58 protein-coding genes and 5 pseudogenes (2 of these 63 cut by a window edge) are annotated in these 57671 nt (G+C 30.5%); 33 read left to right on the top strand and 30 right to left on the bottom strand.

Annotation, left to right across the window (positions count from 1 at the left end; translation table 11 throughout):
- The 5 genes in view from pflB to der are tightly spaced (at most 10 nt apart) and all read right to left on the bottom strand, a layout consistent with a single transcriptional unit that may run on beyond the window.
- Positions 1-634, bottom strand: partial view of a motility protein PflB gene (pflB, locus tag GRQ01_RS02155; protein ID WP_158334210.1) — the start only. It extends 1829 nt beyond the left edge of the window; the window shows 634 of its 2463 coding nt (coding positions 1-634); the start codon lies at positions 632-634; its stop codon lies beyond the left edge, outside the window.
- A 9-nt stretch (positions 635-643) separates the two neighbouring features.
- Positions 644-1879, bottom strand: a complete 1236-nt coding sequence (serS, locus tag GRQ01_RS02150; protein WP_158334209.1) for a serine--tRNA ligase — start codon at positions 1877-1879, stop codon at positions 644-646.
- Positions 1880-1889: 10 nt separating this feature from the next.
- A complete protein-coding gene (gene trpS, locus GRQ01_RS02145; RefSeq protein WP_158334208.1) occupies positions 1890-2849 on the bottom strand; it encodes a tryptophan--tRNA ligase in 960 nt (319 codons plus the stop codon).
- A complete protein-coding gene (locus GRQ01_RS02140; RefSeq protein WP_158334207.1) occupies positions 2846-3340 on the bottom strand; it encodes a shikimate kinase in 495 nt (164 codons plus the stop codon). The genes trpS and GRQ01_RS02140 overlap by 4 nt, the downstream gene beginning before the upstream one ends.
- On the bottom strand, positions 3330-4712 hold the full coding sequence (gene der, locus GRQ01_RS02135; protein WP_158334206.1) for a ribosome biogenesis GTPase Der: 1383 nt from the start codon (positions 4710-4712) through the stop codon (positions 3330-3332). Before der ends, GRQ01_RS02140 begins: the two co-directional genes overlap by 11 nt.
- Positions 4713-4827: 115 nt before the next feature.
- Between der and GRQ01_RS02130 the strand changes: the two genes are divergently transcribed.
- From GRQ01_RS02130 to GRQ01_RS02100, 7 genes and pseudogenes are all read left to right on the top strand, one after another.
- Positions 4828-5757 (top strand): DMT family transporter, encoded by a 930-nt coding sequence (locus GRQ01_RS02130; protein ID WP_158334205.1) that lies wholly within the window; start codon positions 4828-4830, stop codon positions 5755-5757.
- Entirely contained in the window at positions 5754-6557 is an 804-nt protein-coding gene (gene kdsA / locus GRQ01_RS02125) for a 3-deoxy-8-phosphooctulonate synthase (protein WP_158334204.1), read from the top strand. Before GRQ01_RS02130 ends, kdsA begins: the two co-directional genes overlap by 4 nt.
- 13 nt (positions 6558-6570) lie before the next feature.
- Positions 6571-7035: a 6,7-dimethyl-8-ribityllumazine synthase gene (ribH, locus tag GRQ01_RS02120; protein ID WP_158334203.1), complete on the top strand. Its 465-nt coding sequence runs from the start codon at positions 6571-6573 to the stop codon at positions 7033-7035.
- A complete protein-coding gene (gene nusB / locus GRQ01_RS02115) occupies positions 7035-7433 on the top strand; it encodes a transcription antitermination factor NusB (RefSeq protein ID WP_158334202.1) in 399 nt (132 codons plus the stop codon). The genes ribH and nusB overlap by 1 nt, the downstream gene beginning before the upstream one ends.
- Positions 7430-8107, top strand: a pseudogene (gene pyrF / locus GRQ01_RS02110) (orotidine-5'-phosphate decarboxylase); the annotation flags it as partial. The gene nusB and the pseudogene pyrF, both read left to right, overlap by 4 nt.
- 189 nt (positions 8108-8296) lie before the next feature.
- Entirely contained in the window at positions 8297-9190 is an 894-nt protein-coding gene (gene msrP / locus GRQ01_RS02105; RefSeq protein ID WP_158334200.1) for a protein-methionine-sulfoxide reductase catalytic subunit MsrP, read from the top strand.
- The gene (locus GRQ01_RS02100) at positions 9190-9762 is read left to right on the top strand and encodes a sulfite oxidase heme-binding subunit YedZ (RefSeq protein WP_158334199.1); all 573 of its coding nucleotides are present in this window, start codon (positions 9190-9192) and stop codon (positions 9760-9762) included. Before msrP ends, GRQ01_RS02100 begins: the two co-directional genes overlap by 1 nt.
- Here the strand turns inward: GRQ01_RS02100 and GRQ01_RS02095 are convergent.
- From GRQ01_RS02095 to rpsU, 8 genes and pseudogenes are all read right to left on the bottom strand, one after another.
- Complete coding sequence (locus GRQ01_RS02095) at positions 9727-11439, bottom strand: ATP-binding protein (RefSeq protein ID WP_158334198.1); 1713 nt, start codon at positions 11437-11439, stop codon at positions 9727-9729. The two genes, GRQ01_RS02100 and GRQ01_RS02095, sit on opposite strands and share 36 nt — an antisense overlap.
- Positions 11439-11561, bottom strand: a pseudogene (locus GRQ01_RS07640) (hypothetical protein); the annotation flags it as partial. The gene GRQ01_RS02095 and the pseudogene GRQ01_RS07640, both read right to left, overlap by 1 nt.
- Positions 11562-11654: 93 nt before the next feature.
- Positions 11655-12131, bottom strand: coding sequence for a hypothetical protein (locus GRQ01_RS02090; RefSeq protein ID WP_158334197.1), 477 nt, complete (start codon positions 12129-12131; stop codon positions 11655-11657).
- A gap of 8 nt (positions 12132-12139) precedes the next feature.
- Positions 12140-12631, bottom strand: coding sequence for a YajQ family cyclic di-GMP-binding protein (locus GRQ01_RS02085; RefSeq protein WP_158334196.1), 492 nt, complete (start codon positions 12629-12631; stop codon positions 12140-12142).
- Complete coding sequence (locus tag GRQ01_RS02080) at positions 12621-13556, bottom strand: D-2-hydroxyacid dehydrogenase (protein ID WP_158334195.1); 936 nt, start codon at positions 13554-13556, stop codon at positions 12621-12623. Before GRQ01_RS02080 ends, GRQ01_RS02085 begins: the two co-directional genes overlap by 11 nt.
- Positions 13557-13558: 2 nt before the next feature.
- Positions 13559-14728: a glutathionylspermidine synthase family protein gene (locus tag GRQ01_RS02075; RefSeq protein WP_158334194.1), complete on the bottom strand. Its 1170-nt coding sequence runs from the start codon at positions 14726-14728 to the stop codon at positions 13559-13561.
- Between the two features lie 9 nt (positions 14729-14737).
- Positions 14738-15334, bottom strand: coding sequence for a UPF0323 family lipoprotein (locus GRQ01_RS02070; protein WP_158334193.1), 597 nt, complete (start codon positions 15332-15334; stop codon positions 14738-14740).
- 121 nt (positions 15335-15455) lie between these two features.
- Positions 15456-15668: a 30S ribosomal protein S21 gene (gene rpsU, locus GRQ01_RS02065; protein ID WP_002780697.1), complete on the bottom strand. Its 213-nt coding sequence runs from the start codon at positions 15666-15668 to the stop codon at positions 15456-15458.
- Positions 15669-15822: 154 nt separating this feature from the next.
- Here rpsU and ccoG point away from each other — a divergent pair, with 154 nt between their 5' ends.
- The 5 genes from ccoG (at position 15823) to cmeC (ending at position 23630) form a co-directional block, all read left to right on the top strand.
- Complete coding sequence (ccoG, locus tag GRQ01_RS02060) at positions 15823-17190, top strand: cytochrome c oxidase accessory protein CcoG (protein ID WP_158334239.1); 1368 nt, start codon at positions 15823-15825, stop codon at positions 17188-17190.
- A complete protein-coding gene (locus tag GRQ01_RS02055; protein WP_158334192.1) occupies positions 17187-17825 on the top strand; it encodes a TetR/AcrR family transcriptional regulator in 639 nt (212 codons plus the stop codon). The genes ccoG and GRQ01_RS02055 overlap by 4 nt, the downstream gene beginning before the upstream one ends.
- A gap of 108 nt (positions 17826-17933) precedes the next feature.
- On the top strand, positions 17934-19037 hold the full coding sequence (locus GRQ01_RS02050; protein WP_158334191.1) for an efflux RND transporter periplasmic adaptor subunit: 1104 nt from the start codon (positions 17934-17936) through the stop codon (positions 19035-19037).
- Positions 19037-22159 (top strand): multidrug efflux RND transporter permease subunit CmeB, encoded by a 3123-nt coding sequence (cmeB, locus tag GRQ01_RS02045; protein ID WP_158334190.1) that lies wholly within the window; start codon positions 19037-19039, stop codon positions 22157-22159. The genes GRQ01_RS02050 and cmeB overlap by 1 nt, the downstream gene beginning before the upstream one ends.
- Positions 22152-23630 (top strand): multidrug efflux transporter outer membrane subunit CmeC, encoded by a 1479-nt coding sequence (gene cmeC / locus GRQ01_RS02040; protein ID WP_158334189.1) that lies wholly within the window; start codon positions 22152-22154, stop codon positions 23628-23630. The genes cmeB and cmeC overlap by 8 nt, the downstream gene beginning before the upstream one ends.
- 24 nt (positions 23631-23654) lie before the next feature.
- On the opposite strand, the gene cmeU is transcribed toward cmeC, so the two are convergent.
- On the bottom strand, positions 23655-23906 hold the full coding sequence (gene cmeU / locus GRQ01_RS02035) for a CmeU family protein (protein WP_158334188.1): 252 nt from the start codon (positions 23904-23906) through the stop codon (positions 23655-23657).
- A 126-nt stretch (positions 23907-24032) separates the two neighbouring features.
- Between cmeU and GRQ01_RS02030 the strand changes: the two genes are divergently transcribed.
- The gene (locus GRQ01_RS02030; protein ID WP_158334187.1) at positions 24033-25343 is read left to right on the top strand and encodes a coproporphyrinogen III oxidase family protein; all 1311 of its coding nucleotides are present in this window, start codon (positions 24033-24035) and stop codon (positions 25341-25343) included.
- A gap of 36 nt (positions 25344-25379) precedes the next feature.
- Here GRQ01_RS02030 and hemJ read toward each other — a convergent pair whose 3' ends face one another.
- The 4 genes from hemJ to GRQ01_RS02010 form a co-directional block, all read right to left on the bottom strand.
- Entirely contained in the window at positions 25380-25832 is a 453-nt protein-coding gene (gene hemJ / locus GRQ01_RS02025; RefSeq protein ID WP_158334186.1) for a protoporphyrinogen oxidase HemJ, read from the bottom strand.
- Positions 25816-26286: a signal peptidase II gene (lspA, locus tag GRQ01_RS02020; RefSeq protein WP_158334185.1), complete on the bottom strand. Its 471-nt coding sequence runs from the start codon at positions 26284-26286 to the stop codon at positions 25816-25818. The genes hemJ and lspA overlap by 17 nt, the downstream gene beginning before the upstream one ends.
- Positions 26279-27616, bottom strand: coding sequence for a phosphoglucosamine mutase (gene glmM, locus GRQ01_RS02015; RefSeq protein WP_158334184.1), 1338 nt, complete (start codon positions 27614-27616; stop codon positions 26279-26281). The genes lspA and glmM overlap by 8 nt, the downstream gene beginning before the upstream one ends.
- Before the next feature lie 94 nt (positions 27617-27710).
- Complete coding sequence (locus GRQ01_RS02010; protein WP_158334183.1) at positions 27711-28736, bottom strand: cytochrome-c peroxidase; 1026 nt, start codon at positions 28734-28736, stop codon at positions 27711-27713.
- A 200-nt stretch (positions 28737-28936) separates the two neighbouring features.
- Here GRQ01_RS02010 and plsY point away from each other — a divergent pair, with 200 nt between their 5' ends.
- The 5 genes from plsY to GRQ01_RS01985 all read left to right on the top strand — a co-directional run bounded on the left by plsY (position 28937) and on the right by GRQ01_RS01985 (position 32413).
- Positions 28937-29545: a glycerol-3-phosphate 1-O-acyltransferase PlsY gene (plsY, locus tag GRQ01_RS02005; protein ID WP_158334182.1), complete on the top strand. Its 609-nt coding sequence runs from the start codon at positions 28937-28939 to the stop codon at positions 29543-29545.
- Positions 29530-29847 (top strand): dihydroneopterin aldolase, encoded by a 318-nt coding sequence (locus tag GRQ01_RS02000; RefSeq protein ID WP_158334181.1) that lies wholly within the window; start codon positions 29530-29532, stop codon positions 29845-29847. Before plsY ends, GRQ01_RS02000 begins: the two co-directional genes overlap by 16 nt.
- Before the next feature lie 77 nt (positions 29848-29924).
- The gene (hsrA, locus tag GRQ01_RS01995; RefSeq protein WP_158334180.1) at positions 29925-30596 is read left to right on the top strand and encodes a homeostatic response regulator transcription factor HsrA; all 672 of its coding nucleotides are present in this window, start codon (positions 29925-29927) and stop codon (positions 30594-30596) included.
- A 111-nt stretch (positions 30597-30707) separates the two neighbouring features.
- The gene (locus GRQ01_RS01990; RefSeq protein WP_158334179.1) at positions 30708-30953 is read left to right on the top strand and encodes a YfhL family 4Fe-4S dicluster ferredoxin; all 246 of its coding nucleotides are present in this window, start codon (positions 30708-30710) and stop codon (positions 30951-30953) included.
- Complete coding sequence (locus GRQ01_RS01985; RefSeq protein WP_158334178.1) at positions 30953-32413, top strand: Ppx/GppA phosphatase family protein; 1461 nt, start codon at positions 30953-30955, stop codon at positions 32411-32413. The genes GRQ01_RS01990 and GRQ01_RS01985 overlap by 1 nt, the downstream gene beginning before the upstream one ends.
- Here GRQ01_RS01985 and GRQ01_RS01980 read toward each other — a convergent pair.
- The 8 genes from GRQ01_RS01980 to GRQ01_RS01945 all read right to left on the bottom strand — a co-directional run bounded on the left by GRQ01_RS01980 (position 32410) and on the right by GRQ01_RS01945 (position 39364).
- A complete protein-coding gene (locus GRQ01_RS01980; protein ID WP_158334177.1) occupies positions 32410-33207 on the bottom strand; it encodes a hypothetical protein in 798 nt (265 codons plus the stop codon). The genes GRQ01_RS01985 and GRQ01_RS01980 overlap by 4 nt on opposite strands.
- A gap of 1 nt (position 33208) precedes the next feature.
- Positions 33209-33517 (bottom strand): flagellar motor switch protein FliN, encoded by a 309-nt coding sequence (gene fliN / locus GRQ01_RS01975; RefSeq protein ID WP_158334176.1) that lies wholly within the window; start codon positions 33515-33517, stop codon positions 33209-33211.
- Positions 33517-33939: a chemotaxis protein CheX gene (locus tag GRQ01_RS01970; RefSeq protein WP_158334175.1), complete on the bottom strand. Its 423-nt coding sequence runs from the start codon at positions 33937-33939 to the stop codon at positions 33517-33519. Before GRQ01_RS01970 ends, fliN begins: the two co-directional genes overlap by 1 nt.
- Before the next feature lie 70 nt (positions 33940-34009).
- The gene (gene trpA, locus GRQ01_RS01965; protein ID WP_158334174.1) at positions 34010-34759 is read right to left on the bottom strand and encodes a tryptophan synthase subunit alpha; all 750 of its coding nucleotides are present in this window, start codon (positions 34757-34759) and stop codon (positions 34010-34012) included.
- A 10-nt stretch (positions 34760-34769) separates the two neighbouring features.
- Positions 34770-35930, bottom strand: coding sequence for a tryptophan synthase subunit beta (gene trpB, locus GRQ01_RS01960; RefSeq protein ID WP_158334173.1), 1161 nt, complete (start codon positions 35928-35930; stop codon positions 34770-34772).
- Positions 35927-36529, bottom strand: a complete 603-nt coding sequence (locus GRQ01_RS01955) for a phosphoribosylanthranilate isomerase (protein WP_158334172.1) — start codon at positions 36527-36529, stop codon at positions 35927-35929. Before GRQ01_RS01955 ends, trpB begins: the two co-directional genes overlap by 4 nt.
- A complete protein-coding gene (trpD, locus tag GRQ01_RS01950; RefSeq protein WP_158334171.1) occupies positions 36513-38117 on the bottom strand; it encodes an anthranilate phosphoribosyltransferase in 1605 nt (534 codons plus the stop codon). Before trpD ends, GRQ01_RS01955 begins: the two co-directional genes overlap by 17 nt.
- Positions 38117-39364: an anthranilate synthase component I family protein gene (locus GRQ01_RS01945; protein ID WP_158334170.1), complete on the bottom strand. Its 1248-nt coding sequence runs from the start codon at positions 39362-39364 to the stop codon at positions 38117-38119. Before GRQ01_RS01945 ends, trpD begins: the two co-directional genes overlap by 1 nt.
- Before the next feature lie 406 nt (positions 39365-39770).
- Here GRQ01_RS01945 and GRQ01_RS01940 point away from each other — a divergent pair, with 406 nt between their 5' ends.
- The 6 genes from GRQ01_RS01940 to motB all read left to right on the top strand — a co-directional run bounded on the left by GRQ01_RS01940 (position 39771) and on the right by motB (position 48200).
- On the top strand, positions 39771-40556 hold the full coding sequence (locus GRQ01_RS01940) for a sulfite exporter TauE/SafE family protein (RefSeq protein ID WP_158334169.1): 786 nt from the start codon (positions 39771-39773) through the stop codon (positions 40554-40556).
- 92 nt (positions 40557-40648) lie between these two features.
- On the top strand, positions 40649-43474 hold the full coding sequence (uvrA, locus tag GRQ01_RS01935) for an excinuclease ABC subunit UvrA (RefSeq protein WP_158334168.1): 2826 nt from the start codon (positions 40649-40651) through the stop codon (positions 43472-43474).
- Between the two features lie 2 nt (positions 43475-43476).
- The gene (locus tag GRQ01_RS01930) at positions 43477-43920 is read left to right on the top strand and encodes a YqaA family protein (protein WP_158334167.1); all 444 of its coding nucleotides are present in this window, start codon (positions 43477-43479) and stop codon (positions 43918-43920) included.
- Positions 43921-44022: 102 nt separating this feature from the next.
- Entirely contained in the window at positions 44023-46662 is a 2640-nt protein-coding gene (gene polA / locus GRQ01_RS01925; RefSeq protein WP_158334166.1) for a DNA polymerase I, read from the top strand.
- A gap of 15 nt (positions 46663-46677) precedes the next feature.
- Entirely contained in the window at positions 46678-47454 is a 777-nt protein-coding gene (motA, locus tag GRQ01_RS01920) for a flagellar motor stator protein MotA (RefSeq protein WP_158334165.1), read from the top strand.
- 2 nt (positions 47455-47456) lie between these two features.
- Positions 47457-48200 carry a flagellar motor protein MotB gene (motB, locus tag GRQ01_RS01915; RefSeq protein WP_158334164.1) on the top strand — a complete coding sequence of 248 codons (744 nt, stop codon included), beginning with the start codon at positions 47457-47459 and terminating at the stop codon, positions 48198-48200.
- 3 nt (positions 48201-48203) lie between these two features.
- On the opposite strand, the gene flhB is transcribed toward motB, so the two are convergent.
- Positions 48204-49295: a flagellar biosynthesis protein FlhB gene (flhB, locus tag GRQ01_RS01910; protein ID WP_158334163.1), complete on the bottom strand. Its 1092-nt coding sequence runs from the start codon at positions 49293-49295 to the stop codon at positions 48204-48206.
- Positions 49296-49396: 101 nt separating this feature from the next.
- Positions 49397-49993, bottom strand: coding sequence for a peroxiredoxin (locus GRQ01_RS01905; protein WP_158334162.1), 597 nt, complete (start codon positions 49991-49993; stop codon positions 49397-49399).
- Positions 49994-50214: 221 nt separating this feature from the next.
- On the opposite strand from GRQ01_RS01905, the gene GRQ01_RS01900 reads away from it, so the two are divergent.
- From GRQ01_RS01900 to GRQ01_RS01875, 6 genes are all read left to right on the top strand, one after another.
- The gene (locus tag GRQ01_RS01900) at positions 50215-50499 is read left to right on the top strand and encodes a DUF362 domain-containing protein (protein WP_158334161.1); all 285 of its coding nucleotides are present in this window, start codon (positions 50215-50217) and stop codon (positions 50497-50499) included.
- Between the two features lie 129 nt (positions 50500-50628).
- Positions 50629-51042 (top strand): nucleoside-diphosphate kinase, encoded by a 414-nt coding sequence (gene ndk, locus GRQ01_RS01895; RefSeq protein WP_158334160.1) that lies wholly within the window; start codon positions 50629-50631, stop codon positions 51040-51042.
- The gene (locus GRQ01_RS01890) at positions 51043-51396 is read left to right on the top strand and encodes a hypothetical protein (protein WP_158334159.1); all 354 of its coding nucleotides are present in this window, start codon (positions 51043-51045) and stop codon (positions 51394-51396) included. It begins immediately after the preceding gene.
- Between the two features lie 21 nt (positions 51397-51417).
- Positions 51418-51564, top strand: coding sequence for a 50S ribosomal protein L32 (rpmF, locus tag GRQ01_RS01885; RefSeq protein ID WP_158334158.1), 147 nt, complete (start codon positions 51418-51420; stop codon positions 51562-51564).
- 5 nt (positions 51565-51569) lie between these two features.
- Positions 51570-52556, top strand: a complete 987-nt coding sequence (plsX, locus tag GRQ01_RS01880) for a phosphate acyltransferase PlsX (protein ID WP_158334157.1) — start codon at positions 51570-51572, stop codon at positions 52554-52556.
- On the top strand, positions 52549-53523 hold the full coding sequence (locus GRQ01_RS01875) for a beta-ketoacyl-ACP synthase III (protein ID WP_158334156.1): 975 nt from the start codon (positions 52549-52551) through the stop codon (positions 53521-53523). The genes plsX and GRQ01_RS01875 overlap by 8 nt, the downstream gene beginning before the upstream one ends.
- Positions 53524-53541: 18 nt before the next feature.
- Here GRQ01_RS01875 and serC read toward each other — a convergent pair whose 3' ends face one another.
- Positions 53542-54612 (bottom strand): phosphoserine transaminase, encoded by a 1071-nt coding sequence (gene serC / locus GRQ01_RS01870; RefSeq protein WP_158334155.1) that lies wholly within the window; start codon positions 54610-54612, stop codon positions 53542-53544.
- A 9-nt stretch (positions 54613-54621) separates the two neighbouring features.
- A complete protein-coding gene (xseA, locus tag GRQ01_RS01865) occupies positions 54622-55785 on the bottom strand; it encodes an exodeoxyribonuclease VII large subunit (RefSeq protein WP_158334154.1) in 1164 nt (387 codons plus the stop codon).
- A 175-nt stretch (positions 55786-55960) separates the two neighbouring features.
- Between xseA and GRQ01_RS01860 the strand changes: the two are divergent.
- The 3 pseudogenes from GRQ01_RS01860 to GRQ01_RS01850 form a co-directional block, all read left to right on the top strand.
- Positions 55961-56923, top strand: a pseudogene (locus GRQ01_RS01860) (Bug family tripartite tricarboxylate transporter substrate binding protein).
- Positions 56924-57039: 116 nt separating this feature from the next.
- Positions 57040-57372: pseudogene (locus tag GRQ01_RS07795) on the top strand (tripartite tricarboxylate transporter TctB family protein); the annotation flags it as partial.
- 9 nt (positions 57373-57381) lie between these two features.
- Positions 57382-57671: pseudogene (locus tag GRQ01_RS01850) on the top strand (tripartite tricarboxylate transporter permease) (it continues 1017 nt past the right edge of the window).

Here is a 57671-nt window from a genome sequence, read left to right as displayed (position 1 = left end):
CACTTTGATTCTCACCATTTGCTATGGCCTTTTTAAAGCTTTCAAAAGCTTCTTTAAATTTATTTTCATTCATTTGAGAAACGCCTAAATTATAGTGAGATAAAGACTCATTATATACAGCAACTTGTTCATAAATCTTTAAAGCCTGTTCTACCTCACCCTTTAAATACAAAGTATTTGCCTTTTGTATCATACTATCAATTTTTTGCATGTCATTATACTTATAAGACTCATCAGGAACAAGCATAGGTTGGTAAGAAAGCTTAGAAGCAATAAAATCAGGCTTTATTTTTCCATCATTAAAAGTTAAATAAAAAAGCATAAAAACCAAAATACAAATTATTCCTAAAGACAAAGCAACAAGATACATAAACTTCCTATCTTGATACCAAGGGATGGGTTGTTTAGTTTGAACCTCTTCAAAAGTTGAAACATCCTCAGGCGCACTCTCTCTTGTGAAATGAAAACCCCCATCACCATTTTCTTCAGGCAATGCTTCAGGCAAAGAGCTAAATTCTTCATCTTGCGGGGCTTGGCCTTCTTGTCCTTTAAACTCCCCTAAACTTTCATCAAGTCTTTGTTCATTTAAACTATCTTCAGGTTTTTCTAGTATGATATCTTCTTGCTTAGCCATTTATACTCTTTAAAAATATTTTTTTAAAACATCAGGAATATGAATTCTACCTTCTTTATCTTGATAATTTTCCATAATTGCCACCAAAGTCCTTCCTACTGCTAAAGAAGATCCATTAAGAGTATGAACTAACTCATTTTTGCCTTGATCATTTTTATAACGAATTTTAGCACGCCTTGCTTGGAAATCATGACAATTTGATACAGAACTGATCTCACGATATTTATTTTGTCCTGGAAGCCACACTTCAAGATCAACAGTCTTTGCCGCACTAAAACCCAAATCTCCCGTACAAAGCATTAAATGTCTGTGTGCTAAACCCAAAGAACTAAGCAAATCACTTGCACACTCAAGCATTTGTTCAAAAACACTATCACTTTGCTTAGGCTGGGTAATGCTTACAAGCTCTACTTTTTCAAATTGATGCTGACGGATAATGCCTCTTGTATCACTCCCTGCACTCCCTGCTTCTTTTCTAAAGCAAGCACTATAACAAGTCATCTTTATAGGCAAACTCTCAGCACTTAAAATTTCACCACTATAAAGATTAGTCACAGGAATTTCAGAAGTTGAGATAAGATATAAATCCTCATCCTCTGTTTTATACATGTCATCTTTAAATTTAGGCAATTGCCCTGTTCCAAACATAGTAGCCCCATTAACCAAAAAAGGCACATTAACCAGTTCAAAACCGCGGCTTATATTAAAATCTATCATATAATTTACCAAAGCACGGCTTAATAAAGCCCCTTCATTTTTAAGCACACAAAAACGGCTTTGCGAAATTTTAACCCCACGTACGAAATCAAACCAAGCCAAATTCTCTCCTAATTCAAAATGTTCTTTAGGATTAAAATCAAATGAAATAGGAGTTAAAACCTTTTTAAGTTCTACATTATCATTCTCATCATTCCCTATAGGAACAACATCATCAGGGATATTAGGAATGTTAAAAGCAAGCTCTTCAAGCTCTTGCTCTAAGGCATTGACTTTTTGACTTTGTTCATTGATTTTAATCTTATTTTGGCTTAATTTTATTTTTAAATCTTCCTTATCCTCTGCCTTAGCAAGTTCTTTGCTGAATTTATTTTGAAAAGCTTGGAATTCTTCTAAACTAGTTTTTTCCTTTTTTAAAATTACAAAAAGATCAGCAAGCTTTTTTAAAATACTTTCATCTACTTTTTTCTTTTTGAGTTTATCAACTACCTCATCAAAATGATTTTGTAAATTTTTTAAATCTAGCATTCTTTACCCCTTAAAGTCCTATTTTCTCATAAATTTTTTGCATTTTCTCTTTAGCAATTTTACTTGCTTTTTGTGCACCAAAATCTAAAATTTCTTTCAAATGAGAAGGATTTTCCAAAAATTCATCATATTTCTCTCTAGCTTCTTTAAAATAATCATTTACAAGCTCATTTAAATACATTTTAAAATGCCCATAACCTTCCCCACCTTTTTGATAACGTGCTTGCAAGTTTTTTTGCTCTATTTCATCTAAAAATAGTTTTATAATTTTAAAAACATTACAATTTTTATAATCTTTTGGAACATTTAGGGCAGTACTGTCTGTAACTATAGAAGCAATTTGCTTTTTTAAAAGCTTTTGTGAAGCAAAAATATCTATAGTATTTTGATAAGATTTACTCATTTTAGCCCCATCTGTGCCTACAACTACAGCCACTTGCTCATCAATTCTAGCTTGAGGCAAAACAAAAATTTCACCCCATTCATTATTAACCTTTAAAGCTATATCACGTGCAATTTCTACATGCTGAATTTGATCCTTTCCCACAGGAACAACCCTCGCATCAAAAAGCAAAATATCAGCCGCCATTAAAACAGGATAAGAAAAAAGTCCGTGCGATGCACTAAGACCTTTGGCTATCTTATCTTTATAGCTATGCGCACGCTCTAATAAACCCATAGGAGTAAATTGAGATAAAATCCAATAAAGTTCTATAACTTCTTTAATATCACTTTGCAACCAAAACACGCTTTTTTGAGGATCTATACCCAAACTTAAAAAAGCCGCAGCAGTTTTTAAAGAATTCTCTTTTAACTTCTCTCCATCTTGCAAGGAAGTCATAGCATGGTAATTTGCAATAAATATAAACATTTCATTAGAATTTTGCGCTTCTATCATTTGCTTGATCGCACCAAAATAATTGCCTATATGCAAATCCCCACTTGGCTGCAGTCCTGTTAATACTCTCATTTTATCACCTTTTTAATCTCACTTAAAAGCTCATTTATGTTTTTATTTTCTACATTAAGAATAAAATTTGCTTTTTGTTCATATTTATTTAAACGTTCATTATATAATTTTTTTGCTTTAATTTCATCGCAAAATAAAGGTCTTTTAGAAATTTCACTCGCATTTAAAGCTTTTTTTAAATACTCAAAACTTGCTTTTAAATAAATACAAAAACCTATATTTTCTAAATTTGAAACATGGATAAAACCACCCCCTGTTGCAATACAAGCTTTTTGACAATGTATAAAAAAATCTGCCATTTTTTGCTCTTGCTCTCTAAAAAAACTCTCGCCTTTTTGCTCAAAAATTGTAGTAATTTTTTGATTAAATTTCTGTTGTATTAAAGCATCACTATCTAAAAAAACAAAATCTAAATCTTCAGCCAAAGCCCTAGCCAAAGTGCTCTTACCACAACCCATAAAACCTATAAAAATGATATTATCAATCTTCATTGTTTTCTTTACTTCCTTTTTTACGTGAAGTTATTACCAAGGGCACCCCTTCAAAATTAAATTCCTTTCTGATTTGATTTTGCAAATAACGCTTATAGGTAAAATGCAAAGCCTTAGGACGATTCATAATCAAAGCAATTTTTGGTGGCGCTAAGTCATATTGCACTGCATAATAAATTTTCACTAACTTCCCTCTATCATGAGGCAAAGGATGCATTTTTATGGCATTTTCTATTAAGGCATTGAGTTTTGAAGTTGAGATTTTTTGTATGAAATTTTCAAAAACCTGTAAAATTTTATCAAGCAAAACATGCACTCTTTTTCCACTCAAAGCCGAAACACTAACCACAGGTGCATAAGCAAGGAATTTAAAACGATCAAGACGCAATTCCTTTAATGTTTGATCAAAATCCCTTTGACTTTGATCCCATTTATTTAGCACTATAATCACAGCTAAATAATGCTGACTCACAAGCCCTGCAATACGTTCATCAAGCTCATTAAAGCCTTCTTGCGCATCTAAAACCAAAAGTGCGATTTGCGAATTTTGCAAAATTTTCTCAGTACGATTTAAAGCAAAACGTTCAAGTCCTTGAATTTTACTCCTTTTTCTAATGCCTGCTGTATCGACAAATTCTATCACTTTATCTTTATAAACTATGCTCTCATTTACAGGATCTATTGTTGTACCTGCTAAAGCACTAACTACGCTTCTTTCTTGTTTTACCAAAGCGTTTAAAAGACTTGATTTTCCTACATTTACACGACCTACAATCCCCACTCTAATAAGATTTTGTTCAATGTGTTTAAATTGAAATTGTTTTTCTTCTTCATAATGCTCTAAAAAATCTTCTAAATTCTCTTCTTCATCAGGGATTAAAAACCCTTCTTGCAAAAACTGCTCAAGCCAATCATAAAGCTCCTCTAAACCTATATTATGCACTACAGAAAGATTAAAAACTTCTTTAACTCCAAAATTAGCAAATTCCCAAGCTCTTTGCTCATCTTTTTTATTATCCACCTTATTAATGACTAAGGCTATAGGTTTTTTAAGCTTTTTTAAAGAGTAAAAAAGCTGTCTATCTTCATCATCAGGAGGCAATTTTGCATCAACTAAATAAAGAATAATATCACTTTGTTTTGCAACTTTTAAAGTGTTTTCTTTAACAGCTTTAAAAAGCTCATCGCTTTGATCAAGTCCACCACTATCAATAAGTAAAGCTTTTTTAGAATTAATATTAATTTCTATTTTATTTGTATCTCTAGTAGTACCTGAAATTTCACTTGTAATTGCAATTCTTTGGCGTGCCATTCTATTAAAAAGACTTGACTTTCCAACATTAGGCCTGCCTATGAGTATAATGCTTTGCATCTTTTTCCCAGATAAATTTTTTAATGTATATTTTAATGAAGAAATTATATAAGACTTGCCTTAATATTAAGCAAAAAAGAGTTAGAATTAACCATATTTTGATCAAGGAACAAAGATGCTAAAAATAATCAAACATAATTTAGGAATTTATTTCATGATTTTAGCTTGTTTAGATTTTGCATTAATGGGTGCTTGTGCAAAAATCTTAAGCAAAGAAATGAGTTCTATTGAAATTATGTTTTTTAGAAATATCATAGGAGTTATTTTTATAATCTATCTTTTAAAATCCTCTAAAATTCATAAAAAAGGGGGACATTTTTGGCTTTTAGTATTTCGCGGAGTAGTAGGGACACTCTCACTTTACATGTTTTTTTATAATATTTCAAACATCACACTAGGCGTAGCCTTTGCTTTCCAAAAGACCGCCCCTATTTTCATCACTTTAATTGCTTTAATAATTTTTAAAGAAAATATCGGTTTTAAAGGTTGGCTTGGAATTTTAATCGCATTTAGTGGAGTACTCTTAATCACACAGCCTTGGACAAATAATATCAATAGTGATTTTGATTTTAAAAATTCTATTATAGGTATTACAAGCGGATTTTTAGCTGCTTTAGCCCTTATTAGCGTTAGAGAACTTAGAAAATCCTATACCGCAGAACAAATCGCCTTCTCTTTTATTTTTTTAGGAGCTCTTATGCCTTTAATCTCCATGATAAGCGCTGAATTTTTTCAACCCCAATATCTTAATTCCTTACATTTAGATTTTATCATAGCACCCTTTGTGATGCCAAGCTTTAAAGCTTGGATTATCATTGCAACTATGGGAACTTTAGGCACCATCTATCAAATTCATATTACCAAAGCTTATGGCATAACCAAACAAGCAGGAGTTGTAGCTGGCATAAGCTACCTTGATGTAGTATTTAGCATGATAGTAGGAATAATTTTAGGAGATAATTTGCCAAGTACTATGGTTTTTTTAGGTATAATAGGAATCATTTTTGGTGGATTGATTTTAGTTAAAAATAAAGGAAAAAAATGAAAAAAATGATATTAATTGCAGGTCCTTGCGTGATAGAGAATAAAGATTTAGTTTTTAAAGTAGCTGAACAATTAAAAGATTTTAATGAAAATCAAAATATAGAATTTTATTTTAAATCAAGTTTTGACAAAGCAAATCGTACAAGTATTAATTCTTTTCGCGGTCCAGGACTCGAAGAAGGACTTAAAATTTTACAAAGTGTAAAAAATGAATTTGGTATGAAAATTCTTACCGATATACATGAAAGCTATCAAGCAAATCCTGCAAGCGAAGTAGCCGATGTCTTACAAATCCCTGCTTTTTTATGCCGTCAAACCGATTTACTTGTATGTGCAGCCAAAACCAAGGCTAAAGTAAATATCAAAAAAGGACAATTTTTAAATCCTTATGATATAAAATACAGTGTTAAAAAAATTCTTCAAACTCGCGGTATAGAAGAAGAAGGCTATGAAGTCGCAAGTGAAAATGGTGTTTTTGTGGCTGAAAGAGGGGCAAGCTTTGGATATGGAAATTTAGTTGTAGATATGCGTTCTTTAGTGATTATGCGTGAATTTGCACCCGTAATCTTTGATGCTACACATAGCGTGCAAATGCCAGGAGCTGGTGGTGGAAGCAGTGGAGGCAAAAGTGAATTTGTAGAGCCTTTAGCAAGAGCTGCTGGTGGTGTGGGTGTGGATGGCTTTTTCTTTGAAACGCATATAAATCCTTGTCAAGCCTTGTGTGATGGACCTAATATGCTTGATCCTACACGCCTTAAAAATTGCGTAAAAAAATTATTAGAAATTCAAAACATTTTATAAGAAGGAAAATTAGATGAATACCATTGAAGGAAAATTAAATTTACATTCTGATGCAAAAATTGCCATTATTAATGCAAGATTTAATCATATCATCACAGATCGTCTTGTAGAAGGGGCTAAAGACGCTTTTTTAAGACATGGTGGCAAAGAAGGAAATCTAAGCCTCATACTCGTCCCAGGTGCTTTTGAGATTCCTTTTGTTTTAAAAAAGACCATAGAATGTAAAAAATTTGATGCCATTTGTTGTGTTGGTGCTATAATACGCGGATCAACCCCACATTTTGACTATGTTTCAGCAGAAACCACCAAAGGCATAGCCAATGTAAGTTTAAATCATGATATTCCTGTAAGCTTTGGTATTTTAACAACAGATACTTTAGAACAAGCCATAGAAAGAGCAGGTAGCAAAGCAGGTAATAAAGGCTTTGAAGCGATGATAAGCGTCATTGAAGTACTGAATTTAACTAAGGAACTTTAATGGCGACACGTCATCAAGTGCGTCAAAGCGTTATTGCCTTACTTTACGCTTTTGAGTTAAATTCTCAACATAATGCCTTCATTGATGAAATTTTAGATGAAAAAAAAATACGCAATGAACAAAAAAATTTTACTTTAAACTTATATCATGGAATTTTAGATAATTTAGACAGTATAGATCAAACCCTTAATACCTTTCTTAATGATAATAAAATTGCAGCTTTAGGGCATATAGAAAGATCTATACTAAGGCTTGGTGCTTATGAGCTGCTTTTTACCGACACCCCTAATGCTATAATCATCAATGAAGCCATAGAGCTTGCTAAAGAGCTTGCTAATGATAATTCTCCAAAATTCATTAATGGGGTTTTAGACTCTTTAATAAAGGCTAAAAAATGAAACTTTGTGTCGCACTTGATTTAGGCACAAAACAAGCATGTTTGAAACTCGCTAAAGAACTCAAAGGCTTAGATATTTGGCTTAAAGTAGGATTAAGATCTTATCTAAGAGATGGCTATGAAATTATCGACGAACTTAAAAAAATTGATGATTTTAAAATTTTTCTTGATCTTAAAATTCATGATATTCCCAATACCATGGCAGATGCTTGCGAAGAACTTGCAAAACTTGATATTAATATGATAAATATCCATGCAAGTGCGGGAAAAATAGCCATACAAGAAGTTATGAAAAGACTTAATAAACTTCCAAAACGTCCTTTAGTTTTGGCTGTTTCTGCTTTGACAAGTTTTGATGAAGCTAATTTTTTTAGCATTTATAAGCAAGAAATTAAAAAAACAGTGATTGATTTTTCAAAAATGTCTTATGAAAATGGACTTGATGGAATGGTATGTTCGGTTTTTGAAAGCAAGAGCATTAAAGAAAATACAAATGCCCATTTTCTTACCTTAACGCCTGGAATTCGTCCTTTTGGAGAAACAAATAATGATCAAAAACGCGTTGCTGATCTAGCCTTAGCAAAAGATAATTTAAGTGATTTTATAGTTATTGGACGCCCTATTTACAAAGACGCTAGTCCAAGAGCAATTTGTGAAAAAATTTTAAAAACAATACAATATACAAAAGAAAATATTTAAAATTCTCAAAAAAATTAAATATTAAAATTAAGATTATTTTAGTCTTTATGATTGATTTATTCTTATTTATAATGATAAAAATTTTACAAAAAAGACAGAATAAAAATTAATCTTATATTAACGCTATTGTAGTTTAATAATAAAAATTTTTAATAAGGAAAAATTATGACTATAACTCCTGAAAATTTATATAAAAAAAGAAGAGAATTTATGAAAATTGGAGCTGGAGCTTTAATCAGTTCTAGCGTCCTTGCTTCTAAATTATCTGCATTTCAATTTACAAACGATACTAATATAAATAAACTTCAAATCAGCGATGAAGAACTTGCTACTAATTATGTTAATTTTTATGAATTTTCAACCGATAAAAGAAAGGCTGCGTCTTTAGCACAAAATCTCAATACTCAAGGCTGGAAAATCGACATTAGTGGTGAGGTAGAAAGGCCTTTAACTTTAAGTATGGAAGATATTTTAAAATTTCCATTAGAAGAAAGAATTTATCGCTTTCGTTGTGTTGAAACTTGGTCTATGGTAGTGCCTTGGATAGGTTTTGAAGCACGTCGCTTAATCGAGCTAGCAAAACCTACAAGTGAAGCAAAATTTATAAAATTTACCACTCTTTTTGATAAAAATCAATTTCCTGATCAAGACGCTTTATTCCCGACTATAGATTACCCTTATGTAGAAGGACTTCGCATGGATGAAGCCTTGCATCCACTCACTTTATTTGCTATAGGTATGTATCAAAAACCTTTAAAACCACAAAATGGATCGCCAATACGCCTTGTAGTACCATGGAAATATGGCTTTAAAAGTATCAAATCTATAGTAAAAATAGAATTTGTCAAAGATCAGCCAAAATCCACTTGGGAGTTAGCAAATCCTAGAGAATATGGCTTTTATGCAAATGTAAATCCTAATGTATCTCATCCTAGATGGTCACAAGCTAATGAAAGGACTTTGGGAGATTTTTTTACCAAACCTACTTTAATGTTTAATGGATATGAAAAAGAAGTGGGATATTTATATGCAAATATGGATTTAAAGGTGAATTTTTAATGCCTATAAAGTATTTTACACTTATGGCTTTATTTAGTTTTTTTGCAAGTTTAATTTATGGCTTTTATCATATGATAAAAGCTTTTGATTTTGTAAAAGAAGCTTATATTTATACAGGGATATTTGCCTTATTTTTTTTAAATTTAAGCATTTTCTTTTCTTTATTTCAATTTAAAAAAACAAAAACTTATCCCAAACTTTTAGGGATTTTTGCAGCATTTTGGACTTTTTTACATTTTTTAAATTATTTTATTTTTGATAGAAATGCACAAATTTTAAGGCTTTTTGATGATATTTCACACCGTCTATTAGAAGCAAGTGGTTTTGCTGCTTTTATTATCATCTTTTTTATGTTTTTAAGCTCTTTTACATGGCTAAAAAAAATCGAGAAGATAAGAAAACTAGGATATTTATGCTTAGTTTTAGCAAGCTATCATTATTTTTTAAGCCCTAAAGTTCCAATGTTTTGGGAATGGAGTGCTTTAATTGTCGCTTTATTTTATTTTATACTTCATTATATAAAAATACTTAAAAGCTCAAAAGCCAACAACCCTACTTTTATCAAAACTTGAACTCAACTCTTTTTGTATACTTTCTACAAAATCTTGCATTTTAAAAATTCCATCCTCAGAAACTGCTATTTTCAAAGCTGTATTTTTTATCACCATTAAAATTTGTGCCCCGCTTAACTCATAATTTGCTAAAATATTAATATCAAAAGCCTTCTCAAACAACGCCTTTTTAGGTAAAAATTTCTCCCACATCTTAAGTCTGTCTTTAAAATCAGGTTTTTTAAATTCTATTTTATAATCAAACCTTCTTGAAAAAGCACTATCTAAACTCTCTAAAAAATTCGTCGTAGCGATAATCACTCCGCTAAAATGTTCAATCTGATCTAAAAATATATTTTGCATTTGATTATGCATTTTATCACTTCCACTACTGCTTTCAACTCGAGTACTTAAGAACTGATCAGCTTCATTTAAAAGTAAAATAGGACTTTGTTTGCAAGTTTGAACTATGTTTTTATAAGTGTCAAAAATTTTTCTTACATTTTGCTCACTCTCTCCTACCCATTTGCTAAGAATTTTTGAACAATCAAAACTAAGAACAGTTTTTTTCATAGATTTAGCCATAGCCAAAGCTGACATGGTTTTACCCGTTCCTGCAGGCCCATAAAAAATAATCTTTGCTTCTATATTTTTATTACTCTTTATACCCCAAGAACGAAGTCTTTCTAAAACTTTTTTATCTTGTTGTTTTAAAATATTTTCTAAAAGCTCTTTTGTGTTTTGAGGCATAATAATATCATTAATATCAGCACTTGGCTCTATAAGCTCAAAAATATCTTGTTCTTTTAAAACACTTTCAATTTTAATTTTCTTACTTTGCTTAAGTTCGAAATTTATCACCCTTTGTAAAATCTCATCTATTATAAAAAAACTTTTAGAAATATCTCCAAAAGCATTTAAATACTCATCATACTCGATCAAATTTAAAAGAGGAGCATTATCTTGCAATAATTTTTTATTGCTGTGTCTTTCTAAATCGTTTTCACTAACTAAAGAAAGTAAAGAATTCATCTCTCTTGACATAGAATTTTCATTGCTTAAGGTGTATTCTTCTTTTAAAAGTGCTAAAAAAATGATTTGTTCTTTAGATTTAAGATTATATTCTTTAAATATCTCGGCTAAAACATTATAAAATTTACTTTTTTTTAGCCTTTCTTTAATATGTTTTTCATAAATTCTGATTTGATTTTTTATTTCATTATTGTAAGCACTCTTTTGTATAAAACTCAATCTTTCATACAATTGAATACGTATAAACTCATCTTTTAAATACTCTAAATAATCTCTATAAGCTTCTTGTTTTTCTAAATTTAAATGAGGTTTTTCTTCTAAAAATTCCAAAAAATACTCACTCAAGCTAAGTTCGCTTTGTAATAATCCTAGCATTAATGTTTGGGTTTTATTGCTTTCTATATTTTTAAAAAAACTAGAATTTTGATTGACAAGACCTCTTTCAATAAGCCTTTTTAAGTCTTCTAAAGCATCTAAATATACATACTTATCATTGCCAAAAATACTAGATAATAAAGTAAAAGCATTGACACAAGACACACAAACAACATAATTTTTACAAAGTTCTCTTAGAATCAAAGCCTCATTTTTTGTACATTTAAGTTCTTTATAAATTTGAGTATCTTCTATATTTTCTAAACTTAAAAAATTCTTTAATTTCTGCATTATTTTTTCACTTCCTTTAACTCATCTTCATTGAATTCCACATAAATATTTTCATCTAAAAAATGACTTTAAAAAGGCAAATAATAAATCCTTAACTTTTCATAATTAAACAAAAAATTATTAATTTTAGATTTTTACAATTCTCCTTTATAAATAACAAATAAAAGCTAAATTTATAAAATAAAAGATCGGTAAAAAATTTCAAATACAGCTATTTAATCCCTAAAAGCTGTCAAAAGGATTTTTATACCTGAAATCTTATCAAAAAAACTCACTTTATCATCACAAACCTGATAAAAAATTTCATAATTTTTTGCCTTTATATTTTGTTTAAAACCACAATTTATCTTCTGTAAATTCCTGCCTTGCCATAAAGCATTTGCATTTAAAATATCACTTAAAATATCTTCATAGTATTCATTTTTAAAAAATTTTTGATTAAATACCTTTTTATCATAACACACAAAATTAATACAAATTTTATCTTTGATTTTTATTTCAAAAAAAGCTTGTCCAAGTTTGTAAAGTTCTAAATTTAAAGCATTATTTTCTTTTTTTAAAAAACCTACATCATTGATTTTAATCATAGGAGAAACAATCAAAGTCTTCACACTTTGAGTTGAAAAATTCTGATTTTTGACACTGCATGCACAAAACAAATAAACAAATAAACAAATAAAACAATACTTCAAAATCAACCTTATTTAAGATTTTTAAAACTAAGATTTAATTCTAAATTAAGTTCTTTTAGTATCTTCATCACCCCTTGTAAATCATCAATTTGTTTGGCCACAACACGAATTTCTTCTCCACGTGTAGAAAAACTTACTTTAAGTTTACTGTCTTTAATCGCTTTATTGATTTTTTTCGCGTTTTCACTATCTATGCTATCATTTATCTTTAAATATAAACGAAACATCGCACCTTTTTCACGAGAAAGCTCCTTAATAGCATTAGGATTAATAGCCCTTTTAATAAGTTTAGAAATTACTATATCCTTTAAAACATCAAGCTTTTGTTCACTTGAAGAACTGAGTTTAAAAACACTATCTTTCTCACTAAATTCAAGCTCACATTTTATACCTTTTAAATCATAACGACTATCAAGCTCTTTTTTTGCTTGTTCAAAAGCATTTTTAAGTTCTTGCTTATCTAAAGCTGCAGAAATATCAAAACTATGCTCACTTGCCATTTTCTATCCACTCTTTAAGATTATTATAAACTATATCCATTAAAGCACTTAAAGCTTCCTTGCTTGCCCACGCTACATGTGGGGTAATGATTAAATTTTCTTTATTTTTAAGGTATAAAAGAGGATGATTTTTCATCATAGGTTCTTGTTCTAAAACGTCTAATCCCACGCGTATATTTTTCTCATCCATAATCTTAGCCAAATCTTGCTCATTAATAATACCACCTCTGCCAACATTTACTAAAATCACATTATCTTTTAAAAGTTTTAATTCTTTAAAAGTAAGCAAATCTTTAGTATTTTCATTTAAAGGTGCATGGATACTTATAATATCACAAGTTTTTAATAATTGTTCTAATTCTAAACGCTTAAAATCAGCATTTTCATTCTTACCGCTTGTAGAATAATAATAAATTTCAGCCCCAAAAAGTTTTGAAATTTTTGCCACTTCTTTGCCTATGGTTCCTAAACCTATAATGCCGTGCTTTTTACCACCAAGGGTATGCAAACTCCTACTATAATCTGTAAAAATAGGACTATTGCACCATTTACCTTCTTTACTCCATTGATCATAATAAATCATCTGATTTAAAAATGCAAATATAAAAGCAAAAGTATGCTGTACAACGCTCATAGTAGAATATCCTGATGCATTTTTTACTATTATATTTTTTTCCTTAGCGTATTCTACATCAATATTATTTACCCCTGTGGCGGTTTCTAAAATGAGTTTTAGATTCTCACACGCATCTATGACATTTTTATCAATCACTATTTTATTTACCATAGCCACATCAGCATTTTTTAAACGTTGTATCACTTCTTCTTTGGTGGTCATAGCATAAACTTCTAAAGAACCTAATGTTTGAAAAACACTTAAATCATAATCCCCCAAAGTAGCTGCATCCAAACAAACAATTTTCATTTTTAATCCTTAATGATATGTCCTACGAATTTAGAATAATTATCAAGCACAAGCCCCCCTTTTCTAAATCCCAAACCACATCCTTCATAAGCAAAGAAAACACCCGCTTGATAATACTCATTTTCATAGGAATTAAACTCTACATATTCTTGATAAATAGCCTTATTGTTCCCATAAGGACCCACATTTTCATGTACGATTTTTCCCTCTTTAATTATACTAATATTTGCTCCTTCTCTACCAAAAATAGGCTTTTTAACATAATTTTTTGTTTCTAAAGGCACATCTTTTGTTTCTAAAAGTAAAGGATGATTAGGAAAAAGTTCCCATAAAATTTTTAAAATTCCCTTAGATTGAAATAAGAGTGTGTAAGCAGGATTTAAAATAATACCCCTTTGATTACGCATAATTTGCGTTAAAAGCATAGCAAGTTCACCTTCTTGTATAGCTATATCTTCCCAAGGAATAAGCTTAAACCAATACTCATAATTTTTGCCATCTTTAAAAAAACCTTCATCGCTAAATTCCACTTCATCCACAAAAGAAAAATTCGTTTCAAAACCTGCTTCATTAGCAATATGAGAAAGCAATTTTGTAGTGATTTCTTCTTCTTTGCTTCCTGCTATACTTGAGAATAAAATTTTCCATCCTTGATAATGATCTTTAAAACTTTCAATACTTTCATCAAGGGTAACAAGCCTTTTAAAATTATCCATCAAGCTTTCATAAATACTATTAAACTGTGCACTTTCATCCATACCATTTTGTTTTAAAATAGCCCATTGTAAAATCGCACTCTCAAAAAGAGCTGTTGGCGTATCAGCATTAAATTCTATAAGCTTTATAGGCTTACCATCAAGCCCCCCTGCTAAATCAAAACGCCCATATAAATGCCAATGCACTTCATTTTCCCAACTCATTTTAATCGCATCTATGAGATTAAAAGGAATGCCTAATTCATCAAAGCGATCCTTATCAATAACATTTTGTGCTGCAGCTATAAACATATCATAAAGCGTATTTACAGCTTCATAATATGCATTAGCCTCTTTACTCTTCACACAGACTAATTTATCGCTAATATAATCACTCCCATCTTCATCCGTATGCCATGAAAAGCCTATATTCTCTAAATAATCTTTTTGAAGTTTATTCACTTGTAATAATTGCATTATCTATCCTTAAGAACCAAAAGAAGAAGAACTAGAACCTGCCTTAGATCCTCCCCCAAAAAAACCTGATTTTTTAGTAGCTGAAGCAGAACCTTTACCAGCTTGATTAAAGCTATTAACACTTCTTTGATAAGCACTTTGATTAGAAAAAGCACCTCGTTGTTGGTTAGCAAAATTTTGATTGTTAAAAAGCTTTGATCCTATCCAACTTCCTAAAATCGCTCCTGCAGCACTTGCAAGCAAAGCCTCACCCAAACCTAAGCCCCCAGTGTTAATTTGCCCATTCTCTTTAGTTAAATTAGAAGTTCCATTATCAATCTTACTAGCTTCTTGCTTGATTAAAGCATCCATCTCTTCTTTAGACAAAATTCGCTCTGTACCATTAAGTTCTTTTAAAACCACCCTTGTTTCATCACTAGGATATTGATCTTTAATTTTATATCGGCCCGGAGCAAGTTCTTCAATGATTACAAAAGCTCCTTGGGCATTATTTGCTTGATTTAAAGCATTATCATTATTATTTTGACATCCTACCAAAACACCACTTGTAATAGCTGCTAAACCGCTTATCATACCAATTTGAATAATTTTTTTAATTTGTTTCATAAATTGATCCTACAAAGGCAAAAATTATATTAAAGAATTTTAACAAAAAATAATAAATATTTTTTAATATCAATTTAAAGTATATAATGAAGAAATAAAAAGCCCAAAAAGGGCTTTTAGGTCAGAGTCTTGACTCATAACGTCTAAGCATATAAAGTCTTTTAAGCATTTTTTTGCGTGCTGAAATTTTTTGTTTTTTGCGAATTTCAGTCATAGGCTCGAAAAACCTTCTTGCTCTTACTTCAGTCACAACTAAATTTCTATCTACTTGTTTTTTGAATTTACGATACGCTTCGTCAAAAGACTCATTAGGATGCACCTTAATTCCTGGCACAGCCTTCACCACCTTTCTGTGTAAATTTTGTTGTGAAGCATAATTATAAAATACTTCTTATTAATTCTAACTTAGAAAGCATTTAAAAATTGTTTTAGTTTTATCGGCTATAATTTTCAATTATAAAACGTTAAAGGTTAGAATGGAATTTAAAATGCAAGGGCATATTACAACTTATACGAAAAAACGATATTTTGTATATTTGATTGCAAGCATTGTTATGTTTGGTTTACCTTTTATAAAAATTAATGAAAATCATTTTTTTCTTTTAAGCTTTGATCATTCTAAGCTGAATTTATTTTTTATTTCTTTTTTAACACAAGAATTTTATCTTATGCCTTTTGTTCTTATATTTCTTTTTCTATTTATCTTTTTTATCACTACTTTAAGTGGAAGAGTTTGGTGTGCTTGGAGTTGCCCTCAAACTATTTTTAGAGTCATATATAGAGATATAATCCAAACTAAAATCCTAAAAATTCGCAAAAATATCAGTGATAAACAAAAAAAATATAAAGGAGAATATTTTAAAAAATTTATTGCAATAGTCATTTTTTATCTTATTTCTATCATTGCTGTGAGTAATTTGCTTTGGTATTTCATCCCTCCTGAAGATTTTTTTAATTATATACAAAATCCTAGTGAACACTTGCTTTTAGTCGGAATATTATTTTGTGCAAGCTTATTATTAACACTAGATATAACCTATTTGGCTGAAAAATTTTGCATTTATGTTTGTCCTTATGCAAGAATACAATCTGTAATGTTTGATCATGATACTATGCAAGTTATTTATGATGAAAAACGCGGAGGTTTAATTTATGAAGGCCATACTAAACTTTACAAAAAACCGCCTCAAGGCGAATGTATAGGTTGTGAAGCTTGTGTTAGCATTTGTCCTACACATATTGATATACGCAAGGGAATGCAACTTGAGTGTATCAATTGTCTTGAGTGTGCGGATGCGTGTTCAAAAGTACAAAATAAACTCAATCGACCAAGCCTTATCAGCTGGACAAGTGCAAAAGCTATTCAAACAGGTTCTAAAGTCCATTATTTAAGATTTAAAACTGTAGCGTATTTTATCATTCTTTTAATAGCTTTAATAGCCTTAATCTTTATGGCTAATAAAAAAGAAAACATGCTTTTAAATATTAACCGTAGTAGTGAATTGTACAGTATTTCAAATATCAAAGGAGAATTAGTAGTTTCAAATTCTTATACTTTTTTATTTCAAAATACAGATTCTAAACCTCATGAGTATTATTTTAAAGCAAATTTAGAAGGAGTTAATGGTGGCATTGAAATCTTAAAACCACGCAAATCTTTTACATTAAAAGCAGGCGAACAAGTGAAAAAAATAGTAGTCATTAAAGCTACCAAAAAACTAGCAAATAATGATCAAAAAGATACAATCTTAGCTCTTCACATCAAAGCTTATGCTAAGGATGATGAAAAAATTTCAATCTCTAGGAAAAGTATATTTGTATACCCTAAAACCACAATCATAAAGGACAAACAATGAATTCAAACAAAGCACCTTCAAAAAAAGTTTTAGCCAGACAAGAAAAAATTAAAACCGTAGCTTTAGAACTTTTTTTAACTAAAGGATATCAAGAAACAAGTCTTAGCGATATTATTAAATTATCTGGAGGATCTTATTCTAACATTTATGATAGTTTTAAAAATAAAGAAGGCTTATTTTTTGAAATTTTAGATGATGTGTGTAAAAAACATTTTCATCTTATCCATTCTAAAACACAAAAAATTAAAAATGGTAGCTTAAAAGAAATTTTGCTTTCCTTTGGATTAAGTTTTGTAGAAATTTTCAATCGACCTGAAGCTGTAGCTTTTGGAAAAATCGTTTACTCACAAGTTTATGATAAAGACAGGCATCTTGCTAATTGGATAGATAATAACCAACAAAATTTTTCCTATAATATCCTTATGGATTGTTTCAAACAGCAAGATAATCCTTATATGAAAGAAAATGCTGAAAAACTTGCTATACTTTTTTGCACTATGCTTAAAGAACCTTATCATCATCTTAATGTCTTAATCAATGCTCCTTTAAAGAATAAAAAAGAGCAAAAAAAGCACGTTGAATTTGTTGTTAATGTCTTTTTAAACGGAATCGACAATCACCAAAATCGATATTAAAACCATCCTTTTATTAACCGAATAAAGATATAATTTAACTGAAAATAGCCATAAACATTTTTGTAATAAGCATTACAATTTTTAATATTAAATTTCCAAGGCAAAACTATGAAATTATTTCAAAAAAATATTATCTTGACTTTAAGCGTTATGTTTTTATTCCTTGCTTGCAGCAAAGAAGAAATGCCAAAAATGCAATTACCGCCTCAACCTGTTACAACTATGAGTGTAAAGTCTGAAGACTTACCGCTTAGTTTTACCTATCCAGCTAAACTTGTAAGCAATTATGATGTTATTATAAAACCTCAAGTTAGCGGAGTGATAATAAACAAACTTTTTAAAGCTGGAGATACAGTAAAAAAAGGACAAACCTTATTTATCATAGAACAGGATAAATTTCAAGCTAATGTAGAAGCAGCTTATGGACAAAGCTTAATGGCTAAAGCAGTTTTTGAAAATGCTAGTAAAGATTTCAATCGTTCTCAAATCCTTTTCAATAAAGGTGCGATCTCTCAAAAAGAATACGACTCTTCTCTTGCTACATTTAACAATTCTAAAGCTAATCTAACTAGTGCTAATGCGCAACTTGCCAATGCAAAGATCGATTTAGATCACACCAAGATCAAGGCCCCATTTGATGGAAGCGTAGGAGATGCTTTAATCAATGTAGGTGATTATGTAAGTGCTTCATCAAGTGAACTCGTTAGAATCACTAATTTAAACCCTATTTATGCAGATTTTTTCATTTCAGATACAGACAAACTCAATCTAGTACGCAATACCCAAAATGGAAAATGGAATTTAGACAATATCCATGCGAATTTAAACCTTAATGGACGAACATTCCAAGGAAAGCTTTATTTTATTGACTCAGTCATTGATGCTAATAGCGGCACAGTCAAAGCAAAAGCCGTTTTTGATAATAACAACTCCACCCTTTTACCAGGAGCTTTTGCAACAATTACTTCAGAAGGATTTGTACAAAAAAATGGTTTTAAAGTACCTCAAATTGCTATAAAACAAGATCAAAATGATATTTATGTTTTTCTTTTGAAAAATGGAAAAGTAGAAAAAGCTTCTATACATATAAGTTATCAAAACAATGAATATGCCGTCATTGATAAAGGATTACAAGATGGAGATAAAATTATCTTAGATAACTTTAATAAAATTCATATTGGTAGCGAAGTTAGGGAAATTGGGGTACAATAATGTTTTCTAAATTTTTTATCCAAAGACCTATTTTTGCTTCAGTTGTTGCTATTATTATTTCCTTAGCCGGTGCTATAGGGCTTGTTAATTTACCTATAGAACAATACCCTTCTTTAACACCCCCTACAGTTAAAGTAAGTGCTACTTATACAGGAGCTGATGCTCAAACCATAGCCTCAACAGTGGCAACCCCTATAGAAGATGCGATCAATGGTGCGGATAATATGATCTATATGGATTCAACTTCAAGTTCCTCAGGAACTATGAGTTTAACTATATATTTTGACATTGGCACCGATCCTGATCAAGCCACTATAGATGTAAATAATAGAATTTCAGCTGCCATTGCAAAAATGCCAGATGCAGTTAAAAAACTAGGCGTAACTGTTAAAAAAACTTCCTCAACAACACTTGCTGCAATTTCTGTGTACTCAAGTGATGGTTCAATGAATGCCATTGATGTATACAATTACATCACTTTAAATATTTTAGATGAGTTAAAAAGAGTTCCAGGTGTTGGGGACGCCGATGCTATAGGCAATCGCAACTATTCTTTAAGAATCTGGCTTAAGCCTGATTTATTAAACAAATTTAATGTAACAGCTAGTGATGTTATTTCTGCAGTCAATGAACAAAACGCTCAATACGCAACAGGTAAAATCGGCGAAGAACCTTTAACTAAAAAATCACCTTATGTTTATTCTATCACTATGCAAGGCAGATTGCAAAACCCTAGCGAATTTGAAAATATCATTTTAAGAACAAACAATGATGGATCTTTTCTAAGACTTAAGGATGTAGCCGATGTTGAAATAGGATCAGAACAATACAGTTCTCAAGGACGCTTAAATGGCAATGACGCAGTACCAATCATCATCAACCTTCAATCAGGTGCTAATGCTTTACGCACAGTAGAACTTATACAAGATAAAATGCAAGAACTTTCAAAAAATTTTCCTGCAGGTTTAGCATATAAAATTCCTTATGATACTACAAAATTTGTAATTCAATCAATCAAAGAAGTGATTAAAACCTTTATTGAAGCATTGATTTTAGTGCTTATAGTCATGTATATGTTCTTAAAAAATTTCCGTGCAACCCTTATTCCTATGATCGCAGTACCCGTTTCATTACTAGGGACTTTTGCTGGCTTGTATATTTTAGGCTTTAGTATTAATTTGCTTACACTTTTTGCCTTAATTTTAGCAATAGGAATCGTTGTAGATGATGCTATTATTGTAGTTGAAAACATTGATAGGATTTTACATGAAGATGAACAAATAAGCGTAAAAGATGCTGCTATTGAAGCTATGGAAGAGGTAAGCTCTCCTGTAATCTCAATTGTCCTCGTGCTTTGTGCTGTTTTTATACCCGTTTCTTTTATATCCGGTTTTGTAGGTGAAATTCAAAGACAATTCGCCCTAACCCTAGCAATCTCTGTAGCCATATCAGGTTTTGTGGCTCTTACTTTAACTCCGTCTTTATGTGCATTGTTTTTAAGACGCAATGAAGGAGAACCCTTTAAATTTGTAAAAAAATTCAATGATTTTTTTGATTGGAGTACTTCGATATTTAGCAATGGCGTGGCATATATTTTAAAAAGAACAATACGTTTTGTTATTATTTTTTGCATTATGTTAGGAGCTATTTTTTATCTTTATAAAGCCATACCAAGCTCTTTAGTTCCTGAAGAAGATCAAGGATTAATGATAGGTATTATCAATCTTCCTTCAGCATCAGCAGTCCATAGAACCATTTCAGAAGTTGATCATATAAGCCAAGAAATTCTCAAAACAAATGGTATAAAAGATACTATGGCTATGATAGGATTTAATCTTTTTACAAGCTCACTTAAAGAAAATGCTGCAGCAATGTTCATAGGATTGCAAGATTGGAAAGACAGAAATGTTAGTGCCGATGAAATAACCTTAGAACTTAATAAAAAATTTGCTTTTGATCGTAATGCTTCAAGTGTATTTATAGGCCTACCGCCTATACCAGGATTAAGCATTACAGGTGGCTTTGAAATGTATGTGCAAAATAAAAGCGGAAAAACTTATGAACAAATTCAACAAGATGTAAACAAGCTTGTCATTGCAGCCAATCAAAGAAAAGAATTAAGCAGAGTACGCACTACTCTTGATACTACTTTTCCACAATACAAACTTATAATAGATAGAGATAAATTAAAGCATTTTAATCTCAATATGCAAGATATTTTCAATACAATAAATGCAACCATTGGCACATATTATGTAAATGACTTTTCTATGCTAGGTAAAAACTTCCAAGTTAATATTCGTGCCAAAGGAGATTTTAGAAATACTCAAGATGCGTTAAAAAATATTTTTGTACGATCAAATGATGGTAGAATGATACCTCTTGATTCTTTTTTAACACTACAGAGAAGTTCAGGACCTGATGATGTTAAGCGTTTTAATCTTTTCCCTGCTGCTCAAGTACAAGGACAACCTGCTCCAGGATACACCTCAGGTCAGGCTATAGAAGCTATTTCTGAAGTAGTAAAAGAAACTTTGGGGGATGATTATTCTATAGCTTGGAGTGGATCAGCTTATCAAGAAGTCTCAAGCAAAGGAACAGCATCATATGCTTTTGTCTTGGGCATGGTTTTTGTATTTTTAATTTTAGCTGCTCAATATGAAAGATGGCTGATTCCTTTAGCGGTAATAACAGCTGTACCTTTTGCTGCCTTTGGGTCTTTTTTATTCGTATATTTAAGAGGATTTAGCAATGATATTTATTTCCAAACAGGACTATTACTCTTAATTGGACTTTCAGCTAAAAATGCAATTTTAATTGTGGAATTTGCTATGGAAGAACGTTTTAAAAAAGGCAAAGGAGTATTTGAAGCCGCTGTAGCAGCAGCAAAACTTAGATTCCGTCCTATTATCATGACTTCTTTAGCTTTTACTTTTGGAGTATTGCCTATGATTTTTGCAACAGGAGCAGGAAGTGCATCAAGACATTCTTTAGGAACAGGACTTGTTGGAGGAATGATCGCAGCCTCTACTTTGGCAATCTTTTTTGTGCCTTTATTTTTCTATCTTTTAGAAAATTTTAATGAATGGTTAGATAAAAAAAGAGGTAAAATCCATGAATAAAATCATTTCAATAAGTTCGATAATAAGCTTGGGTTGTTTAATTTCAGCTTGTTCTTTAAGCCCTAATTTAAATATTCCTCAAGCAAATTATAATATAGATAATCAATTAGGCACTTTACCCTGGGAAAAAGAAAACAATAATACTCTTTCTAAGCAATGGTGGAAAGAATTTGATGATGAAAATTTAAACAAAGTAGTGGATCTAGTACTTAAAAACAATAATGATTTAAAGCTTGCCTTTATCCATATGCAACAAGCTGCTGCACAATTAGGAATAGATTTTAGCAAGCTATTGCCTCAATTTGACGGTAGTGTGGGTGCAAATCGTACAAAAAACTCTATAAATAGCCCTATAAATCGTAGTGGTGAAGTAAATTATGACAATAATTTTAAAATGGGACTTAATTTAAGCTATGAAATTGATCTTTGGAGTAAATATCGCGATACATATCGTGCTTCAAAATCAGGCTTTAAAGCAAGTCAATATGATTATGAAGCTGCAAGACTTTCTATCATTTCAAATGCAGTTCAAACCTATTTTAATCTCATTAATGCATACGAAAATGAAAACACTCTTAAAGAAGCTTATGATAGCGCAAAAGAGATTTATAAAATTAATGAAGACAAATTCCAAGTAGGTGCTGTAGGAGAATATGAATTTGCACAAGCAAGAGCGAATTTAGAAAGTATAGCTTTACAGTATAATGAAACAAAACTTAATAAAGAAAATTATCTAAAAGCTTTAAAAATTTTAAGCTCAAATAATTTAAATGACATACTTTACAAAGATCAAGCCTATCAAGTTTTTCACTTAAAAGAATTTGACATACCTACTGGAATTTCAAGCACTATTTTGCTTCAAAGACCCGATATTAGTGCTTCTTTAGAAAAACTCACTCAACAAAATTATCTTATTGGAGTAGCTCGCACAGCTTTTTTACCTAAGCTTTCTATAACCGGACTATTAGGTTTTGAAAGCACAGATTTAAACACTCTTGTCAAACAAGGATCTAAAACCTGGAATATAGGTGGGGATTTTACCATGCCTATTTTTCATTGGGGAGAAATTTATCAAAATGTCAATTTAGCAAAACTTTATAAAGATGAAGCTTTTGTAAACTACCAAAATACGCTAATTACGGCTTTTGGTGAGATCCGCTATGCTTTAATCGCTAGAAAAACCATACGCTTACAATATGATAACGCACAAGCAAGTGAACAATCCTATAAAAGAATTTATGAAATTGCTAAAGAACGCTATGATATAGGCGACATGGCTTTACAAGATTATTTAAAAGCACGTCAAGATTGGTTAAATGCCACAGTCGTTTTTAATAATACAAAATATTCTTATGCCAATTCTATAATAAATATTATTAAAGCCTTTGGCGGTGGATTCATACAAAATGAAAACATCGAAAAAAATATAAAAGAACAATCAAAAAACTTAGATATGTCTTTTAGAGAATAGTTTTCTATTCTCTAAAAAATAAAGCTAAAAATCCCTATTTAAATCCTCATCTGTAATTTCATAAGCTTTATAAATAGCAGGCAATAATTTTCTTATTGCATAATCAAAATGATAAAACTGCTTATAAAGTTCTTCTGGATTTAAATCTTTAGCACTCTTAAAATCAAATACTTCAGTATTTTTGATTTTAGGGATATTTTTATCAAAATAAGAATAAAATTCAGCCCTTTGTTTAAACAAAGCATTTAAATTCTCAACAATCTTAGTTTTATCCATTTTACATCCTTTTTAAATAATCTTAAAAACTTATATCATTTTTTAGTTAAGAAAGGCAAATTTTACTCCTATTTTAACTAAAAATTGATAAAGTTATATTTTATTATTTTAATATTTAGGTTAATTATGAATTTATTCCAAAATTTAGCTTTAAAATACTCTCATTCTATGATGGAGAAATCACTTAAAAAAGGTTTTAATGTTAAACTCTTAAAAGAACCAAAAGAAAAATCTCCTAAAGAAAATAAAAACTACATGCTTTATGCGCATGTGCCTTTTTGTCACACTTTTTGTCCTTATTGTAGTTTTCATAAATATTATTATAATGAAAATTTAGCTCAAGTATATTTTCAAAACCTTCGAAAAGAACTTCAAATCATAAAAAACAAAGGATTTGATTTCAACTCCATATATGTAGGCGGGGGTACAACACTGATTAATGAAAAAGAATTATTAAAAACCTTAGAACTTTGCAAAAAATTATTTAATATAAAAGAAATTTCATGTGAAAGCGATCCTAATCACATCGATCCTAAAAAACTTTCTATGTTTAAAGGTATTATTGATCGTTTAAGCTGTGGAATTCAAAGTTTTGATGATGAAACTTTAAAAAAAATAGCAAGATATGATAAGTTTGGTTCTTCTAAAGAACTTCAAGAAAAAATCGCAAAAGCCTTAGGAATTTTACCTATTTTTAGTATCGATTTAATCTTTAATTTGCCAGGTCAAAGCGAACAACATCTTTTAAATGATTTAAAAATCGCTAAAAATTTAAACCCGCAGCAAATCACAACCTATCCCTTGATGAAATCAAATCTTACAAAAAATAATATTGCCAAAAGCTTAGGCCTTAGTGTTGAAGATAAAGAATTTGCATACTATCAAATCATACGCAATTTTTTCAAAGATTATATACAAAATAATGGATGGAGTTTTTCTTTAAAAAAGAGTAAACTCAATGATGAGTATGTAAGCACTCATCATGAATATTTAGGGGTTGGTAGCGGAGCTTTTAGTTTTTTAGAAGGGGAACTTTTAATCAATGCTTTTAATTTAAATCATTATGCAAAATTAATCGAAGAAAAACAAAATGCCAATATTGCTAAAGTTTGTTTTGATAAAAAAGAAATTATAAAATATATTTTTTTAACTGAGATTTTTTCAGGAAAAATAGAAATTGAAAAATTTAATAAAACTTTAAATTGCAATCTTGAAAAAGAACTTTACGCAGAACTTTTAGGCCTTAAGATTAGTGGTGCGATTTTCAAAGATAACAATACCTTTATCACAAGCGATTTTGGACAATACCTTTTTGTAGTTTTAATGAAGGATTTTTACACAGGTATGGATCTTGTACGTGCAGTATTTAAAGATGACAAGCGTCTTGAAAATAAAGATTATATTAATATCATGAAAGAGAAAATAGCCCCGATTTAATTTTATAAATGGAGTTAAAGCCTAAGCTAAACTCCATTAAAATGGACGCAACACCATCATAAATGCAATAATCATAAACATAATAGTAGGAAATTCATTATATATTCTAAAATATTTTCCACTTTTATTAAATGTATTATTTGCTAAAGCTTTTAAACAATAATAATTATGTATATGATAAATTATTAAAAGAGCAACACAAGTTAATTTCGCATGCATAAAACCTGAACCTATCATTAAAACTTCCTTATGAGCATGAAGCATTAAACTTCCTGTAATTAAAGTAAGAATCATCGCAGGCGTTTGTATATAACAATAAAGTTTCTTTTCTTGGATTTTCACAACATCGACAAAACCTTGATTATCTTTATTCTCTACATGATAAACAAAAAGACGCGGCAAATAAAAAAGTCCGGCCATCCAAGAAACAAATGCTAAATAATGTATCCATTTAATCCAAAAATAATAATCATTAATCCATTCTGTCATTTTTTTCCTTTTTTTTAAATATCTCTTGTGTTAAAATTAAAATAACACTGATATTTATCATAACATCTGCCACATTAAAAATCGCAAAATCAAACCATTTATGCCAAAAGAACATATCCACAACACCACCATGCATAAAGCGATCAAATAAATTTGAAGTGCCTGCACCTAGCATCATACCAAAGGCTAGAATATGGGTTTTTAAAAACGTTTTTTGCCACAAAAGATAAATAAAAAGTAAAACAATCAAAATAAGATGAAAATATTTTAAATAATGCTCTAAAAAACTTAGCATAGAAAAAGCCACACCTGTATTTAAAGCATAAGTTAAATCTAAATACTCACTTTGCCATCTCAAACCTGCTAAAGTCAAGGATTTTATCCCTTGATCGAAAATAAAAACTAAAATAAAAGCAGTAGAAAAATAAAAAAATAATTTAAAATTTTTAGCCATTTAAAGCTTTCTTAAAAAACTCCACAACATTTTTCATCTCATTTTCTAAAACCCTAATTTCTTTAGCTTCTAATAAAAGTCTTATTAGATTTTCTGTTCCAGAATAACGAAATAAAGCATTAATATTCTTGTTCTTTAAGTCTTTTTGAAGTTCTTTTAGACCTTTAAGTTTGTCTAAATCTTTTTTTTCTGAAATTTTAAGATTAGTTAAAAGCTGAGGATAAGGCTTAATCTGTCCTAAAATAGAACTTGCAGACTTCTTCTTAGAAAGCATTAAAGCACTAAATTGCAAAGCCGCTATCAATCCATCTCCTGTTTTAGCATAATCACTAAAGATAATATGTCCACTTTGCTCGCCACCAAAATTGCCTCCATTGATTTTTAATTTTTCAAGCACATATTTATCTCCCACATTACAAGTATCAAGATCTATTTCATGTTTATTTAAAAACTCTTTTAAAGCCCCATTGCTCATTATCGTAGCTACAACATTTGATTTTAATTTCCCTTGTTCTTTAAGATAAAGTGCTAAAACCCCAAGCAAACTATCTCCATTTGCAACTTCACCTTTTTCATCTACAACAACCAAACGATCTGCATCCCCATCAAAGGCAAATCCTACATCAGCACGCAAATGCCTTACTTCTTCAGCCAAATTCGAAGGATGCAAAGCACCGCAATTTTCATTAATATTTAGCCCATTTGGCTTATCATTAATAACAATCACTTCTGCTCCAAGTTCTTTAAAAACTGTTGGTGCTACCTTATAAGCTGCTCCATGGGCCACATCTAAAACCACACGCAAAGATTTTAAAGTAAGATCCTTTGGAAAAGAATTTTTAATAGAAACTATATATCTACCTATAACATCATCTATCCTCTTTGCTTGGCCTATTTCGTCCATATCAAGTTTAGAACTTTGTATGAGTTTATCATCAAAATAAATTGCCTCTATTTTTTTTTCTACCTCTTGGCTTAATTTATTTCCATGCGCATCAAAAAATTTAATCCCATTATCATAATAAGGATTATGTGAAGCTGAAATCATAATCCCAGCATCACAACGCATATCTTCAGTCAAAAACGCGATCGCAGGAGTAGGCATAGGACCTATTTGTATAACATTATATCCTATAGAGGTTAGCCCTGAAACTATAGCATTTTCTATCATATAACCACTTCTTCGGGTATCTTTTCCTACTAAGATATTATTCGTAATGCTTTTGTCCTTAAAATAAATCCCCGCAGCCATAGCCAAACGCATAGCTAAAAAACCGTCTAAAAATTCGCCCGCTTTCCCACGCACTCCATCAGTTCCAAAAAGTTTCATTGCAAGCCTTTCTAGCAAAAAATTTAAACATGATTATAGCAAGACTAAAATAAAGAAATTTAAACAAGCTCAAAATACAGAGCTTGTTTAGGCCTTATAATTGAGGCTTAGGAGTTTTTTCTGTAGAAACAGGAAGCTGAGGGTACACAATGACAGGCTTTGTTCCTGTTAAAGATTTTAAGAAAGTTTCTATACTTTTTGCTTCTTCATCAGAAATTTCAATACCAAGTTGAACACTACCCATTTCTTTTATAGCATCTTTTAAGCTCCAAATAGCTCCATTATGAAAATACGGAGCAGTTTGCGCCACATTTCTTAAAGTAGGAGTTTTCACCATGCCATTAGCATCACCTTTAAAATCACCTAAACTTGCAAATTTATATTTACCAGCGACTTCAAACGCTTGCATATTACCTCCTAAATTCACACCATTATGACACGCCACACAACCTTTATCAATAAAAAGTTTCAAACCTTTTTGTTCTTGCTTACTTAAAGCCTTCTCATCTCCTTGTAAAAATTTATCAAAACGCGAAGGGGTAATAAGCGTTCTTTCAAAATTAGCAATTGCATCAGCAATATTGTCAAAATTTACCCCGCTTTTCCCATAGATTTTTTTAAACTCATCCACATACTCAGACAAAGAAGAAATTTTTTCTACCGCAAGATGAGCAGGAGTTGCCATTTCAGCATCTGCTTGAATAGGTCCTTTGGCTTGATCCACTAAAGTCTTAGCACGACCATCCCAAAACTGGGTATTATTTAAGATTGCATTATAAACTGTAGGTGAGTTTAAATGATGAGGATTTAATGCCCACTTATGTCCTATTGCAGCACTAATGCCATCTGCTCCACCAAGTCCTAAATTATGACAGGTATTACAAGAAATAATGCCACTTTTTGAAAGACGTGGTTCAAAATAAAGCTTTTTGCCAAGTTCTGCTTTTTCAAGAGTGAATTTGCTAGCTTGCACCCCATTTTGCTTTAAGATTTCATCCACACCTTTTTGATCTTGAGGCAAAGCAACCAAACCGGAATTTTTAGCTTCCTCAATGAGACTTGTAGCATTGACATTTGAACAGGCAATCAAAGATGCGATTAATAATGATTTCATTTTCATTAATTAACTCCTTGCAAAAAATAAATTAAAATAAAATCATAATAATTTAATACTTAAATAATAATAAAAATTATTAAAAAATATTTAAAATTAATTAATACTATTTTTATCTTAAATTACCTTATCTTTGTTTATTTATTTTTATAGACTATAATCTTAAATCTTAAGAAATTTTATTTTAAGCACATAAAAAGGACATTATGGAAAATTTAATAATCTATACTTTTATATATCTTTTAGGTTCGATTCCTTTTGGACTCATTCTTGCTAAAGTCTTTGCAAAAATTGATATAAAAAATGAAGGATCAAACAGCATAGGGGCAACCAATGTTTTAAGAGTAGTTAAAGAAAAAAACCCTAAATTAGCAAAAAAACTTGCTATTGCTACAGTAATTTTAGATTTTGCAAAAGCAGCTATTCCTTTATTAATCTTAAAATTCTTTCATTATGATCAAAGCTTGCTTTGGAGTGTGGCGGTTTTGGCTGTTTTTGGACACTGTTTTTCAATTTATTTATTCTTTGAAGGTGGCAAAGGTATAGCAACAGGAGCAGGCGCTATGATGGTTTTGCTTCCTTTAGAAGTGCTAGTAGCTTTTATTGTTTGGATTGTTATTGGAAAAATCTTTAAAATATCCTCATTAGCCTCTTTAATGGCTCTACTTGCTTTTGTTATAAGCTCTTTTATATTTAATTATAATCTAGAAATTAACACGCATGCACCTGTGTTTATTATCGCTTTTATTATAACTTACAAACATTTACCTAATATCAAAAGATTGATTTTCAAAAAAGAATGCAAAGTTATATAAAAATACGATTTCATTTTAAATGTATTATCGGGATATTGGATTTTGAAAGGAAAAAAAAACAAAAAGTTATTATCAAACTTAAAGCTAAATCACATGAGTTTTTAGATTACTCTAAAATAATTGCTAAAATTAAAAAATATTATAAAACACAGCAATTTTATACTCTTGAAGAATCCCTTCATTCTATAAGCTTAAATTTAAAAAATGATTTTCCTAGCTTAACCCATCTTAAAATCGAGGTTTTTAAACCTCATATCCTAAAAAATGCTAAAGTTGGAGTTAAATTGAAAAAAAAATATTAATTTTTTTTTAAAGATACCTAAACATTTACTTAAGCTATGTTATAATTTTTTAAATTTTTCTTAATAAGGATATTACGATGAGAATTTTAGTTATAGAAGATGAGATTAGCTTAAATAAAACCATTATAGATAATCTTAATGAATTTGGTTATCAAACTGACTCTTCTGAAAATTTTAAAGACGGAGAATACTTTATTGGTATTAGGCATTATGATTTGGTTTTAGCAAACTGGACTTTACCTGATGGTGATGGTATGGAGCTTGTCAACACTATTAAACACAAATCTCCACGAACTTCCGTTATGATTATGTCTTCTAAAACAGACAAAGAAACAGAAATTAAAGCTTTAAAATCAGGGGCAGATGATTTTATTAAAAAACCTTTAGATTTTGATATTTTATTAGCAAGAATAGAAGCACGCCTTAGACTTGGTGGCACTAATGTCATTAAAATTGAAGATTTAATAATTGATCCTGATGAGGAAAAAATCACTTATAAAGATCAAGATATAGAACTTAAAGGAAAACCTTTTGAAGTTTTAACTCATCTTGCAAGACATTCAGATCAAATAGTTTCTAAAGAGCAATTACTAGACGCAATCTGGGAAGAACCTGAACTTGTAACGCCAAATGTTATTGAAGTAGCTATCAATCAAATTCGTCAAAAAATGGACAAACCTTTAAACATATCTACCATAGAAACTGTCCGTCGTAGAGGATACCGCTTCTGTTTTCCTAAGAAATCTTAAAAAATTTTGCACTTTTAGTGCAAAATTTTTATCTTTATATTTATTTTCATATTTTTTAAGTTTAATTATTGTATAAACTAAAATTATTTTTTAAATTTTTGAAAGGCGATAATGTCTCTTTTAATTACAAAAGACTGCGTATGTTGTGACGCTTGCAGGGAAGAATGTCCTGATGAAGCTATTTATGAAAATAGTCCAATTTATGTAATAGATCCTGATCTTTGTTCAGAATGTGTGAATAACTTTTCAGAACCAGCTTGTATAGTTGCTTGCCCTTATGAATGCATTATTCCTGATCCTGATAACGTAGAAACCATAGAAGAATTAAAACTCAAGCATAAAGATAAAGAATTTTAATGGCAAAAAAGACGGCTGTTGTTGATCTAGGTTCTAACTCCATTAGAATGGTAATTTTTGAAAAAACCTCAAGATATGGTTTTTATACAACCCATGAATACAAACGCAAAGTAAGACTTGGAGAAAATGCCTATAATAATGGGAAAATCCTTCAAGAAGAAGCCATGCAAAGGGCTGAAAACGCCCTAACTTTTTTCAAGCAACGTGCCTTAAAACACAAATGTAAAAAAATATTTATCGTAGGCACATCCGCTTTAAGAGATGCACCCAACTCAAAAGTTTTTATCAAAAGAATCAAAGATAAACTCTCTTTAAATATACGTTGTATAGATGGCAAAAGCGAAAGTTATTTAGGAGGATTAGCGGCATTAAATTTATTAAGCCCCTTTAAAGATGCAACCACTTTAGATATAGGGGGCGGTTCAAGTGAATTGTGTCTTATTAAAAATAATAAAATCATTTCTTGTATATCTCTTGATATAGGGACTGTAAGATTAAAAGAATTATTTTATGACACTGGAAAAACAAACAATTTAGATAAATTTATAACGCCCATTATAGAACAAATTCCTGAAGAATTTTGCAATCAAAACCTCATAGCCATAGGAGGAAGCTTAAGAGCAATTTCTAATTCTATTATGCAAAAAAACTCTTATCCTTTGAAAAATCTACATGATTTTCGCTACACTTTAAATGAAGAAAAAAACCATATTTTGAAAATTTTCAATTCTAATGCAGATTCTTTAATCAATTTTGGTATAAAAAAAGATCGTTTTGATACCATTAAAGAAGGTATTTTTATTTTTTTAAAAATTGCAAAAAAAATCAAAGCTAAACAAATCATTACAAGCGGGGTAGGTATTAGAGAAGGAGTATATTTACAAGATCTGCTTCGTCCTAAAACTATCTTTCCCTCAAATTTCAATCCTAGCTTAAAATGTTTACAAGATAGATTTTTAAAATCAGAGCAAAAAAATAAAACCGCACATTTTGTTTTACAAATTTTCACAGCTTTAGAAAAGCTTCATAAACTTAATGACAATTATAAACGCATACTATTAAACGCTGCAAAACTTTGCCATATCGGAGAATATTTAAATTTTTATTTTGCAAATGAACACTCAGCTAATTTTGTATTAGGTGGACTCAATTATGGATTTTCCCATCGCGAAAAAGCTTTAATAGCTACTATTATCAAACTTAATGGGAAAAAAATTCATCCTTATAATCTTGAACCCTACAAACAACTTTTACCTCATATCCACATTATATCATGGCTTAATTTTATTTTATGTTTGGCTAAAACCTTAAGTACAAATGAAGATAAAATCAATTTTATTTTTGCAAACAATACTCTTTATATATACCAAGAAAATAAAATTCTAAACCTACCTAAAGACGAACTTAAAAAAATCATAAAGCCTGCCACTATAGCTCTAGCTATCAACCAAAAACCTTAAATATTTTGATTTTTTTGATGTTTTTGTGTGAGAGTTTGGATTCTTTTTTTATTTTCTTCAAAAAAAGTATCGAAATTTTTCTCTTTTTCTTTTACATGTTTTAAGATTTGATCTTCTGGAATTTCACTACTTTCTAAAAGCACATTAGAATTACCTATTATCATAGTATAGCGTTTACTAGCATAGTCAAAAACTACAAGTTGGTTACTTTTATCTAAAAACCTTTGAAAAATTATATTAAAATCTCTAAAGTTACCATTGTTTTTATATGCTAAAGTCTTTTTAAACCACCAAAGTACTATTAATAAAACCACTAAAACCGATATCACTAAAATATAATTAGTATAATCATATCCTTGCAAGCTTGTGCTTTTTGCTTGGGGGATCAATTCTTGATTTGAATTTTGAGTCACAGCAGTGTTTAAATCCGCATTTACTTTTCCTTGCTTTACAACCCTTATTCTTATACCAAACTTATCATTAATAGAACTGACTTCAAGATCTGTATTTTCTTTACTTTGTAGCATGATATAGGTATTATCATTTTTAGAACTAATACTGATTTTATCCACAAGCTCTGATTTAAGATCTTTTAACTCAGCTTTAGAATATTTTAAATCACTAAAAGTTAAAAGAATTAAATTTTCTTCTTTCTTTTGAGAAATTTTACCCTTGTAAGTATTATCAAAAGAAAGCATCAAATCCACTCTATCATTTCTATCATAAATATGATAACTTACCAATTCAACACCATATAAAGGCAAAATTAAAAAAAACAATACCAATAATCTCATTTTAAATTTCTTTTTTAAAATATTGAAGCACAGTCTTAGAATCTAAAATTTCATTAATCCTTATAGCAAGGTTTTTTTCATAGACCATGACTTCACCCTTGCCAAAAATTCTTTTATTAATATAAAGCTCTACACTTTCTCCAGCAGGCTTTTCAAGATCTATAACCGATCCTACTTCAAGTTTTAAAAGCTCAGCCACACTCATATTAGTAGTTCCAAGCTCACTTACAAAATCCACTGTAATATCTAAAATATCTTCGTAAGATTGCAACAATCCATGATGATTGCTAAACTCTATATCATCATTCATTATTTACAATACCCTATTCTAAAATAACAATTTTCAAATTTATAAGTTAAGGCTTCATCTAAAACTATTTCAGAGAAATCAACCCTTCCTAAATATTCAGGAATTCCAAGCTTGTATTGATTATTTTCTCTAGCATCGTTTAATAAATTTTTGGCATAGCCTATGATTTGATTAGCACATTCTTTAGTCAAATCACACCAATCATCTTCTTTAAATTTTTCATCACTAATTAAAATTTTAGCGATTTTTCTTAAAAATTCCTTCGGAAAAAACAAATAAAAATCATATTCTGCTTCATCTTCTCCTATGATAGGGATACTCGCTCCATAAAGCTCCCCACTTATATCTTGGGCTGCTTCAATACGAAGTTTTAATATATGCTCACAAAAATGAGTGATAGAATACTCAAGAATTTTTAACATAGCCATACCTTTGCAAAAAAACTTAATTTAAAATTATAGTAAATATAAAATAAAAATACGTTTTAAAATTTCATTTTTTGAAAATTTCTTCAATACCTTGCATAATCATATCCACATTCTCATACTTAAAACACTCCACCACACTAGTTCCTACAATCACCCCATCAGCAATTTTTCGCATTTTCTTTACATCTTGATTATTTTTAATACCAAAGCCTATAAAAATAGGTAAATTAGTAAAAGTTCGGATTTGCTTTACTTTATCTTGCAAAATCTTTTCTTCAACGCTTTTAGTTCCTGTTATACCTATACTTGCTAATAAATAAATAAATCCTTTAGCATTTTTTACTAATTTTTCTACTCTTTCTTTAGGCGTTGTAATACTTACAAAACTAATAAGAATAATGCCATATTTTTGGCATTCTTTATCTAAATCATAACTTTCTTCAAAACTCAATTCAGGCACAATCAAAGCACAAATACCCAAAGACTTTGCCTTTTTAACAAAGGATTTTAAACCATAAGAAAAGATCAAACTATAATACACCATGAAAATCAAAGCTTTTTTTGTTTTTATTCCACTTAAAAGTTCAAAAACACTATAAATATCAGCACCTTCGTCTAAAGCTTTTTTGGCTGCATCGCTTATCAATTCACCATCAGCAATAGGATCACTATAAGCAATGCCTAATTCTAAAATATCAATAGGACTTTGATCTAAGTTTTGCAAAAAAGCCTTACTAGTTTCTAGGTTTGGATAACCTAAAACCATATAAGCAACATTTGCATTTTCTTTATAAAATTGTCTAAAATCAACCATAACTCAACCTTTATTTGTATTCTTTAATCACTTGCATATCTTTATCACCCCTACCTGAAAGATTTACTACTATAACACTTTTTTTCTTTAAACGCACACAAAGTTTTTCTAAATACGCTAAAGCATGCGAACTCTCAATAGCTGCAATAATTCCTTCTTCTTTACAAAGCAATTTTAAAGCCTTCATACACTCTTGATCATTTATAGGATAATATTTAGCCCTTTTACTCTCAAACAAAAAAGCATGCAAAGGACCCACTCCTGGATAATCAAGTCCTGCAGAAATACTATGCACAGGCAAAATATTGCCTAAATCATCTTGCAAAACTTTTGTTTTCATACCATGGATGATACCTGTTTTGCCTTTACTTAAAGTGGCTGCATGATAAGGGGTTTTAACACCAAGTCCACCCGCTTCAATACCTATAAGATTAACACTCTCATCTTTAATAAAATCATAAAAAATCCCTGCAGCATTGCTTCCTCCTCCAACTGCAGCAATGATATAATCTGCCTTCTTACCAAACTTTTTAAGTTGCATTTTGCATTCTTTACCTATAACACTTTGAAAATGTGTTACTATTTTAGGATAAGGATGAGGCCCCACTGCACTCCCAACAACATAAAAAATATTTTCAATATCTCCCACCCAAGCTTGAATGGCTGCTGTTGTGGCTTCTTTTAAAGTTTTAAAACCCTTTTGTACTGCATGGACTTTAGCACCTAAAAGCTCGATTTTATAAACATTTAAAGTTTGCCTTTGGACATCAACAGCACCCATATAAATTTCACATTCTAAACCCAAAAGTGCTGCTGCAGTTGCTGTAGCTAAGCCATGTTGCCCTGCTCCTGTTTCTGCTATAACTTTTTTCTTTCCCATTTTTTTAGCTAAAAGCACTTGAGCTATAGCATTGTTGATTTTATGCGCACCTGTATGATTTAAATCCTCGCGTTTTAAATAAATTTCATGCTTATATTTTTTACTCAGATTTCTTGCAAAATAAAGCGGTGTTGGGCGTCCTACATAAGTTTTTAAAAGCATATTAAGTTCTTTTTTAAAGAATTTATCCTTAGAAAATTTCAAAAAAGCACTTTCAAGCTCACAAAGGGCAAACATAGCACTTTCAGGTAAAAACTGTCCACCAAAATCCCCATAATATGCTTTTTTCATCTTTTTAACTCCTTTAAAATTCGTTTTACTTTTTTTATATCTTTTAAACCTTGTTCATCTTCAAGTTTTGAATTCAGATCTAAAATTTTAGCCTTGGTTTTTAAAGCTTCTTGAATATTTTGCAAACCTATACCCCCTGCTAAAACAAAGTCCTTAGTATAAGATTTTAATAAATCCCAATCAAAACTCACTCCATTACCCCCTTTTAAAAGCCCTTTAGCATCAAAACATAACAAATCAGCATAAAATTTTCCCTCTAATTTTAAGCTATTTGCCATACTTACAACCTGCCAAATAAAAACCTTTTTTGCTTTTAAAATCACCCATTCTTCATAAGTGATACGGCGATAAATTTGCACCCCATCAAGTTTTGCTTTTTGTATGCACTCTAAAATTTCATCCAAGCTTTCATCTACAAACACACCCACAACCTGCTTAAATTCTTTATGAAAAATAGCACTTAAAAGCTCAGCTTGCTCTAAACTTACTTGTCTTGGACTTTTAGCAAAAATTAATCCAAAAAAATCTACCTTTAAAACGGCTAAATCTTTAGCATTTTTCTCATCTTTAATACCACAAATTTTAAGAAGTTTTAACATAGTCTTGATACTCCTTAAAATACTCTATAACCTTACCTGAATGTATGGCTTTTAAGATGATATCTTTAGCCTTTAAAGGCGAACTTACTTCATTAGCTGTATAAAGCGCAAACATAGCATTTAAAATAACAAGATCAAATTTTGCTCCTTGCATTTTTCCACTTAAAATATCAAGCAAGTCTTTAGCATTTTCATGTGCACTAGCACCTTTAATTTCAGCATGAGAAGCCCTTTTAAACCCAAATTGTTCAGGATAAACACAATATTGTGAAATTTCTCCCTCACAAAGTTCATAAATCTTAGTCTCAGCACAAATACTGATTTCATCCATGCCATCATTTCCCCTTACTATTAAAGCTTTCTTACGTCCTAAATTTTTTAAAACCTCAGCTAAAAGTTTATGCACGGGTGCGTGATAATTTCCCATTAATTGGTATTTTAATTTTAAATTAGGATGCAACAAAGGCCCTAAAACATTAAAAACTGTTCTTATTCCAAGCCTTGATCTTATTTGTTTTAATTGTCCTACTAAAGGATGAAAAAAAGGTGCGTGTAAAAAACTAAGCCCTTGTTCATTTAAATATTTTAAAGCCTTTTCTAAAGTATTAGGAGTAATGATCTTTAAAGCATGAAGTACGTCTGTACTACCGCTAGAACTTGAAATGGCATAATTTCCATGCTTAGCAACCCTTACTCCTAAGGCTGCTAAAATAAAAGCACTGGTTGTAGAAACATTGATACTTTTAAAGCCATCTCCTCCTGTGCCACAAATATCAATCATATCGCTTTGATCACTAAAAGTCTTAGAATAACTTAAAATTTGCCTTACAAAAGCACTTAAAGATTCCTCATTTAAAGACTTTTCTGTAATTAAAACAAGCAAAGCCGCCATCTGTAAAATTTCATAATCTCCTGACATAATAATCTTACAAATTTGTTCAAAATCATGACTTTTTAAGAAATGATTCTCACTCATTTGCTGAAGATAAAAACTTAATTGCTTTTCTTTCTCTTCTGATTTTTTCGCCTTTTGTTTTAAAAAATTAGAAAGAATTTGCATGCCATACTCACTAAAATAACTTTCAGGATGAAATTGAACCCCAAAATAAGGCAAATGCTTATGCTTTAAAGCCATAATCACACCTTTTTGATCAAGTGCTAAAATTTCAAGCTCATCTGAAAGCTGTTTTACCTCTAAAGAATGATAACGCATCACATCAAATTCCTGTGGCAAGCCCTCAAACAACTCATTTTTTCTACATTGTTTAATAAGAGTGCTTTTTGCATGCACAGCTTCTTGCATTCTTAATACCAAAGAATCAAAAGCTAAAGCTAAAGCTTGATGTCCTAAACAAATGCCTAAAACTGGAATATCAATTCTTGCTTTAAAAATTTCAAGACAAACCCCACTTTGGCTTGGATGCTTTGGTCCAGGACTTAAAACTATATGAGTAGGATTTAATTTTTTAATTTCATCAAGAGAAATAGCATCATTTCTATATACTAAAATTTCATCTTTGCTTAGACTTTCTAACATATTTTTTACATTAAAAACAAAAGAATCATAATTATCGATCAAAACTATCATTACTTTCCTTTTTTTAAATTTTCAAAAGCTACTATGAGTGCTTTACGTTTAGCGCAAATTTCTTCGTATTCTTTTTGACTATCACTTTGTAATACAATACCCGCTCCACTTGATAAATAAGCCCTATTCTTAGTAAAAAAAGCCGAACGGATTAAAATTGCCAAAGTCAGATCTTGATTAAAATTTAAAAATCCTATCGCACCTCCATAAACACCCCGATTACAACTTTCAAGTTCATTAATAATTTCTAACGCCCTTATCTTTGGAGTTCCGCTTAAAGTCCCTGCAGGAAAAACCGCTTCAATCACATCAAAAATACTGGCATTTTCTTTCATAGTTGCATACACTTCACTTACCATATGCATAACAAATTGATTTTTAATAATGGAAAAAAGATTTTCAACCCTTGTATTAATGCCGAATTTAGAAGCATCATTTCTAGCTAAATCCACTAGCATTTTGTGTTCACTTAATTCTTTTTCATCATTTAAAAGCTCATTTTTTAAAACAAGGGCACTCAAATTATCTTCTAGCTTTCTAGTCCCTGCAATAGGAGCTAGAAAAAGCTCTTTATTTTTAATTTTTAATAAAAACTCTGGTGAAGTTCCTAAAACTACCCCATATCTACTCGGAAAATAAAACATATAAGCACTAGGATTTAAACAATTTAATTGTTCATAATAATCTAAAGCATTGAGCTTATGTTTAATACAAAGTTGCTTACTTAAAACCACTTGAAAAATGTCCCCATTTAAAAGATATTCTTTGGCTTTTTGACACATTTGTAAAAAATCATTTTTTTCCTCTTCTAAAGAGTTTAAAATTTCAAAATCATTATCTTGTTTTTGACGCAAGGGTCTTAAATCATCTTTAAGATAATCAAAATATTTCAAAGCTCCGAATTTAAAAAACATTTTGCTAGTTTTTTCATAAATCAAATAAGCCTTAGCATTAGCAAATAAAAACAAAGGAAAATCGTAATTTTTTTCAGAAGAAAAAGAAATATTTTCAAACAAAGACACAAAGTCTGCACTAAAAACTCCAAAAAATCCTGCATAATCGCAAATTTTGTTTTCAGATAAAGCTTCATAATATTTTGCTTTAAAATCCTTAAACGAAATTTCATTAGCATCTAAATAATCACAATCAATTCCTATAATAAACCTAGTCAAATCCTCTACAAAATATGAATTTTCAAATCTTTCAAGGATTTGTCTGTAATAAAAATTTATCTTATTAACAAACATAATAAACCTTTTTTGGTAAAAATAAAAAATTAAAAAATAATAAAAATCAGATAAAAAAGTAGTTTAGAGGCGCCAAGAGCAAGGAGTGTGTGTAAGCTGCAAAATTAAAAAATCACTGAAAAAACTATTTTCACTCATCTTCTGCCTTTCTTTAAAGTTATATTTTAAAATTCCAAAAGACTTTTTAGAATTAAAAAGCTGACTAATTTTAAATCAATAAATATAAATTTATCTTTAAAATATAAAATAATTTTATAAAATATTTGAATATTTAGGGATTTTTCAAGTCTCATTGTAATTTTAATCCTACAAAAAACCTTTATCTTTAGAAAAACTAAGATAATACTTAGCCTTAATAAGATAAAATTATGCCTTATTTAAATATTTTAATAGCTTAGGAAGAACTATGCAAATTACAGATTTACCTTATCTCATAGTAGGAATAATTTCAGGTATTGCTTCTGGACTTTTTGGAATTGGCGGGGGTATGATTATAGTCCCTTCTATGTTTATACTGGGATCAAGTGCTCATCATGCCATTACAATTTCTGTATTTCAAATGATTTTTGCAGCAGTTTTTGGATCCTTTATCAATTACAAAAAAAAGAATTTAAACTTAAAAGATGGCATTATAATAGGACTTGGGGGACTTTTAGGGGCAAGCTTTAGTGGAATGCTTTTAAAAGCCTTAAGTGATGTAACCCTTACTAGCGTGTTTTTAGGGGTGAGTTGTCTATTTTTCATCAAATACGCCTTTGCTATTAAAGAAAATGTAAATAAAAGCCCAAAAAGTATTTGGGTAAAAAATACAGTTTTGTTTATTGCTGGAAGTTTTACTGGGATTTTTGCTATTTCTTTAGGAATAGGTGGAGGACTTTTAATCGCACCTATTTTGGCATATTTTTTAGGGTATGATAGTAAAAAAGTCGTTTCTTTATCTTTATTTTTTGTAATTTTTGCATCCTTTTCAGGAATCATTTCTTTTGCTAATTCTGGAGTTATAAATTCTGAGGTCATCCATAAAGGTATTTTAGTAGGCATTGCTTCAATGATAGGAGTTTTTATAGGTATAAAAATCATAGAAAAAATGCATATTTCAGCCCATAGAAAAATCTTACTTTGTGTATATGCCTTATCAATACTTGGGACTACTCATTCTTTGCTTAATAAATTAGCTTTGATCAATTTTTAACTTCAATTAAAACTTAACCCAAGTTTTTTTAATATTATTATGCTAAAATCCTAGTTTTATTTAATAATGCTTATAATTCTTTAGGAATAACTATGAATAATATCATAAAAATCATTGGTGCAAAAGAAAATAATCTTAAAAATATCAATCTTCAAATCCCAAAAAACAAACTCATTGTTTTCACAGGGCTTAGTGGAAGCGGCAAATCTACACTCGCTTTTGGCACGCTTTATGCTGAAGGACAACGCCGTTATATAGAAAGCTTAAGTGCTTATGCAAGACAATTTTTAGACAAAGTTAATAAACCTGATGTGGATAAAATCGAAGGTCTAACCCCTGCTATTGCTATAGATCAAAAAACCACTTCTAAAAACCCTCGATCTACGGTTGGAACCATTACTGAAATTTATGATTATCTTAGGCTTTTATATGCAAGGATAGGTCTTCAACATTGCCATCAATGTGGCAAAGAAATTTCATCTATGGATGCAAGCGATATAGTCAATGAAATCTTAAAATTTCCTAAAGGTTCAAAAATCATCATCTATGCCCCACTCGTACGCGAAAAAAAGGGAACTTATACAGATTTACTTGAAAATTTACGCAATAAAGGCTACGTAAGAGCACAAATTGATGGAGTTTTAGTACGACTTGATGAAGAAATAGAACTTGCTAAAACCAAAAAACACACCATAAAATTAGTCATAGATCGCCTTCAAATTGAAGAAGATTTACTCTCACGCCTTGCAAGTGATATAGAAAAAGGTTTGCAAGAAAGTTTTGGCGAAATAGAAATTGAAGTTTTAAATCCTGAAGAAGTAGGACTTCACAAACACTATCATTTTAGCGAGCATTCAGCCTGTTTTGATTGTAAAATTTCTTTTATCCCACTTGAACCTTTAAGCTTTTCTTTTAATTCCCCTAAAGGGGCCTGTCAAAGTTGTGATGGTTTAGGAATCCGCTATACTTTAGATATGACAAAAATCATCAATGAAAGCTTAAGTCTTGAAAATGGCGCTATTAAAATCATGTATGGTTTTAACAAAAGCTATTATTATAAATTTCTCATTGCCTTTTGCGAACAAAACGATATTCCCATAAAAATACCTTTTGCAGAACTTAACGAAGATCAAAAACGTCTCGTACTATACGGCAATGCTAAAACTATAGAATTTCTTTGGAAAAGAAACCACTTAAAGCGTACCTTTGAAGGTGTAGTAAAAATGGCCTATGAAATGCTAAAAGATGAAAAAGATCTTGCAGAATACATGAGTGAAAAAATCTGCAAAGATTGCAAAGGGCACCGTTTAAAACCTGAAAGCCTAGCAGTAAAAGTAGCCAAAAAAGGATTAGGAGAAATTTTAGATATGAGTATAGAAGATAGCACAGCTTTTTTTGCTAATGAGGAAAATTTCTCCTATCTTAGCGAACAACAAAAACTCATTAGCAAGGCTATTTTAAAAGAAATCAATGAAAGGCTTTTCTTTTTATACGATGTGGGTTTAGGCTATCTCTCTTTAGGTCGTGACGCAAGAACCATTAGCGGAGGTGAGGCACAAAGAATTCGCATAGCCTCACAAATTGGCAGCGGTTTAAGCGGAGTAATGTATGTTTTAGATGAACCTAGTATAGGACTTCATGAAAAAGACACTTCAAAACTCATTAAAACTTTAAGAAATTTACAACAAAAGGGCAATACTTTAATCGTTGTAGAACACGATAAAATGACTATACAAGAAGCTGATTTTATAGTAGATATTGGCCCTAAAGCTGGAAAATTTGGTGGTGAAGTAGTATTTAGTGGAACTTATAAAGAACTTTTAAAAAGCAAAAGCCAAACCGCACTTTATATGAATGGGAAAAAACAAATTGCACAGCTTCAAAACCGTCCACAAAAAGAATGGCTAGAACTTAAAAATATTAATATCAATAATATTAAAAATTTAAATGTAAAATTTCCTCTGCAAAATTTAGTCGCCATCACTGGGGTTTCAGGCTCTGGAAAAAGCTCACTCATACTTCAAACCCTACTTCCTTTTGCCCAAGAAGAATTAAACCGTACTAAAAAAGTCAAAAAATTAGGTGGAGTGCAAATACAAGGGCTAGAAAAACTTGATAAAGTAATTTATCTTGATCAAAGCCCCATAGGACGCACCCCACGCTCTAATCCTGCTACTTATACAGGTGCCATGGATGAAATCCGCAATCTTTTTGCTGCTACTAAAGAGGCAAAAATGCGCGGTTATAAAGCCGGACGTTTTTCTTTTAATGTCAAAGGAGGAAGATGCGAAAAATGTAGCGGAGATGGAGAAATCAAAATAGAAATGCATTTCTTGCCCGATGTCATGGTTATTTGTGATACTTGTCATGGCAAACGCTATAATGATTCTACCTTAGAAATCCAATATAAAGGCAAAAATATCAGTGAAATTTTAAATATGAGTATTTTAGAAGCGAGTGAATTTTTCAGTGCTATACCTAAAATACGCCAAAAACTAGACACTTTAGTCAAAGTAGGCTTAGATTATCTTACCTTAGGACAAAATGCTACGACTTTAAGTGGGGGCGAGGCACAAAGGATTAAATTAGCCAAAGAATTAAGCCGTAGCGATACAGGCAAAACATTATATATACTTGATGAACCCACAACAGGACTTCATTTTGAAGATGTGAATAAACTCATTTTAGTTTTACAACATTTAGTTGATCTTAAAAATTCCGTTTTTGTAATAGAACACAATTTAGATGTGATTAAAAATGCTGATTATATCATAGACATGGGACCTGAAGGAGGAGTTAAAGGCGGAAAAGTAATAAGCTGTGGCAGCGTAGAAAAAGTCGCTAAAGAACACAAAAAAACCCACTCTTACACAGGGTATTATTTAGATTTAGAACTTCAAAATTCAAAAAAACTATAACAATGTTTGATTTTTTATACAATGATACAAATTATTTAGGGCTTTTTATAGTATGTTTTCTTTCAAGTACGCTTTTACCTTTGGCAAGCGAAGCTTTTGTTTTAGGCTTCATAAAACTTCAATTTAACCCCACTCTTGTACTCATAGTTGCAAGTTTGGCTAATACCTTAGGAAGTTTAAGCACTTATGCTTTAGCCTATCTTGGAAAAGAAAAAATTTTAGAAAAATACTTTAGTAAATCCTTAAAAAAGCTAGAAAATTTTAATGTCAATTTTACCCGATTTGGAAGTATTTTTGCTTTTTTAAGTTTTTTACCTTTTATAGGCGATCTCTTTGTATTAGGACTTGGCTTTGCAAAATATTCTTTATTAAAAAGCATTATTTTTATCTCATTAGGAAAATTAAGCCGCTATATGTTTGTCATTTTTATAGCTTATTCTTTCTAAAATAGCAAAATATTTTTACTTAAAAGCAATTGAATTTGAGACATTTTAAGCAAAATTTTGAAATAATTATAATTTATTTCCATATCAAAAGAAGAATAAATTATGAAAACTTTAACTATTATTGATACTTTTGGATTTTTTTTCAGACTTTATTATGCATTAAAAAATTTAAAAAATTCAAAAGGCCAAGCTAGCGGAATGATTAGTGGTTTTGCCCATTTTATTTACAGTTTAAAAAACGAACATAAAAGTGATTATATTCTTTTTGCCCTAGATTCTAAAGGCAAAACTTTTCGTACTCAAATTGATCCAAATTACAAACAAAACCGCACACCCCCGCCACCTGAACTCTTAGAACAAATCCCAATTTGCATAGATATGATAGAAAAAATGGGATTTGCAAGCCTTTCACAAGAAGGCTATGAAGCTGATGATATCATCGCTTCTGTAGTAAAATCTTGCAAAGATAAAGATATTTTTGTGCGCATCATCACTCAAGATAAGGATCTTTACCAGCTTATTAAAGATGGAAAATCAAGTATTTATAGTCCCATTTCTAAAAATGACTATAATGAAGCAGCATGCTTAGAAAAATACGGGGTAAAGCCTTCTCAAATTAGAGATTTTTTAGCACTTTGTGGAGATAGTTCTGATAATATCCCAGGCGTTAAAGGCATAGGAATAAAAGGAGCAAAAACCTTACTTGATGAATTTCAGAGTATAGAAAATATTTATGAAAATTTAGCCTTAATACGCAATGAAAGAAATCGCACCTTACTCTTAGAAGGTAAAGAAAATGCATTTTTAAGCAAAAAGCTTGCCTCTTTATATGAAGATTTACAAGTAGAAGATTTTATAGAAAAGGCCCTTTATCCTGATGAAGAGCCTCTTTTAAAAGTACTTGAAATTTTAGAGCATTACGAACTTAATAGCTTGCTTAAAAAACTTCATCAAAATCCTGAAAAAAAACAAAAAAATTCAGATTTTAAAGCCATTTTAATCCAAGATGAAAAAGAGCTTTTTCAAATTCTAAATACCTTGGACAAAGAAAGCATTATAGCTTTTGACACAGAAACCACAGGACTTGATACTAAAGAAGCAAAAATTGTAGGTTTTAGTTTTTGCATTAATGAAAAAGAAGCTTATTATGTACCATTAACACACAAATATTTAGGTGTTGGTAAGCAAATTTCTTTAGAAAACGCTAAAAAAGCTTTAGAACTCATCTTTCAACATTTTATTGTAGGGCACAATCTTAAATATGATTTTCAAATCATTGAAAATAATTTTAATTTATCTTTACCTCTTAAATACGCTGATACTATGATTTTAGCATGGCTTGAAAACCCCTCTTTAAGACTTAATATGGATGATTTAGCCTTAAGGCTTTTTAATTATGAAACCTTACGTTTTGAAACTCTTGTAAAAAAAGGGGAAAACTTTACCAGTGTTGAACTTGAAAAAGCATGCAAATATGCGGCTGAAGATGCCCATATCACTTTAAGATTTTATCTTTATTTTTTAAAAAATCTTGAACCTCAATTATTAGAACTTGCTAAAAATTATGAATTTGATTTTATTAAAATCATTATGATGATGGAAGAAAATGGCATAAAACTAAACACAAATGCCCTAGAAAATTTAATGAAAACTTTCCAAAATGAAATCAAAAATCTAAGCGAAGAAATCTATGGGCTTTGCGAAGATAGATTTAATCTTAATTCCCCTAAGCAAGTAGGCGATATACTTTTTGAAAAACTCAAACTTCCAAGCAAGAAAAAAAGCAAAACAGGTTATTCCACAGATGAAAAAGTTTTAAAAGAACTCTTAGATCAACACCCAGTTATAGCAAAAATTTTAGCCTACAGAGAACTTGCCAAACTTTATTCAACTTATTGTGAACCCTTATTAAAACTTGCTTTAAAAGATAAAAACTCACGCATTTACTCTAATTTTTTGCAAACAGGCACAGCTACAGGACGCCTTTCATCTAAAGATCCTAATTTGCAAAACATTCCCGCACACGGTCAATATGCAAAAGATTATAAATCTTGCTTTATAGCTAAAAAAGCTTATAGCTTCATCAGTCTTGATTACTCTCAAATAGAACTTAGGATGCTAGCACATTTTAGCCAGGATCAAAAACTCTTAGATGCATTTGCAAATAATGAAGACATACACGCAAGAACAGCTATCATGATTTTTGGCGAAAGTAACTATAAAACCAGAAGCATTGCAAAAAGCATTAATTTTGGATTAATTTATGGTATGGGATATAAAACTTTAAGTCAAAATTTAAAAATAGAATCACATCTAGCAAAATCCTACATAGAAAAATACTTTGAAAATTTTACAAGCATTAAAAAATACTTTGAAAAAGTTAAAAATGAAGCCAAACAAAATGGCTATATTACCACTTTAAGCGGGAGAAAACGCTATTTTGATTTCCAAAACGCTAAACCTATGCAAATTGCAATGTATGAAAGAGAAAGTATCAATTCAATTTTACAAGGCTCAGCTGCTGATATTATCAAACTTGCTATGCTAGAAATCAAAAAAGAATTAAATGAAGATAAACGACTTATTTTACAAATTCATGATGAATTAATTTTTGAAGTAAAAGATGAATTATGCGAAAATTTTATCAAAAAAGCTAGAGATATTATGGAAAATATAGTAAAATTAGAAGTGAAATTGCAAACAAGTTCAAGCATCGCCAAAAATTGGGGCGATTTAAAATAGTCAAGGAGATATTTCATGGATCTTTCAACCATACTAGGAATGGTACTTGCAGTTACTAGTATTTCAGTAGGAGATATACTAGAAGGGGGAAATCCTTTACATGTTATACATCTTTCCTCTTTTCTCATTGTTATGCCTACAGCTGCATTTTGTGCGATGACTTCAACTCATAAAAAAATTGTAAAAGCAGCTTATAGAGAACTTAAAATCGTTTTCAAAGGATCTGGTGTAAATCTACCTGAAAGGATCGCCCAATTAATAGAATTTGCCATCATTGCACGTCGCGATGGGCTTTTAGCACTAGAATCAAGAACTAATGAAATTGAAAATGAATTTTTAAAAAATGCTATGATGATGCTAGTAGATGGAAAAAGTTTTGAAGAAATCCATGAGAGCATGGAAATTCAAACCGAACAACTTGAAGAACACTATAAAGAATGTGCAGAATACTGGATAGTGTTTGGAGAAACTTGCCCGACTATGGGGCTTGTAGGAGCTGTTTTTGGACTCATTTTAGCACTTAAACTCCTTGATAATCCTCAAGCTATGGCAGCAGGTATTTCAGGTGCATTTACTGCTACAGTTACTGGTATTTTTGGTGCTTATGCACTTTTTGCACCCTGGGGTAAGAAAATGAAAGCCAATGGCATGGATCTTGTAAAAGAACAAATTGTTATTACCGAAGCCATAAAAGGCATAGCAGAAGGTGCTAATCCTAGAGATTTAGAAGCAAAACTTTTTAATTTTTTAAGCCATGATGATGCTAAAATTTCACAATTTGACAAAGGTTAATAATGGCTAAAAAACATAAATGTCCTGAGTGCCCAGCAGGCGAAAAATGGGCTGTACCTTATGCAGACTTTCTAAGTTTACTCTTAGCACTTTTTATTGCTCTTTGGGCAATTTCAAAAACCAATCCCGCCAAAGTAGAAGCCTTAAAAACAGAATTCATTAAAATTTTTGACTATACTTCTACCCAAACTGTTCAAGAAGAAAGCAAAACTCAAGAAAAATACAAAGGGGCATCAAAAGAAGAAAGCGATGAACTTAAATCTCTAAAACAAATGACTATGACACAACAAGAAGTCATTGAACGCCTTCAAGCAGCTCTTGATCAAAGTGATAATCAAATCGCACTTAATCTTCCTTCTAAAATTCAATTTGAAAGAGGAAGCGATCAAATCATTTCAGCAGATGTACAAGATTATTTAAAACGCATGGTTGAGTTAACAACTTACCTACCACCTCAAGCAAAAATAGAAATTCGAGGCTATACAGACAATAGTGATTCTACCTTAAGAAGCTATGAACTTGCTTATAAAAGAGCGGAAAATGTTCTTAAATATTTTATAGAAGGTGCAGTCAATCTAAAAAATATCAGTATTAAAAGCTATGGTCTTAACAACCCTATCAACGCAAATCCTCAAGCTTTAGAAAATAATAGAGTAGAAATATACTTTAAAGTCGATACAACAGATACAAATACGCAAAAATCGGTTCTTGAACTTATCAACAAGATAGGAGGCAAGACATCTTAAGAATTATTGGAGTTCTTTTTTTAATTGATTAGCCAAGCGATTTTTATTATTAGTATTATATACAAATCCTAAGACTTCAGCTACAGCTTTAAACAACTCTCTAGGAATGATATCATCAACATCACAAACCTTATAAAGCTCTCTTGCTAAAGGAGGGTTTTCATAAACAATAACATTATTTTCATACGCTACTTGTTTAATACGCAAAGCTAAAAAATCCACCCCTTTTGCCACAATACGCGGTGCTTGCTCCTTACTCGTATCATAGCGTATTGCTACAGCATAATGCGTTGGATTAGTAATAACTACATCCGCTCCTGCAACATCTTGAACCATACGACGGCGTGCTGCTTCCATTTGAAGTCTACGAATTCTGGCTTTAACCTGAGGATCACCTTCCATTTGTTTATACTCATCTTTTATTTCTTGTTTACTCATACGCAAACTTTTAAAATACTGAAAACGTACCAAAAAAATATCCAATACTGCAATAATTAAAAAAGCAATAATCACTATAGCTGCTAAAATAACAGCCCTATCTCTTAGCCAAAGCAGTTGATTTACTATATTATAAAGCTCTACTCTTGGAAGCTCTTGTATAAATCTAAGCAAAACTATAAAAGCTATAATAAAAACAATACTTACCTTTAATATTATTTTTAGACTTTCAACAAGTTTTTTTAATGAAAAAAGATTTTTTAAACCCTTTAAAGGATTGATTTTATCTAAATTAGGAACAATAGGTTTAGTAGTAAAAATAAAACCAAATTGCATAATATTTCCCAAAATCCCTGCAATCATAATACTCAAAACTATAGGTGCAAGAATAATTAAAAGCTCAAAAATACTTTTAATCATAATAGCTTGGATAACACGCACATCAAAATCAATACCAATGAAACTTTGATAATACCTATATAAATTAATAATTCTCTCACCCATAAAGCCTATCATAAACAAGACTATAGCTACTCCAACTATCAAGCTTACAATAGCTGCTGCATCCTGAGATTTTGGGACATTACCTTCTTTACGAGCGTCTTCTATCTTCTTGGATGTGGGTTCTTCAGTTTTTTCTTGATCATCACTTGGCATAATTAACCTATAAAAATTCTAAAAGATTTATAAAAAGTTGATCAATTTTTAATCAACTTTAAAGAAAGGGAGTAAAAGACCCCAATTAGGGATCTTAAAAATTAAAGTTTAGCCTCATTTTTATTAAGATATTCTGCCACACCTTTAGGATCAGCTTTCATACCTTCATCGCCTTTATTCCAGCCTGCTGGACAAACTTCACCGTGTTCATTAGTAAAAAGCATAGTATCAACCATTCTTAACATTTCATCAATATTTCTACCTAATGGTAAATCATTAATTACAGCATGGCGTACTGTACCATCAGCATCAAGCAAAAAAGAACCACGAAGAGCTACTGCTTCTGCATAAAGCACATCGAAATTTCTAGCAATTTGTTTTGTCAAATCAGCAACAAGTGGGAACTTAACCTGACCAATACCACCATGATTTATAGGAGTATTTTTCCAAGCAAAATGCGAAAATTCATTATCACCTGAAATTCCAATCACTTCAATGCCGCGATTTTTAAATTCTTGATATCTTTTATCAAAAGCAATAATTTCAGAAGGACATACAAAAGTAAAATCTTTGGGATAAAAAAACACCACTGCACCTTTAGGGCCAATATTTTTATAAAGATTAAAATCCTGAACAATCTCATTATTACCCAATACTGCTGGAGCAGTAAAATCTAAAGCTTTTTTTGTAACTATCATTAACCTATCTCCTCAATTTTTTATTGCGTGATAAAATTATATCGTTTCAATCTTTATTTTTTTTTAAAGATTAACAAATGTTAAAGATACTATATGTTAAAGATACTATAAATTTATAATTTATCAAAAAATAAATTTTTCTATTATCAAAAATTTAATTTTTTAATATTTCTATGCTAAAATCTTTAATCTATAGTAATTATATTTTTTAAGGAGAAAACATGGCTGTAAAAATCACAAATACCTGTATTACATGCGGTTCTTGTATAGATGAATGCCCCGTAAATGCTATTGTCGATGATGCTAATAATCCAGAAGGTGAAGACAAATACTACGTTTATGCAAATAAATGTGTAGAATGCATAGGATATAATGATCAACCAGCCTGTGCTAGTGCCTGTCCTACGAGTGGATGTATAGTATGGAGTACCATACAAGCAGGACAACCCTATCGGAATAATATTAGTCTTAAGATGAGAAATGGGGATATTGCAGTTTTTGCGTAAAGAAGAAATTTAAAAATGGTTTAACAAAAAGCTAGTAAGTTTATTAACTTTTCTTTTGGATTTAACTTTTTTTAAACAAACTTAAGTATAATTTTAAGCTTTAATTGGAATCAAGGAGTTATTATAAAAATGGAAAAAACTTTATCTATAATTAAACCTGATGCTGTTAAAAAAGGTGTTATAGGAAAAATTTTAGATCGTTTTGAAAGCAACGGATTAAGAATTGCTGCGATGAAAAAAATTCAACTTAGCAAAGAACAAGCTCAAAACTTCTATGCTATCCATAAAGAAAGACCTTTTTTTAAAGATTTAGTTGAATTTATGATCAGCGGCCCTGTTGTTGTTTCTGTATTAGAAGGAGAAAATGCCGTACTAAAAAACAGAGATTTAATGGGTGCAACCGATCCTAAAGAAGCTAAAGCAGGAACAATCAGAGCTGATTTTGCTCAAAGCATTGATGCAAATGCTGTCCATGGAAGCGATAGTTTAGAAAATGCTAAAATTGAAATAGATTTTTTCTTCGAAGCTAATGAAATTTGTTAGATGAAAATTACTTTTTCTAAGATTAATGTAAAGGACTATCCTTTTAAGCTTGATCTTGAAAATATAATTTTTGAAGGAAAATTAACAAAAATAAATCCCAAACTTATTAAAATAAACGCCTTAATGCAAGGATGCGTTCAAAGAAATTGTGATAGTTGTGGGATAGAATTAAAACTTGAGATTAAAGAAAACTTAGAGCTTTTTGCAAGCGATGGTGTCTTTAAAGATAAGATGAATGAATTAAGCAATACTATAGAGTTCTTTGATGGCAATATAGATTTAGAAGAAATTGCCATAAGCGAACTTCAAGCTTATTTGAGTGATTATTTTTACTGTAAAGATTGTGATAATTAAATTTTATATAAAGGAGATAAAATGGCAGTACCAAAAAGAAGAGTGAGTAAAACCCGTGCAGCCAAACGTAGAACTCACTATAAAGTTACTCTTCCTATGCCTATAAAAGACAAAGATGGAAGTTATAAACTACCTCACCGTGCAAATCCAATAACTAAGGAATACTAAAATCAATGATAAACATTGCTATTGATGCAATGGGTGGTGATTTTGGAGAAAAGCCCATTATAAAAGGTGTTTTAAAGGCATTAGAAAAAAAACCTTTTAACGCCATCTTAGTGGGAAATTCTAAAATTTTAAAGCCTTTAATACCAAAAAATTTAGAGCAGTACATACAATATGAAGAAGCAAATGAAATTTTTTCAATGAATGAAAGTGCCACTGATGCTTTAAAAAACAAAGAAACGACAATATATAAAGCCATCAACCTACTCAAAGAAAAAAAAGCAGATGCTGTCGTTTCAGCTGGTCATAGTGGGGCTAGCATGTCTTTAGCTACACTAAAATTAGGCAGATTAAAAGGAATTTCTCGTCCCGCTATTGCAACTTTAATGCCAAATATCATAAACAAAACTTTACTTTTAGATGTAGGTGCTAATACAGATTGTAAAGCTGAAAATTTATTTCAATTTGCTATAATGGGCGAAGTTTATGCTAAAGAAATAATGCAAATTCAAAAACCGCGTCTTGCTTTGCTTTCAAATGGAGAAGAAGAATCTAAGGGCAATGAACTCACCAAAGAAAGCCATCAACTTATGAAAAAACTTCCTAATTTCATAGGCAATGCAGAAGGCAGAGATATTTTCAATGCGCAAGTAGATGTTTTAATTTGTGATGGCTTTGTTGGAAACGCTATTTTAAAATCTTGCGAAGGTGTTGCAACAGCAATTTTTCAACTTCTAAAAGATGAAATAAAACAATCTTTTATTTCTAAAATGGGTGCTTTATTTATGAAATCGTCTTTTCAAAAATTAAAAAAACACACTGATTGGAAAGAATATGGCGGGGCTCCATTGCTTGGTGTTAATGGCTGTGTTATTATAAGCCATGGAAAAAGTGATGCTAAAGCTATTAAAAACGCGATTTTTCAAGCTATTAATTTTAGTCAATCTCATATTAATGAACTTATAGAAAATGAACTTAGAAAATACAATGTTTAAAGCCAGTATTAAAAGCATAGCTTCTTATATTCCAGAAAAAATTTTAAGCAATGCTGATCTTGAAAAAATGGTCGATACTACTGATGAGTGGATCACTAGACGCACAGGTATTAAAGAAAGACGCATTGCTAGTGAGAATGAAAATACAAGTGACTTAGGCACCAAAGCTGCTATTAAAGCCATACAAAGAGCAAATTTAAAACCTCAGGATATTGACGCTATTCTTGTAGCAACACTAAGCCCTGATTATTTTACCATGCCTTCAACAGCTTGCAAAATCGCCTCTAATTTAGGACTTGTAAATATCACAGCATTTGATATTTCAGCAGCTTGTTCTGGTTTTATTTATCTTCTTGAACAGGCCAAAGCCCTTGTAGAAAGTGGACTTAAAAAAAATGTTTTAATTATAGGTGCTGAAAAAACAAGCTCTATCATGGATTACAATGACAGAAGCATTTGTATACTTTTTGGGGATGGTGCTGGTGCTGCAGTAATAAGCTTAGATGATACCAATCACATCCTTGATGTACACACAGCAAGCAACGGAAATTATGCTGATCTTTTAATGACTCAAAGATCTCAAAAATCAGATTTTTGTCAAACACTTGCTATGGAAATGAAAGGTAATGAAGTTTTTAAAATCGCCATAAACACTCTTAGCGATGATGTTGTAAAAATCTTAGAAAAAAACAAAATTCCTGCTCAAAATATAGATCTTTTCATACCTCATCAAGCCAATTTACGCATCATTAAAGCGGTTCAAGAAAAACTCCATCTTAGCGATGAAAAATGTGTTATTACTGTACAAAAATATGGCAATACCTCAGCCGCGTCCATACCTATGGCTATGAGTGATGCTTACGAACAAGGACGTCTTAAAAAAGGAAATTTAATCTTACTTGATGCCTTTGGCGGTGGATTTACTTGGGGTTCTGCACTTTTAAGATTTGCTGGAGAGAATTTTTAATTCTCTCATTTTAAACTATTATGCGTATTTTTTTTGAAACTCTTTCATGAATTCGCATAAAGTTTTAACCTGTTCCAAGCTTAAAGCATTATATATACTTGCACGAATCCCACCTAAAATCCTATGTCCTTTAAGACCTATCATTCCTGCTTCTTCAGCTTCTTTTACAAAAAGAAGTTCTAAATCCTCATTGATATTAAAACTTACATTCATTAAGGATCGATCTTTTTTATGAGCATGTCCTTTATAAAAACCCTCACTAAAATCAATACAATCATAAAGCATACTAGCTTTTTTCAAATTGTTCTCATGTATTTTTTCAAGTCCTCCTTGCTTTAAAAGCCAATCCATTTCAAGGTTAAACATATAAATAGCAAAGGTTGGAGGTGTATTAAATAAAGACTGATTTTGTGCATGAGTAGCATAATTTAACATACTAGGGATTTTTTTATTTTGTGATCTTTGCAACATATCTTTACGAATAAAGGCACAAGTTAAACCTGAAATTCCTGCATTTTTTTGCACTCCACCGTAAAAAAAAGCAATATTTGAAAAATCCACCTTTTGAGAGAAAAAATCACTAGAAGCATCTACGATTAAAGGGGCTTTAGTTTTAGGATAATGCTTATACTGAGTACCATAAATAGTATTATTAGAACAAATATAAGCATAATCGGCCTCATCACTAAATTTTACATCAGGAATAAAATTAAAATTGCTTTCTTGGCTGCTTGCTGCTATCTTTACATTAAGACCTAAAATTTGTGCTTCTTTAATCGCTTTTTTTGTCCAAATCCCTGTATTAGCGTATTCACAAACCCCATTTAAAGCCAAATTCATAGGAATCATAGCAAATTGCAAGCTTGCCCCACCTTGTAAAAATAACACTTCATAATCTTGTCCTAAACCATAAAGTTCTTTAGCTTTTTCTTGTGCTTGAAAATGCACCTCTTCAAACACCTTAGTACGGTGCGAAATCTCCATGATAGAATAACCTTTTCCTTGATAATCACAAAGTTCTTTTTGGGCTTGCTCTAGAATTTCTAAAGGTAAGGTTGATGGTCCTGCACTAAAATTAATTTTTCTCATAATTTATCCTTATAAAATTTTTGCTTCTTTTTGAGAGTTTTGCGAACTTAAAATAATTATATCCTCGCTTTGAAGCTCCTCTAAACTTACTATTTTATTATTTTTCTTAATACAAATGAATTTTTTACTTTTATTGAAAAAATTTTCATGTTGCAAATAAGCATTTTGTAATTTCTCTAATTTTAATTTATTATAACAAAACCTATTCATTATTAGATTATAAAGTTGCTTTTCCGTATTATAACTTTGTTTTATTTTTTCATCTATGATCTTTGGTAAAGAATTAGCCTTAAAAATTCTATTTAAATTCAAAAGTAAATTATCATAATTTTGCATTTTATTTTGCCAAAGCTGTCTTAATTTCTCTTCTAATAAATCTAAATTTTGTTCTAAATTCAATTTAGAATAGAACAAAACATCAATAGCTGCTGAAGGCGTAGGGGCTCTAAAATCAGCGACAAAATCACTAATGACATAATCAATTTCATGTCCAATTGCTGAAACGATAGGGGTTTTAGCCTTAAAAATTTCTCTTGCTAAATTCTCATCATTAAAACAAAAAAGATCCTCTCTACTTCCCCCTCCACGTGCTATAATAATAACATCTAAAGCCATATTATCAGCTTTTTGTAAAGCTTTTATAAGAGATAAGGGTGCATGATTGCCTTGAGTTAAAGCGTCAAAAACATAAATTTTTGCTAAAAAATATTCTTTTTGATGGATGAGTTTTAATACATCTTGTAAAGCTGCTGAAGTCTTTGAAGTAATAATACCCACTTTTTTAGGAAATTTTGGCAATTTTTTTTTAAAACACGTATCAAAAAGCCCTTCTTTTTGTAAACGTTCCTTCAATGCTAAAAACTGTGCTTCTAAATCTCCTAATCCTGCTTTTTTCATACTTGTAGCAATAAATTGATAGCGTCCGCTTTCAGGATATAAACTCACACTTCCAATAAGCTCTAAAAAATCTCCCACAAGAGGTTTAAAATCAAGCTTTAAATTATACCCTTTAAACATTGCACAAGCAATACTTGATCTTTCATCTTTTAAATCAAAATACCAATGCCCTGAACCATGCATAGTGATCTTTGAAAGCTCTCCACTTAAAACAATATTATCAAAATGTGCCTCTAATAAAGCCTTAGCTTTTAAATTTAATTCACTTACATTCATAATTTTCCAAAAATATAAATTATTACAAAAAGCATCAATATATTTTGTTTTGTATAATAAAGTTACACTTTTTTAAAATTTTAAGGTTTTCTCTTGCCTTAATGCTAAAATTTTAGAAAAAATATTATATATAATACTAGTATATTTCAAACTTAAAAAGTTAAAGGATTTTATTATGAAATTAAAAATTTTTTGTTCAATTTTAGCTTTTGCTATCTTAAGCTTTGCTCAAGAACCCAAGCGTCCTGAATGCATTGCCCCAGCTCAACCTGGCGGTGGATTTGATTTAACATGTAAACTCATTCAAGTAGGCATGCTTGATGCTAATATTATTTCAACTCCTATAAGAGTTACTTATATGCCTGGTGGAGTAGACGTTGTAGCTTATAATACTATGGTCAATAACAGATCTAAAGATGGTAATGTTGTAGTGGCTTTTTCAAGCGGAACCTTACTTAACATAGCTACAGGAAAACATGGAAAATATAATGAAAACGATGTTAAATGGCTTGCCTCCGCAGGTGTGGATTATGGAATGATAGCTGTAAAAGCAGATTCTCCTTATAAAAACTTAAAAGACTTAATAAGTGCTTTACAAAAAGATCCTAATTCCATTAGCATAGGTGCAGGAGGTTCTATAGGAGGACAAGATTAGATGCAAACAGCTTTACTTGCCAAAGCTATTAATGTCGATTAAAAAAAAATACTTTATGTAGCTTTTGAAGGAGGAGGAGATGCTTTAACCTCACTTTTAGGCAATCACATTGATGTAATTAGTGCAGGCGTAGCAGAACTCATACCTCAAATTAAAACAAAAACCATTAGAGTTTTAGCTATTTTTTCTCCAAACAGACTTCCAGGAATCTTAGCCGATATCTCAACTGCTAAAGAACTAGGCTATGATATACAATAGCCCACACTTAGAGCCTACTACATGGGATCAAAAGTTTCAAACGAAGCTTATAATTGGTGGCTTAATGCATTTGAAAAATTCCAAAAAACTCAAGAATACAAAGATCAATTAAATCAAAGATCTTTATTTGAATTTAATAAAAATGGCAAAGATTTAGAAGAATTTGTCAAAAAACAAACCGAACAATATAGAATTTTAGCTAAAGAATTTAATCTTATAAAGTGAAAACAATATCAAGCATAAAAATCATAGCAGGAATTTTACTGATTGGAAGTTTAATTGCAATCTACATAGGTTTAGATATACATTCAGATTTTAATTACTAACCCCTAGGACCTCATCCTTTTCCTGTGGGAATTTTGATTTTAATCGCTATTTTTTCTTTATTTCTTATTCTTTTTTCTAAGAATACTAATAAATGGGGTAATTTTATTTTTTGGAAGAAATTCATCATTTTAACTTTGACTCTTTTAGTTTATGCTGCTTTTTTTGAATTTTTAGGCTTTATGATTTGCACAATGTTTTTAATTTTTTTTATAGCTTTGCTTTTTAATACAAGCTTTATTAAAGCTTTTATTTTTTCTATATTAAGTAGCATTATTTTGTATTATCTCTTTGATAATTTATTGCAAATCACTTTACCATTTGGCCTTATCTTTGATAATTTTAATTGAAGGAAAATTATGGATACTTGGATGTATTTAATGCAAGGATTTAATATAGCTTTAGATCCTTATAATATTCTCATAGCCTTAATAGGTTGTTTTATAGGTACTATTGTGGGTATGCTTCCTGGGCTTGGACCTATTTAATGGAGTGGTTATTTTACTGCCTCTAGCCTTTGGAATGAATTTACCTGCAGAATCTGCAATTATTTTACTTGCAACAGTTTATATGGGTTGTGAATATGAGGGAAGAATTTCTTCCATACTTCTTGGAATACCTGGAGATGCAGCAGTCATCATGACTACTT

The organism is Campylobacter bilis, assembly GCF_016806695.1.
In the GTDB taxonomy this organism is placed as follows: domain Bacteria; phylum Campylobacterota; class Campylobacteria; order Campylobacterales; family Campylobacteraceae; genus Campylobacter_D; species Campylobacter_D bilis.
This window is presented reverse-complemented; position numbering and strand designations above follow the sequence as displayed.

What these genes read in the sequence shown, in the direction of transcription:
- GRQ01_RS01990 (WP_158334179.1), top strand. Translation starts at nt 30,708, where the DNA reads ATGTCTCTTTTAATTACAAAAGACTGCGTATGTTGTGACGCTTGCAGG.
- GRQ01_RS01905 (WP_158334162.1), bottom strand. Translation starts at nt 49,993, where the DNA reads ATGATAGTTACAAAAAAAGCTTTAGATTTTACTGCTCCAGCAGTATTG.
- GRQ01_RS02000 (WP_158334181.1), top strand. Translation starts at nt 29,530, where the DNA reads ATGCAAAGTTATATAAAAATACGATTTCATTTTAAATGTATTATCGGG.
- cmeB (WP_158334190.1), top strand. Translation starts at nt 19,037, where the DNA reads ATGTTTTCTAAATTTTTTATCCAAAGACCTATTTTTGCTTCAGTTGTT.
- GRQ01_RS01970 (WP_158334175.1), bottom strand. Translation starts at nt 33,939, where the DNA reads ATGTTAAAAATTCTTGAGTATTCTATCACTCATTTTTGTGAGCATATA.
- GRQ01_RS02140 (WP_158334207.1), bottom strand. Translation starts at nt 3,340, where the DNA reads ATGAAGATTGATAATATCATTTTTATAGGTTTTATGGGTTGTGGTAAG.
- hemJ (WP_158334186.1), bottom strand. Translation starts at nt 25,832, where the DNA reads ATGACAGAATGGATTAATGATTATTATTTTTGGATTAAATGGATACAT.
- GRQ01_RS02085 (WP_158334196.1), bottom strand. Translation starts at nt 12,631, where the DNA reads ATGGCAAGTGAGCATAGTTTTGATATTTCTGCAGCTTTAGATAAGCAA.
- GRQ01_RS01985 (WP_158334178.1), top strand. Translation starts at nt 30,953, where the DNA reads ATGGCAAAAAAGACGGCTGTTGTTGATCTAGGTTCTAACTCCATTAGA.
- ccoG (WP_158334239.1), top strand. Translation starts at nt 15,823, where the DNA reads ATGCAAGGGCATATTACAACTTATACGAAAAAACGATATTTTGTATAT.
- cmeU (WP_158334188.1), bottom strand. Translation starts at nt 23,906, where the DNA reads ATGGATAAAACTAAGATTGTTGAGAATTTAAATGCTTTGTTTAAACAA.
- kdsA (WP_158334204.1), top strand. Translation starts at nt 5,754, where the DNA reads ATGAAAAAAATGATATTAATTGCAGGTCCTTGCGTGATAGAGAATAAA.
- motB (WP_158334164.1), top strand. Translation starts at nt 47,457, where the DNA reads ATGGCTAAAAAACATAAATGTCCTGAGTGCCCAGCAGGCGAAAAATGG.
- GRQ01_RS02010 (WP_158334183.1), bottom strand. Translation starts at nt 28,736, where the DNA reads ATGAAAATGAAATCATTATTAATCGCATCTTTGATTGCCTGTTCAAAT.
- GRQ01_RS02075 (WP_158334194.1), bottom strand. Translation starts at nt 14,728, where the DNA reads ATGCAATTATTACAAGTGAATAAACTTCAAAAAGATTATTTAGAGAAT.
- trpD (WP_158334171.1), bottom strand. Translation starts at nt 38,117, where the DNA reads ATGATAGTTTTGATCGATAATTATGATTCTTTTGTTTTTAATGTAAAA.
- xseA (WP_158334154.1), bottom strand. Translation starts at nt 55,785, where the DNA reads ATGAATGTAAGTGAATTAAATTTAAAAGCTAAGGCTTTATTAGAGGCA.
- GRQ01_RS01900 (WP_158334161.1), top strand. Translation starts at nt 50,215, where the DNA reads ATGGCTGTAAAAATCACAAATACCTGTATTACATGCGGTTCTTGTATA.
- motA (WP_158334165.1), top strand. Translation starts at nt 46,678, where the DNA reads ATGGATCTTTCAACCATACTAGGAATGGTACTTGCAGTTACTAGTATT.
- der (WP_158334206.1), bottom strand. Translation starts at nt 4,712, where the DNA reads ATGCAAAGCATTATACTCATAGGCAGGCCTAATGTTGGAAAGTCAAGT.
- GRQ01_RS01890 (WP_158334159.1), top strand. Translation starts at nt 51,043, where the DNA reads ATGAAAATTACTTTTTCTAAGATTAATGTAAAGGACTATCCTTTTAAG.
- cmeC (WP_158334189.1), top strand. Translation starts at nt 22,152, where the DNA reads ATGAATAAAATCATTTCAATAAGTTCGATAATAAGCTTGGGTTGTTTA.
- ribH (WP_158334203.1), top strand. Translation starts at nt 6,571, where the DNA reads ATGAATACCATTGAAGGAAAATTAAATTTACATTCTGATGCAAAAATT.
- lspA (WP_158334185.1), bottom strand. Translation starts at nt 26,286, where the DNA reads ATGGCTAAAAATTTTAAATTATTTTTTTATTTTTCTACTGCTTTTATT.
- nusB (WP_158334202.1), top strand. Translation starts at nt 7,035, where the DNA reads ATGGCGACACGTCATCAAGTGCGTCAAAGCGTTATTGCCTTACTTTAC.
- GRQ01_RS02095 (WP_158334198.1), bottom strand. Translation starts at nt 11,439, where the DNA reads ATGCAGAAATTAAAGAATTTTTTAAGTTTAGAAAATATAGAAGATACT.
- polA (WP_158334166.1), top strand. Translation starts at nt 44,023, where the DNA reads ATGAAAACTTTAACTATTATTGATACTTTTGGATTTTTTTTCAGACTT.
- GRQ01_RS01930 (WP_158334167.1), top strand. Translation starts at nt 43,477, where the DNA reads ATGTTTGATTTTTTATACAATGATACAAATTATTTAGGGCTTTTTATA.
- uvrA (WP_158334168.1), top strand. Translation starts at nt 40,649, where the DNA reads ATGAATAATATCATAAAAATCATTGGTGCAAAAGAAAATAATCTTAAA.
- GRQ01_RS02070 (WP_158334193.1), bottom strand. Translation starts at nt 15,334, where the DNA reads ATGAAACAAATTAAAAAAATTATTCAAATTGGTATGATAAGCGGTTTA.
- GRQ01_RS02100 (WP_158334199.1), top strand. Translation starts at nt 9,190, where the DNA reads ATGCCTATAAAGTATTTTACACTTATGGCTTTATTTAGTTTTTTTGCA.
- trpB (WP_158334173.1), bottom strand. Translation starts at nt 35,930, where the DNA reads ATGAAAAAAGCATATTATGGGGATTTTGGTGGACAGTTTTTACCTGAA.
- serC (WP_158334155.1), bottom strand. Translation starts at nt 54,612, where the DNA reads ATGAGAAAAATTAATTTTAGTGCAGGACCATCAACCTTACCTTTAGAA.
- rpmF (WP_158334158.1), top strand. Translation starts at nt 51,418, where the DNA reads ATGGCAGTACCAAAAAGAAGAGTGAGTAAAACCCGTGCAGCCAAACGT.
- GRQ01_RS01940 (WP_158334169.1), top strand. Translation starts at nt 39,771, where the DNA reads ATGCAAATTACAGATTTACCTTATCTCATAGTAGGAATAATTTCAGGT.
- msrP (WP_158334200.1), top strand. Translation starts at nt 8,297, where the DNA reads ATGACTATAACTCCTGAAAATTTATATAAAAAAAGAAGAGAATTTATG.
- GRQ01_RS02130 (WP_158334205.1), top strand. Translation starts at nt 4,828, where the DNA reads ATGCTAAAAATAATCAAACATAATTTAGGAATTTATTTCATGATTTTA.
- GRQ01_RS01980 (WP_158334177.1), bottom strand. Translation starts at nt 33,207, where the DNA reads ATGAGATTATTGGTATTGTTTTTTTTAATTTTGCCTTTATATGGTGTT.
- fliN (WP_158334176.1), bottom strand. Translation starts at nt 33,517, where the DNA reads ATGAATGATGATATAGAGTTTAGCAATCATCATGGATTGTTGCAATCT.
- flhB (WP_158334163.1), bottom strand. Translation starts at nt 49,295, where the DNA reads ATGCCAAGTGATGATCAAGAAAAAACTGAAGAACCCACATCCAAGAAG.
- GRQ01_RS02055 (WP_158334192.1), top strand. Translation starts at nt 17,187, where the DNA reads ATGAATTCAAACAAAGCACCTTCAAAAAAAGTTTTAGCCAGACAAGAA.
- hsrA (WP_158334180.1), top strand. Translation starts at nt 29,925, where the DNA reads ATGAGAATTTTAGTTATAGAAGATGAGATTAGCTTAAATAAAACCATT.
- GRQ01_RS02030 (WP_158334187.1), top strand. Translation starts at nt 24,033, where the DNA reads ATGAATTTATTCCAAAATTTAGCTTTAAAATACTCTCATTCTATGATG.
- trpS (WP_158334208.1), bottom strand. Translation starts at nt 2,849, where the DNA reads ATGAGAGTATTAACAGGACTGCAGCCAAGTGGGGATTTGCATATAGGC.
- GRQ01_RS01955 (WP_158334172.1), bottom strand. Translation starts at nt 36,529, where the DNA reads ATGTTAAAACTTCTTAAAATTTGTGGTATTAAAGATGAGAAAAATGCT.
- ndk (WP_158334160.1), top strand. Translation starts at nt 50,629, where the DNA reads ATGGAAAAAACTTTATCTATAATTAAACCTGATGCTGTTAAAAAAGGT.
- plsX (WP_158334157.1), top strand. Translation starts at nt 51,570, where the DNA reads ATGATAAACATTGCTATTGATGCAATGGGTGGTGATTTTGGAGAAAAG.
- plsY (WP_158334182.1), top strand. Translation starts at nt 28,937, where the DNA reads ATGGAAAATTTAATAATCTATACTTTTATATATCTTTTAGGTTCGATT.
- GRQ01_RS02050 (WP_158334191.1), top strand. Translation starts at nt 17,934, where the DNA reads ATGAAATTATTTCAAAAAAATATTATCTTGACTTTAAGCGTTATGTTT.
- trpA (WP_158334174.1), bottom strand. Translation starts at nt 34,759, where the DNA reads ATGGTTGATTTTAGACAATTTTATAAAGAAAATGCAAATGTTGCTTAT.
- GRQ01_RS02080 (WP_158334195.1), bottom strand. Translation starts at nt 13,556, where the DNA reads ATGAAAATTGTTTGTTTGGATGCAGCTACTTTGGGGGATTATGATTTA.
- GRQ01_RS01875 (WP_158334156.1), top strand. Translation starts at nt 52,549, where the DNA reads ATGTTTAAAGCCAGTATTAAAAGCATAGCTTCTTATATTCCAGAAAAA.
- glmM (WP_158334184.1), bottom strand. Translation starts at nt 27,616, where the DNA reads ATGAAACTTTTTGGAACTGATGGAGTGCGTGGGAAAGCGGGCGAATTT.
- serS (WP_158334209.1), bottom strand. Translation starts at nt 1,879, where the DNA reads ATGCTAGATTTAAAAAATTTACAAAATCATTTTGATGAGGTAGTTGAT.
- GRQ01_RS01945 (WP_158334170.1), bottom strand. Translation starts at nt 39,364, where the DNA reads ATGTTTGTTAATAAGATAAATTTTTATTACAGACAAATCCTTGAAAGA.